We start from the raw sequence: 52,104 nt of genomic DNA on the forward strand, positions 1-52,104 counted from the left end.
CCGCCAAGCCCCAGCAGCAGCTTCTCCACCTCGTCTTCGGCGGCGAGCTCGACGACGTCGGCGCCGTCACCTTCAAGGACCTGGGCCAGCTCGACGTGGTGGGTTTCTATCCCAACTACGCCGAGGCCTACGAAGCCTGGCTTTCGAAGGCTCGCGAGACGCTGGACAACGCCCAGATGCGCTATTTCATCGTGCACCTGCACCGCCTGCTCGACCCGTCCACCCAGAAGGCGGACTGAAACCGGCGCGATTCCGCATCATGGCCATTCCATCGCACCTGCGCGCCATCCTCGCGATGGTCGTGGCCATGGGCGTCTTCGTCGGCACCGACAGCACGATGAAGATTGCCATGGCGGATGCGCCGCTCTTCCAGCTCATGATGATGCGGGGGCTTGCCGCCATGGCCGCCTGCCTCACCCTCATCCTGCTCATGGGCCAGGGCGCGGCACTCGCCCGCGTCTTCAACCCCTGGCTCATGTCGCGCGGGCTTCTCGAGGTCGTCGCCAATTTCAGCTTCACCTTCGCGCTCTTCCACGTCCCCATCGCCGACCTGACGGCGATCGCCCAGACCTGCCCCCTCTTCGTGCTGCTCGGCGCCTGGTTCTTCCGGGGAGAGCGCCTCGGCCCCATCCGCCTCGGCCTCATCCTCCTCGGCATCCTCGGCGCCCTGATGGTCGCCCAGCCCGGCCAGGGTGCGGCCTCGCCCTATGCGGTCCTCGCATTCCTCACGGCGAGTGCCGCCGCCGTGCGCGACCTCATCACCCCCAACGTGCCGCGCGGCATTCCCCCGCTCGTCGTCACCTTCACCGTGCTCCTGCTGCTCACCCTCGGCAGCGCCGGCGGCATGCTGGCGCTCGAGCAGCCGGTGATGCCGGAAGCCCGCCACGTGCTCCTCATGGCGCTGGGCGGCGTTCTCCTCGTGGGCGGGCACTTCTTCATCTACATCGCCTACCGCATCGGCCCCGCCCGCAGCGTGGCGCCCTTCATGTACACGCTGACGATCTGGGCGGTGCTCTCGGGCCTCGTGCTGTTCGCCGAGGTGCCCAATGCGCTGGCCGTCGCCGGCATGGCGCTGGTGGCGCTGGCGGGGCTCGCCATCATCTATGCCGAGGGGCGGGAACGGCGTGCCGGCCGGCCGGCGAGCGCCGCTAGATCATCCCCTCCGCCTGCAGGAGGCCCAGCGGGAAGCTCCTGACCGGATCCTCCGCCTTGACCGCGGCAAGCCGCGCCAGCGCCTCCTCGCAGTCCGCCTTCATCTGCTGGACGAGCTCGTCCACCGAGAAGAAGCGCCGGTCCGGACGGATGAGGTCGATGAACTCCACCATCAGCTCGCGCCCGTAGAGATCGCCCTCGAAGCCGATGAGGAACACTTCGAGGAATGTGCGCCCCGTGTCGAAGGTGGGGCGGTCGCCGAAATAGCCCGCCCCCGCCCAGGCGGGAGCGCCCTTCTTCGCCGCATCGCGCACCCTCACGGCATAGATGCCGCGGAACGGGTCCGCCCCCTTCTCGAGCACGATGTTGAGGGTGGGAAAGCCGATGCTGCGGCCGCGCTGGTCGCCCCGCACCACCTCGCCCAGCACCGTCCAGTGATAGCCGAGTTCGCGCGCCGCGGAGGGCACATGGCCGTGGCGCAGCGCCTGGCGGATCGAGCTCGAGGAGAAGGGCGAGTGCTGGTCGCCCTCGTCCGTCACCTGGTCCACGATGCTGACGCCGAAGCCGTGCCTTGCGCCGAGCTCCGCCATCGTGGCGGGGCTTCCCTTGCGCCCGCGTCCGAAGTGGAAGTCATAGCCCATTACCACGTGGCTGACGCCGAGCCGCTCGACGAGGTGCCGCATCACGAACGCCTCGGCATCGAGGTCGGCGAGCGCCCGGTCGAAGGGAAGAACCGCCATGAATGAGGCGCCCAGTGCCGCGACGAGCCGCGCCTTGAGCGCCTCGGGGGTGAGCCGGAACACCGGCTCCTCCGGCTTGAAGAAGCTCCGCGGATGGGGCTCGAAGCTGACGACCCCCCACGGCCGCCCCAGCCGCAGCGCCTCTTCCTCCGCACGGGCCAAGAGCGTCTGGTGGCCGCGGTGCACGCCGTCGAAATTGCCGATGGCGATGACCGCACCCTTCGCGGTTTCAGGAACGGGCGCGAGCCCGGAGATCAGGTCCATTCCAAGTCCTTCTCACGTCCATGAGAGATCATGGACGGTGGCCACGATGCGCGCGTGGGGCACGGCACGGAGCACGCCCGCCTCCACGGCGTGGAGCCCCTCCGCCGCATCCGTCACCCCTTCTGCAACAAGAAGCGCGTCAAGGCCATAGTCGGCGGCCCCCCTGATGTCCGTCTCCGGGCCGTCGCCGATCGCCAGAACCTCCGGCCGGTCCACCGGCCGGCCCCGGATCTGTGCGGCTTCCGCCATGGCGAGATCGTAGATGGGGCTGAAGGGCTTGCCCGCCATCAGCACCTCGCCGCCGCGCGCCGCATAGAGCTCGGCGAGCTTTCCCGCGCAATAGAGGATGCGCGCGCCCTTCTTCACGATCTTGTCCGGGTTGGCGCAGATCATGACGAGGCCGAGGCGCTTCATCTCGGAAAGCAGCGTGTCGTAATCCTCCAGCCGGTCGTTCAGGTCGTCGAAGAGGCCGGTGCACAGCACCGCCCTGGCGTCCTCCAGCGCCACCCGCTCGACCTCCGTTCCCTCATAGATCGACTGGTCGCGCGCGGGGCCGAGATGGAACACCCTGCCGCCTCCATGGAGGCGCATCAGCACCTGCGTGACATCCCCCGAGGTGACGATCCGGTCGTGGCTTCCGGGATCGACGCCGAGCTCCAGGAGCTGCCGCTCGACGCCGAGATGGCTCCTCGGCGAATTGGTGACGAGGATGACGCTGCCGCCTCCCGCGCGGTGCCGCCTGAGCGCCGCCACCGTGATCGGGAACGGCCTCACGCCGTCGTGCACCACGCCCCAGATGTCGCAGAACCAGACGGGGTAATTCGCGGAAAGTCGCTGCATGACCGGAAAGGATGCTCAGGCGACGCTGGCGCTGCGGCCGGAGGGCGCGGCAAGCCCCGCATCGGGCCGCACCTTGCGCGGCGGCGCGAAGAAGGGGCCATGGCCGAAGCGCGCATGCATGCTGGCGGCGGTGGCCTGCTGCGGCGTCTTGATGTCGGAAATGATGATCTGCACCTGCATGGTGCGCGCATATTGCACGAAATCGCGCCAGGCGGGAGTGGCGCCGGAGCCGGCGTCCACCGCATGGGGCGGGAAGCTCAGGAAGCGCACGCCGAGCTGGCGCAGCGCCGTGAGGTCGAGCCCGCCCAGGTAGACGTCGCGCAGCGCCAGCGTGGCGCCCAGCCTTCCGAGCCGTGCCAGGTTCTCGATGCCGCCCATGTCCAGGGCCCCGAGCTCCTCCTGGGCGAATTCGAAGACGAGGCCCCCCGTCACGTCGAGGTCGCGCTGCATGAGGCCGATGATGCTGTCGCCCTCCGCCCCCGCGCCGAGTGTCGCAAGGCCCACCGGCACGAAGATCCTCAGGCCCGGGTTCTTCTGGCGCAGGCGGCGCAGCACCGGCGCCGCCGTGCCGATCAGGTGGGCATCGAGTGCGGCCCGCATGCCGCCGAGCTCGGCCTTCTCGATGAGCTCGTCGTGCGCCACGGCATGGCCCTGCTCGTCGGTCAGCGCCAGCAGCGCCCGGTAGTGCAGCGTGTTGCCGCTCGCCAGCTCGATGACCGGTTCGAGCAGCAGTTCGAGCTGGTCGGACCCGCTGTCCTCCGGCGGGGCGGCAGGCCGTTCCGGTGCGGGCTCTTCTGCGGCAGCTCCGGGCCGGAACCCGGCGCGCGCGCCCGTCCTGATCTCGCCCAGCTCCCGGCGCAGCGCGGCGACATCGGCCGCGACCGCCCCGACCCCCTCCTGCGGCTGGCTCACATGCCATTCGACGGCCTCGAGCCGCGAGGCGATGTCGTCCGTGCGCTCGCCCAGCGTTCCCAGCGCCTCCTCGTGCGACAGCAGCCACTGTTCCTGGCGGGACGTCTTCACCATCACCAGCAGTGCTGTTGCGAGAATGCAGGCGGCGAGCACGAGGATCGCCGCCGCGACGGGCGTCATGCCGGGCCCTGCCGCAACGAAGAGATAGGCCGCGACCCCGATCGCAGCCAAAGGCAGCACGGTGAGCCCCAGCATCACCGCCATCATCTTGCGTGACATCGTCGCCCCAGCCCCTGTCGCCGTCACGAATCAGTTGTGTCGAGATTAACCGACTTCCGCAGAACTGGCACCAGCCTGGCAGCGATCAACCCCCGATAACGAAAGGGCCGGAGAGCGTTGCGCCCTCCGGCCCCTGCTTTTGCAATCGATACCTCGCCTCAGGCGACGGAGGCGAGGATCTTCGGCATCTTGTCGGAGAAGATCTCGTCGATCTGGTTCTCGGTGATCATCAGGGGCGGCGAAAGCGCGATGGTGTCGCCCGTGATGCGGATCATCATGCCCACGTCGTGGAAGCCGTTCTCCATCGCCTTGTAGGCGCGAAGCCCGGGCGAGCCCTCGACCGGCTTGATGTCGATCGCCGCCACGAGGCCCATGGTGCGGATGTCCTCGACGAGGGGATGGCCCTTCAGCGTGAAGGCGGCCTCCGCCCAGGCGTTCTCGAGCGTCTTGGCGTTCTCGAACAGCTTCTCGTCGCGGTAGACGTTCATGGTGGCCACACCCGCCGCCGCCGCCATCGGGTGGCCGGTGTAGGTGTAGCCGTGGAACAGCTCGATCACGTGGTCGGGCCCGTTCATGAACTTGTCGTAGATGCCCTGGCGCACCATGCAGCCGCCCATCGGCACCGTGCCGGAGGTGACGCCCTTGGCGAAGGTGAGGATGTCGGGGATGACGCCGAAGCGCTCCGCCGCGAAGGCGTGGCCGAGGCGCCCGAAGCCGGTGATGACCTCGTCGAAGATGAGGAGGATGCCGTGCCTGTCGCAGATCTCGCGCAGCCGCTTCAGGTAGCCCTTGGGCGGCGGCAGCACGCCCGTCGAGCCCGCCATCGGCTCGACGATCACCGCGGCGATGGTCGAGGCGTCATGCAGCGCCACGAGGCGCTCGAGATCGTCCGCGAGATGCGCGCCCCACTCCGGCTCGCCGCGGGTGAAGGCCTGCTCCTTCCTGTTATAGGTGTGCGGCAGGTGGTCGACGCCCGCCAGCATGGCGCCGAACCACTTGCGGTTGGCCACCATGCCGCCCACCGAGATGCCGCCGAAGTTGACACCGTGATAGCCGCGCTCGCGGCCGATGAGGCGGGTGCGGCTCGCCTGGCCGTTGGCGCGGTGATAGGCGAGCGCGATCTTCAAGGCCGTGTCGGCCGCTTCCGAGCCCGAGTTGCAGAAGAAGGCGTAGTTGAGGTCGCCCGGGGCCATGGTGGCGAGCCTGGAGGCGAGCTCGAACACCTTCGGGTGGCCGAACTGGAAGGTCGGCGCGAAGTCAAGCTCCGCCGCCGCCTTCTGGATGGCGCTGACGATGGGCTCGCGGCAGTGCCCGGCGTTGGAGCACCACAGACCCGCCGACCCGTCGAGGATCGGCCGGCCCGTCATGTCGTAATAGTGCATGTCCTTGGCGCGGGCGATCATGCGCGGCCGTTTCTTGAAGGCGCGGTTCGGCGTGAAGCCCATCCAGAAGGGCTCCAGATTGTTGGGCGAAGGTTCCCAGGCGGTGGCGCCTTCGAGATTCATCGGCTTGTTCATCGGTCAGTCTCCTAGAGAGCGATGGTCCTTGATAGCAGAAAGCCACCCTCGCGTGAAATGCACCAGCTTCAACCCTTGGCCGGGACCAGAGCGGGCCACAAAGGTCCGTGCCAGCCGCTCCCACCGGCACGTCATCCCGGCGAAAGCCGGAATCCCGCTTTCCTTCGATCAGCTCCGCACCAGAGCTGGGCCCCGCCCTGTGCCGGGGTAACGCCATCTCCTTCACGCGCCAGCCCCGCGGCCCGTGACGGAATCCCGCTTTCCCTGATTTGAACCCATTGCTGGAGAATGCCCCCTCCTACCCCGGCGAGCGCGCGCTGTCAAGGATTATATTCCGTATCTCGGAATTTAAGGCTTCAACCCTGCCAGCACCGCCTCGTGCTGGCGGCGCAGCAGGCTGCGGAGCTCGCCCAGCGCCATCTTCTCGGTCTTCACGAAGACGGTGAAGTTCATGTTGGTGTTGTTGAAGATCACCTCGCCGAGCCGCGCCGCATCGGCCTCGCGGCTCAGCAGCCCTTTCTGCTGCAGTGCAGCAAGAAGGGCGCAGGACTGGCGGGCCAGCGCCAGGTCCAGCGCGGCATAGGTTTCGCCGAACGGGCTGTCCGGCTGGCTGGTCGAGATCGCCATCGCCTGCCGCCACATCTCCTTCGAGAGATAGTGCAGCGAATGCGCGATGTAGCCGCCGATCAGCGCGTCGACCGCGTCTTCCGGGCTGTCGGGGGGTTCGGCGATCACCTGTTCGCCGGCCTTCAGCACCTCCTCCACCTCGAGCGAGACGATGGCGACGAGCAGGTCGCCCTTGTTGCGGTAGTAATTGTAGATGGTCCCGATCGAGACCTCGGCGGCGGCGGCGATGGCCTCCATCTTCACCGCGTCGTAGCCATGCTCGCGGAACAGCCCCGCCGCCGCCTCGAGGATGCGGAGGTGGCGGTCGGCCTTCTGCCTCTGCCGGAGCCCTGACATGCCGGCAGCCTGACACGGATTTGAAATTGACTCAATTTTGAAATTGGTTCAGTTTTTTGGAAATCCAGGGAGAAACGAGACCATGACATCACCGTCCATCACCCGGCGCCTGTTCGGCGCCTCGATCGCCGCCCTCGCCCTCATCGGCGGCTGGGCTTCCGCCGGCGCAGCCGAGGTCAATGCGCTGGTCTGGTGCGACCATTCGGACCCCAACCTCCTGAAGCCCTTCGAGGATGCGACCGGCATCAAGGTGAACGTCAAGGAGTTCGAGGGCACCGGCGCCGGCCTCGCCATCGTCGAGCAGTCACAGCCCGGCGACTGGGACGTGATGGTGATCGACACGGTCGACGTCCGGCGCGGCGTCGAGCGCGGCCTCTTCGAGCCGCTGCCCGAGGACAAGCTCCCCATCGCCGACATCTTCCCCGAGGTGCTGATGGACCAGCACTCGAAGGTCGAGGGCCAGCGCTACGGCATCACCGAGAAGTTCGGCTACAACACCATCGGCTTCAACAAGTCGAAGGTGGACGAGGCCGACATGCAGACCCTGGGCGTTCTCACCAACGAGACGTACAAGGGCCGCCTGGCGATCTACGACTATTACCTCCCGGTGATCGGCCTCGCCGCCATGTCGATCGGCAAGAAGACGGCGGAGCTCACCGAGGCGGACCTTCCCGCCATCAAGGAGGTGCTCCTCAAGATGAAGGCCAACGCCAAGGCGGTGACCGACGTGGTTGCGAGCCAGACCGTGCTCGCCACCGGCGAGGTCGATGTGCTGGTGGGCGGCGGCGAGTGGGTGACGGCGGGCATCGCGCGGGAGAACCCGGACCTCGACTTCTCGATCCCGAAGGAGGGTGCGGTGCTCTGGTCGCAGTCCCTCGCCATGTTCAAGGATTCGAAGAACAAGGACGCGGCACTCCAGTTCATCCAGTACATCCTGAGCCCGGAGGGCCAGGCCAGGCTCGCCACCTCGGCCTGCTACTGGGGCATGCCCGCCAACGCCAAGGCCAGCCTCGACGAGGGCCAGAAGAAGATCCTGCGCTTCGCCGAGCAGGCGGAGTTCCTGAAGCGCGCCCAGGGCTATCCCGCACCTTCCGAAGACCTCGACAAGAAGATGCAGGACCTCTGGACCGAGATGATCCAGGCGCAGTGAGCAGCGCTTCATCGCAGCGCATCGGCTGGGCCAGCGTCACACCGGCATTGCTCTGGACGCTGGTCTTCTTCGTCGTGCCCTTCATCGCCATGGGCGCGGCGAGCCTTTATCCCAAGGGCGCGGGGGGCCTCAGCCTCGAGAGCTACGCGCAGTTCTTCACGAATGACAGCTACTGGCGGGCGCTGACGAATTCGCTGGAGGTGACGCTCGTCGTCACCTTCTTCTCGGTGCTGCTCGCCTATCCCTTCGCCTGGATCCTCGCCTTCCTCGTGCCCGAGCGCTGGCAGCGCCTGGCCCTCATGCTCGCCGTGCTGCCCTTCTGGACCTCCTACGTCGTTCGCTCCTATTCCTGGCTGCTGGTGCTGGCGGAAAAGGGCGTCGTCAACTCCGCACTTCTCGGCAGCGGCCTCCTCGTCGAGCCGGTCCAGATCGCCAATACCCGTGCGGCCACCGTGATCGGCTTCGTCCACTTCTTCGTCATGCTCCTTACACTGACGATCTACGCCAACCTGAAGCAGCTCTCGCCCAATTACCGGAAGGCCGCGGCCGATCTCGGCGCCTCGCCGCTCCAGGCCTTCGTCCACGTGATCCTGCCGCTGACGCTGCCGGGCATCGTGGTCGGCGCCTTCCTCACCTTCGTGCTGGCGATCGGCGATTACATCACGCCCCAGATTCTGGGCGGCAACAACGAGCTGCTGATGCCGCAGCTCATCATGATGCAGATCGGCAGGCGCGGCGATTTCGCCTCCGCCTCCGCCCTCTCGCTCATCCTCATGGCGGTCGTCACCCTGGCCTATCTCGCCTGCGCCCGCTGGCTGAAGATCGAGAGGGCGTGAGATGAGGCCCCTTGCCATCCTCTATGCCGCCCTGCTCTACGGCTTCATCTTCCTTCCCGTCGCCGTGCTGGTGCTGTTCTCCTTCCAGGGCACGCTGTTTCCCATCCCGCCCTTCAACGGCCCCTCGCTCCGCTGGTACGAGGCCGTGCTCTCCGACCAGCGCCTCACCTCGGGCCTCCTCAACTCGGTTGCCGTGGCGGTTCTCACCTCCGCAGTGGCCACGCTGCTGGGTTTTCTCTCCGCCTGGGGCTTCGCCCGCTTCCACCTGCCGGCCTCGGCCCTGCTGCGCGGCCTCATCACCCTCCCGCTCACCGTCTCCTACCTCATCATCGGCATGGGGCTCCTGATCTTCTTCAACTGGCTGGGCCTGCCGAAATCTCTGGTCGCGGCGGGGATCGGCCACGTGGTGATCAACCTCCCCCTCTGCTTCGCCATCGTCTACAGCCAGATGGGCGAGCACCAGGCCAATATCGAGCGCGCCGCGCGCGACCTCGGCGCCGGCGAGGCGAAGGTTCTGCTTCTCGTCACCGCGCCCATGATGTGGCCCGCCCTCTTCGCCGCCTTCTTCCTCTCCATGACCTTCTCCTGGGATGAATTCGTGATCTCCTTCCTCCTCACCCGCTTCGAGACGACGCTTCCGGTCGAGATCTGGAACCTGCTGCGCGCCGGGCTGAACCCGAAGACGAATGCGGTTGGCTCGCTCGTTTTCGGCGTCTCGATCCTGTTCGCCATCCTCTTCGAGCTCTTCGCCTTCCGGAAGCGCCCGGCATGACGGCCCTTCTCTCGATCGAGAACGTCTCGCACAGCTTCGGTGCCGCGCGCGTGCTGAACGATGTCTCGCTTGCCATCGCGCCCGAGAGCTATACCGTGCTGCTCGGCCCCTCGGGCTCCGGCAAGACCACGCTGCTCTCGATCCTCGGCGGCTTCCTCTTCCCCGGCAGGGGCCGCGTGCTGATCCGCGGCGAGGATTGCACGGCTCTGGCGCCCGCGAAGCGCCCCACCGCCACCGTGTTCCAGGACTACGCGCTCTTTCCCCACATGAGCATCGGCGCCAACGTGGGCTTCGGGCTCCGCATGAAGGGCGTTCCGACGGCGGCGCGCGAGGAGAAGGCCCGCGCCATGCTGGAGGTGGTGGGCTTGGCCTCCGCCTTCCACAAGAAGCCGCACGAGCTCTCGGGCGGCCAGCGCCAGCGCGTGGCGCTTGCCCGCGCACTCGTCGTCGAGCCCGCCGTGCTGCTCCTCGACGAGCCGCTGGGCGCCCTCGATCTCAAGCTGCGCCGCCAGATGCAGGATGAGCTGAAATCCATCCAGAAGCGCGTCGGCACCGCCTTCGTCCACGTCACGCACGACCAGGAGGAGGCAATGGCCCTCGCCGACCTCGTGGTGGTGATGAACCACGGCCGCATCGAGGACAAAGGCCCGCCCGAGCGCGTCTATGGCCGGCCCGCAACCCGCTTCACCGCCACCTTCATGGGCGAGAGCACCATCCTCCCCGGAACGGTTTCGGACGGCATGATCCGGACGGCGCTCGGAAATTTCCCCGCTCCGCAAGGCGCCAGCGCCGTGGCGGTCCGGCCCGAGCACGTGAGGCTCGGCACGGAGATCCCGGCCCGGGTGACGGACGTCGTCTACCAGGGCAGCTTCAAGCGGGTCACCGCCAGGCCGGACCGCGCGCCGGACATTGCCCTCCTCGCCCGGCTTCCCGCCGAGACGGTGATCGCCGCGGGCGACCAGGTGACGCTGTCGCTCGATCCCGCCCATGTCGCCGTGCTGAAGGATTAGGTGATGGACCTCCGCATCGGGCCTGCCGAATGGTACGAGACGATCCGCTTCGCCGACGGCGTGACGCTGGTCCACGAGCCGTGGATCAAGCCCTTCTTCCGCTGCAACATCTGGCATGTGCGCGGCCGCGACGGCGACCTGCTGTTCGACTCCGGCCTCGGCCATTTCAGCCTCCGGGCGCATGTGCCGCTCGTGACCGAGCGCCCGCTCCTCTGCGTGGCGAGCCATACTCACTTCGATCATATCGGCTGCCACCATGAATTCGGCGCCTGCGCCGTCCACTCGGCCGAAGCCCGAATTCTGGCGGACCCCCGCAACGACTGGACCCTCGCCGACCGCTACGCGACCGACGAGATGTTCGACGCGCTCCCCGAAGGCTGGGAGGAGGCGCAATACCACGTGAAGCCCGCTGAGGTGGGCCGCCTTCTCGCAGAAGGCGACGTGATCGATCTCGGCGACCGCGCCTTCGAGGTCGTCCACACGCCTGGCCATTCGCCCGGCGGCATCGGGCTGTTCGAAAAGAAGACCGGCATCTTCCTCTCGGGCGACATCGTCTATGACGGGCCGTTGATCGACGACGCCTACCACTCGGACGTTCCGACCTACGTCGAAACGCTGGAGCGGCTGCGGCCGCTGCCCGTTTCCGTGGTCCATGGCGGGCATTTTCCCAGCTTCGGTCCCGCCCGTTTCCGCCAGCTGATCGACGAATACGTTTCCGGGCACCGCAAGCCCGGCTGCCATCTCGGCTGACGAGACGGAATCGGCCTCAGCCTGCCGCAAACGGCGCTCGCGAGACGTCCGCCGCGGTGCTATCGCTCCTCCATGTTGACCTGGATCGTCTTCGGCTTCCTCCTTGGCCTTCAGCATGCGCTGGAGGCCGACCACATTGCCGCGGTGGCCTCGATCGCCGCCGGCAAGAAGGGCTTCCGCCCGATCCTGCGCCACGGGACGCTGTGGGGGCTCGGCCATGCGGTGACGCTCGGCGCCTTCGGCGGCGCCGTCTATGCGCTGAAGCTCGAACTCGACGAAAGGCTGGCGGCCGGGCTCGAATTCGCCGTCGGCGTGATGCTGGTGCTGCTGGGCGCGCGCCTGCTCTACACGCTTCTCAAGGCCCGCATCCATTTCCACGTCCACCGCCACGGCACCGGCGAAGTCCATTTCCACGCCCACAGCCATGCCGGGGACGTCAGGAACCATGCCCTCAGCGCTCACGCCCACGCACACCCCGAAACAAGCTGGGGCCGGAGTCTCGCCGTCGGCATGATCCACGGGCTCGCCGGTTCGGCAGCGCTGGTGGCGCTCGCCGCCTCCTCAGCGCCCAGCCTGCCGCTCGGCCTCGCCTTCATGCTGCTCTTCGGCCTCGGCTCGATCGCCGGCATGGCGCTGTTCTCGGCGGTGATCGCCGTGCCGCTCTCCTTCACGGCGCGCGGTCTCACCTGGGCGAGCCGCGCTCTTCAGGCTCTCGCAGGGACGATCGCCGTCGGCATCGGCCTCCACCTGATGGTGGAGACCGGTGCAGTGCTGTTCTCCTGAGTCCGCGCGAAGAGCGGCCCTATTTCACCAACTGCTTCACCAGCGCGTCCACCATGCGCGGCAGGTCATAGGGGAAGCGGGCGGTGATGAGGTTTCCGTCCACCACGCAGGGCTCGTCCAGCACGGTGGCCCCGGCATTGGCGAGGTCCGGGTGGATGTTCCACACGGCGGTGGCCTTCTTGCCCTTGAGGATGCCGGCGCTCACCATTACCCACTGACCGTGGCAGATGGCGCAGGTCGGCTTGCCGGAGGCCAGCATGTCGCGCACGAAGGCCTGGGCATGGCTGTCGGCGCGCAGGAAATCCGGGTTCCAGCAGCCGCCGGGAAAGATGCAGGCGTCGTAGTCCGAGACCCGCGCCTCGTCCATGTAGCAGTCGATCTTGAGCCAGCCGGCATTCTCCATGAGCCGGATCGCCAGCACATGCGTCTTGGTGAGCGGCGGGAAGCGCAGGCCCAGCGTGGGATGGAACTCGCCGATGCGCGGCGCCACCACATGCACCGTGGCGCCGTGCTCGGTGAGCCATTTCATGGCGCCGGTGATCTCAACCTCCTCCACCCCGTTCGAGCAGCAAATGGCGACCTTCTTGCCCTTCAGCAGATCGGGATTGGAGGGCGGGTCGAACAGAAAGTGGTGAAGCTCGCGGTTGAGTTCGCCGTCGGCCGAGACGAGAAGCTCCGTCGAGATCGAGGGAACGGGCGAGGGCGTCATGAAGGCCTGTGCCCTCAGCAGGGCGGCATTGGTTGCGGACGAGGGATCGTGCGGACGGTTCATGGGACTTCCTCCAAATGCCAATGAAAGGCGTATATCAGGAATTGACAAGAGGCGCGAGACGGTTTGTGCTCCAAGCGTCTTTCCGGGAGGGCATTTCCGATGAAGCTGGGTTTCAATCTTCTGCTGTGGACGCCGCACGTCACGCTTGCACATGAGCCGATCCTGCGGGCTCTGAAGAAGACGGGCTATGACGGCGTCGAGATCCCCATGTTCGAGGGCGACCCCGACCACTATGCGCGGATCGGCGAGTTGCTGGACAGGATCGGGCTGGAGCGCACGGTGGTGAGCGTCATCGGACCATCGGGCAAGAACCCGCTCTCCGCCGAGAAGGCGCAGCAGAAGGCAGCGCTCGATTACGCGAGATGGACGATCGACTGCTGCGCCGCATTGGGCGCCCCCATCCTCGGCGGCCCGATGCATTCGGAGCTCGGCCTCTTCACCGGCAATCCCGCGACGGCCGCCGAGCGCAAGCGGGCGCTGGCCTTCCACAAGCGGGCGGGAGACTACGCGGCGAAGAAGGGCGTCACCTTCGCGCTCGAGGCCCTGAATCGCTTCGAATGCTATTTCCTGAATACGATGGAGCAGCTCGCCCGCTATGTCGAGGAGGTGGACCACCCGCACATCAAGGCGATGTACGACACCTTCCACTGCAACATCGAGGAGAAGGACCCCGTGGCCGCGATCCGGACGATCCGCCCGCACCTCGTGCATGTCCACATCTCGGAAAACGACCGCGGCACGCCGGGCAAGGGCCATGTGCCCTGGGCCGAAACCTACAAGGCGCTGAAGCGGGCGAAGTATGACGGCTTCCTCACCATCGAGGCCTTCGGCCGTGCGATGCCGGCCCTTGCCGCGGCGACCCGCGTCTGGCGCGATTTCGCGCCGAACCCGGAAGAGGTCTACAGGCTCGGCTTCCGCAACATGAAGCAGGGCTGGGCGAAGGCCTGAGATGAGGCCGGTCTACGTCATCGGCACGTGCGACACCAAGGAGGCGGAACTCCGCTATGCGGCGGAGCGCGTGCGCGCGGCGGGGGCCGAGGCCCTGCTCGTCGACATCTCGACGACGCCGAGCGCTGCCTCCGCCGATGTGACGCCCGAGACGGTGGCGCGGCACCACCCGCAGGGAGCCGATGCCGTGCTGGGCCACGCCGACCGCGGCCGCGCCGTTTCCGCCATGGCCGAAGCCCTGGCGCAATTCCTGCTCTCGCGGGAGGACATCGGCGCGGTGCTGGGGCTGGGCGGGGGCGGCAACACCTCGATGGTGACGCAGGCGATGCGCGCGCTTCCCGTCGGCGTGCCGAAGCTCATGGTGTCCACCATGGCGTCCGGCAATGTGGCACCCTATGTCGGGCCATCCGACATCATGATGATGCATGCGGTGGCGGATATCGCCGGGCTCAACGCCATCACCCGAACCGTCATCGGCAATGCTGCCCACGCGGCGGCCGGCATGGCGCTGAACGCGGTTCCCGAGGCCGCAGGTGGAAAGCGCGCCGTGGGCCTCACAATGTTCGGCGTCACCACCTCCGCCGTCACCCAGCTCCGCCATCTCCTCGAAGGCGATTGCGAGTGCTTCGTGTTCCACGCCACCGGCACGGGCGGACAGTGCATGGAGAAGCTCATCGACTCGGGGCTGATCACCGCCGCGCTCGACCTCACCACCACCGAGGTGGCCGACCATCTCGTGGGCGGCGTTCTCGCCTGCACGGAAGACCGCTTCGGCGCGGTGATCCGCCGCCGCATCCCCTGGGTTGGTTCCGTGGGCGCACTCGACATGGTGAACTTCGGCGCGCGCGATACGGTACCGCCGCAATTCGAGGGGCGGAAGCTCTACGTGCACAATCCGCAGGTGACGCTGATGCGGACCACGCCGGGGGAGAACGCTGCCTTCGCGCACTGGATCATCGAGCGGGTCAACCGAATGGAAGGGCCGGTCCGTTTCCTGCTGCCGCTCCGCGGTGTCTCCGCCATCGACCAGCCGGGCAAGCCCTTCCACGATCCCGAGGCGGACGAGGCATTGTTCGCCGCCATCCGCGCCGCGTGGGTTCCGGCACCCCATCGCAGGCTGATCGAGATCGACGCCCACATCAACGACCCGGCCTTCGCCGAGGCCGCCGTCCACGCCTTCCGCGACATCACCAGAGGAGCCTGACATGGCCCGCGCCTATGCCTCGATCATCCTGAAAGCCCCGGTCGAAACCGTGTGGAGCATCGTGCGGAACTTCAACGGCCTGCCGAACTGGGCCGCAGGCGTTGCGAGCTCGAAGATCGAGAACCGCCTGGACCCGGACGTGGTGGGCTGCGTGAGATCCTTCCACCTCGCCAATGGCGCCCACGTGCGCGAACGCCTGCTGATGCTCGACGATGCGCGCTACTGCTTCACCTATAACTTCGAGAAGCCGGCCTTCCCGGTGAGGAACTACCTCGCCACGCTGCGCCTCCTTCCCGTCACCCACACGGACGAAACCTTCGCCGAATGGGAAGCCACATTCGACGAGGCGCCCGAGGACGAGGGAAAATACGTGAAGATCGTTTCGGAAGACGTGTTCGCCGCGAACTTCAGGAGCCTCGCGGCGCTGCTGCGCAAGGCGAAGCCGGAGAAGCCCGCGGGTGCCATGCGCTGGAAGGGCAGCCAGCCCAACAAGGTGTGGACCTCGCGCGTCATCAAGGCGCCGGTGGACGAGGTGTGGAGGATCATGCGGGACTTCGCCGGCATGGGCGGATGGCACGAGGAGATCACGAAGATGCACATGCTGAAGCGGCAGCGCTCCGACAAGGTCTCCGGCATCCGCGACTTCTATTTCGGCGAGGGCCACATCAACGAAGAGCTGCTGCATCTCTGCGACCTGACGCGCAGCTTCTCCTATCGCATTACCAAGAGCGAGATTCCCTGGATGAACTACGTCTCGGGGCCGCGGCTCTGGCCGGTGACGGCGGACGGAACGACCTTCGGCGTATGGACCGGCGACTGGACGGCGAGCCCGCAGGACGACGTGGTCCTCATCCCGCGCACCGAGCAGAACGTCTATCAGCGCGCCTTCGCCACGCTGGAGCGGAATTACTTCGGGAAGAGGCGCCGTTGACTCCGTAGCGCCGCGCCATCACTCCGTGTGGAAGACATCCTCCATCTCCGCCCACCACTCCCCCGTCTTGCGCGTCTCGAAGGGGACCTGCATGGGGTCGGTGATGGTCCACCATTCCTTCATGCGGGGAGCATCCGCCATCTTCTTCATGTCGGCCTCGAAATCGTCCCCGTGATACTCCCAGTAGGCGAAGAGCAGGTTCTCCGGCTCCTTGAGGAAGATCGTGTAGTTCCGGATGTTGCTGTCGCGGATGGCCTTCAGCACCTCAGGCCAGACGGCGGCGTGAATGCGCTTGTATTCGGGTATGACCTCCGCCCTCAGCCTGATGACCCGCCCCATTCTCTGCATGCCGCGCCTCCCTCCCATGCCATTGACCGATTGAATCCTTGCGGCAAAGATCGCCAAAAACGGGAGAAGAGACAATGGCTGAATGGACGAAAAGATTCGAGCTTGCAGGCAGGCGCGCGCTGGTGACGGGGGCCACAAAGGGGATCGGCCTCGAGACCTGCAAGGTGCTGGCCGATGCAGGGGCGGACATCGCGGCGGTGGGCCGCGACAAGGCGGGGCTCGCGGAGGTGAAGGCCGCGGTCGAGTCGCTCGGCCGCCGCTGCGTGCCGATCTCGGCCGACATGGCGACGGTGGAAGGCCCGGTGAAGGCGGCGAGGGAAGGCCTGGCTGCCTTCGGCACCATCGACATTCTCGTCAACAATGCGGGAATCGCGCTGGTCGACATGCTGCTCGACACCAAGGTCGAGGACTGGGATGCCACCATGGCCGTGAACCTCCGCGCCCCCTTCCTCCTCGCCCGCGAGCTTGTGCCCGCGATGATCGCCCAGAAGGCGGGCAAGATCATCAATGTCTCCTCGCAGGCGGGCGTGATCGGCCTCGACGCCCATGGCGCCTACTGCGCGTCCAAGGGCGGTCTCAACATGCTGACCAAGGTGATGACGTCGGAATGGGCGAAACACAACATCCAGATCAACACCGTCTGCCCCACCGTGATCCTGACGCCGATGGGCGAGCAGGTGTGGGGCCAGCCGGAAAAGGGTGACCCGATGAAGGCCAAGATCCCGGGCGGCCGCTTCGGCAAGCCGATCGAGGTGGCGGACGCGATCCTGTTCCTTGCCTCGTCGGCCTCCGGCATGATCTGCGGCCACGACCTTCTGATCGACGGCGGCTATACCGCGCTCTAGAACGTTCAGGCGGGGCGCTTGCGCTCCGCCTTCTCGATCTCGTTCATGTCCTGGTTCTCGACGAGCTGGCGCTGGTCGTCGTCCCACACCTTGCCCCGGCCCTCGCCGCCGCTCTTCCGCGGCGTCTGCCCGGACTTCTTGGCGAGCGCGCGGTCGCCCTTGCGGCCCTGCTCGATCTCCTGCCGGACGAGGTCCGGGTTCACCTTGTTCGGGTCTGCTGCCATGACGGACTCCTGTTTGAAGCCCAATGCGAGGGAGCCCCCGGCAGTTCCCCTCAATAGGTGGCGCGCCCGCCCGACACGTCGAACACCGCACCCGTCGAGAACGAGCACTCCTCGCTGGCGAGCCAGCAGACGAGGCTTGCCACCTCCCCCACCTTGCCGAGCCGCCCCATGGGGATCTTCGAGAGCATGTAGTCGACATGGCTCTGCGGGATCTGATCGAAGATCGGCGTCTTCACCGCGGCGGGAGTGACGCTGTTCACCGTGATGCCCGTCTTCGCCAGTTCCTTGGCGAGCGACTTGGTGAAGCCGATCACCGCCGCCTTCGAGGCCGAGTAGGCCGAGGCGTTGGGGTTCCCCTCCTTGCCGGCAATCGAAGCGATGTTGACGATGCGGCCGTAGTTCTGGGCCACCATGTGCGGCACCACGGCGCGGTTGGTGAAGAAGGTGCCGTTGAGATTGATGGCGATGGTGCGGTGCCAATCCTCCATCTTCAGGTCAACCACGGTGGCGGTGGGACCCGCGATGCCGGCACTGTTCACCAGAATGTCGATGCCGCCCAGTTGCCGCACCGTCTCTTCCGCCGCGGCCTGGACCGACTCCCAGTTCGAGATGTCCGTCCTGATGCCGCCCTGCATGTCCCACACGGCGACCTTGCCGCCCTCGGCGGCGATGCGCCTGGCGACCGCCTCGCCTATTCCTGAGAGACCGCCCGTGACGACGGCACGCCTTCCCTGAAACCTCATGATCTGATCTTCCATTCCTTCATGGTTCTGAGCGTGTCCGCGAAGGACACGATGCCGGCATCCGAGCCGAGCCCCGTGGCGACGAGGCCGGCCGAGGCCTGGGCGAAACGCAGGCCCGTTTCCCGGTCCATGCCGTGATGAAGCGCCGCGATGAAGCCGGCGTCGAAGGCGTCGCCGCAGCCGGTCGTGTCCACCACCTGGATGTCGTAGGCCGGGGACTTGATCCGCGTCCCGTCCCGGTGGGCGTAGAATGCGCCATCGCCACCCAGCGTGAAGACGCAGCAGGCAGTGCCGCGGTCGAGATAGAAGCGTGCGCAGTCTTCCGGGGTCGACTGGCCGGACATGTCCTTCGCTTCCTCGATCGAGGGCATGAAATAGTCGATGTAGGGAAGGAGCGGCTCGACGATGCCGATGGTCTCGGCACTCGCGGCGATCAGGTCGAAGGTGACGGTGCGGCCCCTCGCCTTGGCTTCCTTCAGCAGCGTCACGGAGGCGGGCCCGTCGAGCGTCCTCAGGAGCCCGGTTCCGCCGAGATGGATGATCGGCGCATCGAAGACCTGCTCGTACATCGCCGGCGGCACGTCGAAGTGATCGGAGGCGCCGCGCACATGCAGCGCCGGCCTCTCGCCATTGGGACGGACGTTGAGGATGGTGGCCGAAGTGGGAATGCCCTTCAGCCGCTGCATGGCGGAGGTGTCGATGCCGTGCTTCTGCAGCGTCATCAGCACCCAATCGGCCTTTTCATCGTCTCCCACCGCGCCCACGGCCAGGCTCTTGAGCCCGAGCTTGGCGGTGTCGACGACCGTGCCGCCCGCCGTTCCCGCGACGGTGAGGCGGATCTCCTCGATGAAATCGACATTGCCGCGCTCCGGAATGCGGCTGACGGGGCGGCCGAGGACATCGAGAATGTAGAGCCCGATGACCGAAACGTCGTAGCGCATTCAGCCGCCCGCCTTCTTCATCGCGGCGATGGCGCCGGCGAGCGCCACCGCCACGGCGGCGATGCCCCAGACGAGCGGCTGCGCCCAGAAGGGCGGCGTCGCGAGCTGCACCTTGCCGGAGGTCGTGTTGGGGTCCGGCGGTTTCAGGAAGAAGACGCCGTAGAGATGGGCCGCCGCGATGGCGACGAGCAGCACGATGCAGAAGATCATCGCCACCACCATGGTGACGGTGACCACGCTCCTCACCTTGACGCCCGCCTGGGCCAGCGGAAGCAGGTTGTTGACGAGCCCCGCCAGCACGACGAGCACGCTTCCCACCGCATAGAGGGTGAGGTTGAAGGGCTGGAAGATGAGGAGGAGCGCGAAGATGCCGAGCCCGATGATGAAATATTCGAGCCGCAGCGCGCCTTCCCGCGTCATCCCCTGTTCGCCGGGCCTGCTCATGCGCGCACCGCCTTTCCGTCCTCGCCGAAGAAATGGGTCTGCCCGGGGTCGGGACGCAGATTGAGGGCTTCGCCGACCTTCACCCGCTTCTCGCGCGGCACGACCACCCGGATGTCGCCGCCGGCGGCGGTGCGGGCGTGGATCAGCGTCTCGGCGCCCATCGGCTCGATCAGTTCGGCCTGGGCGCCGATCGTGTCGCTTGCCTTCTCCTGCACGGCGGTGAAGGCGCGCGGCCTGATGCCGATCATGATCTTCGACGGCTTGAGGGTGGAAACGGCGGCATTCGCCCCGATCTCCACCTCCTGGCCGGCCAGCACGACGCGAGCCATGCCGTTGCCGAAGGACCTGAGATCGGCCTCGACGAGGTTCATCTGCGGCGTGCCGATGAAGCTCGCCACGAAGACGTTCGCCGGCTTGGCGAACACCTCATGCGGTGTTCCCACCTGCTCGATCAGTCCGTCCTTCATGATGGCGATGCGGTTCGCCATGGTGAGCGCCTCGAGCTGGTCATGGGTGACGATCACGGTGGCCTTGGAGAGGCCCTGCAGCACCTCCTTGATCTGTCCGCGCATGGAGTGGCGGAGTTCGACGTCGAGCCGCGAGAGCGGCTCGTCGAAGAGGAAGCAGTTTGGATCGCGCACGATGGCGCGCGCAACCGCGAGACGCTGCTTCTCGCCTTCGGAGATCTGGTTCGGCATCCGGTCGAGCACGGTGTCGAGATGCATGATCCTGGCCACCTTCATCACCCGCTGATCGGCCTCCGCCTTGGAGAGCCGCTCGGCGTGGAGAGGCATGGCGATGTTCTGCCCCACGGTGAGTGCCGGATAGAGCGCGTAGAACTGGAACACCATGGCGATGTTGCGCTTCTGCGGCGACAGCTCGTTCATGCGCTGGCCCGCGATGATGACGTCTCCGCTCGTGGCGCGCTCGAGGCCGGCGATCATGCGGAGCGTCGTGGTCTTGCCGCAGCCCGAGGGGCCGAGGAGGCAGACCACCTCGCCCGCGTCGACCTTGAGATCGGCGTCCTTGACGGCCGTGAAGCTGCCGAACTGCTTGGTGACTTTCCGGATTTCAATCGTCGACATGTCAGCGCTTCACGGTACCGAAGGTCACGCCGCGCAGAAGGTGGTTCTGCAGGAAGAACGTGACGAGGAAGACGGGGATGAGGAAGAGGGTTTCGATGGCCGCGAGCAGCGTCCAGTCCGTGCCGCGCCCGCCCGAGGAGACGGCCTGGTTCATGGCCACCGGCACGGTGCGCGTGTCGGGGCCCGACAGCAGCAGCGCGAAGAGGAACTCGTTCCAGGTGAGAATGAGGCCGAAGACGAAGGTGGCGGCGAGACCGGCGATCACCTGCGGCAGGCAGATCTTGAAGAACACCTTGACGTCGGAGGAGCCGTCGATCCGCGCCGCGTCCTCCACGTCGAGCGAGAGCTCGTCGAAGAAGCTCTTCATCATCCAGATCGTGAAGGCGAGGTTGAAGGCCGTGTAGAGCAGGATGATGCCGGTGTAGGAGCCCGAGAGGCCAACGGCGCGGAACATCAGGATCACCGGGATGATGACCACGATCGCGGGCAGCATGCGCGTCGTCAGGATGATGAAGAGATAGGTGTCGTTGCCCTTGAGCGGATAGCGCGAGAAGCCGAATGCGGCGAGCGTGCCGATCACCAGCGCCAGGAGAACCGAGACCGAGGCGATGACGATCGAATTGAAGAAGTAGCGGTCGAAGCCCGTGGGCTCGGGCGCGCCGCCCGTCGTCATCGAGCGCTGGAACACCGAGCCGAAATTCTCGAACGTCGGGGTGAAGACGTATTGATCCGGGAGGAGGCCGAAGAACGACGTCGGCGACAGTGTGGGCGGCACCGAAAGCGCCAGCGCCTGCGGCTTCAGCGCCGTGAAGATGATGAAGAGGACGGGCAGGAAGTAGATCAGCGACACGATGGCGACGACCAGCGTGCGGCCCCATCCCGCCTCGCCCACGCCGCTGGCCTTGCGGAAGCCGAGCGCCTCCCAGATCGAGTTGTGTTCGGCCATGGTTCAGGCTCCCTGGCTGCGCCGGTTGGCGAGATAGAGGTAGAGGTTGGTGAGCACGATCACCATGAACAGCATCAGATAGGAGATCGCCGCACCCTCGGACGTCTTGTTCTGCTCGTTCGCGACACGGATGAGGTGGTAGGAGATCGTCATCGTGTCGTTGCCGCCCTTGGTGAGCAGGATCACCAGGTCCGCCATCTTGAAGGCCTCGATGGTGCGGAAGAGGAGAGCCAGCATCAGGAGGCCGCGGATGTAGGGGAAGGTGATGGTCCAGAACTGGCGCCATTTCGAGACCCGGTCGATCGCCGCGGCCTCGTAGAGATACTTCGGAACCGAGACCAGCCCGGCCAGCACCAGCAGCATGACGAAGGGCGACCACATCCAGGCATCGGCGAAGACGATGCCGCCCATGGCGCCCACCTTGTTGTCCATCAGGATGAACTGCTCGCCGGTGAAGTTGCCGACGATGTAGCTCAGGAGGCCGAAGGTCGGGTCATAGTAATAGGTGAAGAACACGCCGGCGGCCACGACCGACAGCATCATCGGCGTCAGCACCAGGATCAGCAGGTACTTGCGCAGCGGGAACTGCTTGGCGAACAGCATCGCCAGGAGGAAGCCCACCACCATCTGCGCCGTCACCGTGAAGATCACGAACAGGGCGGTGTTGACGAGCGCGCTCCAGTTGGCGCCGGCCGCGATGTCGTTGGTCAGAACCTTGATGTAGTTGTTGAGCCCGACGAAGCGGATCGACTGCTGGTTCGACTGGTAGGCGAAGAAGGAGAGACCGAGCGACCACAGCAGCGGGAAGATGTTCATCACGAAGAGCACGGCGATGGCCGGCGCCACGAGGAGCCCGCCGTAATACCTGCGGCGGTAGGCGTTGACGACGAAAGCGGCCGCGACGAGGGCAGCCATCGCCCCCACGACCCAGAAGGACAGGGCAGCGGGCAGCGCCAGCGCCGCCAGGACGGAAACGGTGAGGCCGACGAGGATGGCCAGCTTCCAGTTGTCGGGCGTGACGCGCAGGAGGGCCGGCGGTGCGGCTGTCGCGGTGGTCGAGGTCATCGGCGGATCGTTCCGGAGAAAGGCTAAGCAAGGAAGACGCGGGGAGAGAGGTTTCTCCCCGCGTCCAGGTGGCTTCGATTACTGGATCAGGCCCGCTTCGGTGAGCAGGTTCTGCTGGAACTTGGCGATGTTGTCCAGCGTGGTCTTGGCGTCCTGCTTGCCGGTGATGGCGAGGTCGAACTGGTCCTGCTGCTGGGTGAGCAGCTCGAAGAACTGCGGCACGTGCCAGACGTCCTTCTGCCAGTCGAGCTGCGGCGCCCAGGCGCGGTTCCACGGACGATAGGTCACGTACTTGGGATCCTCGTACACCTCCTTGATCGCCGACTGGCCGCCGTTGGCCGCGAACTGGTGCTGGATCTCGGGGCTGAGCCACCACTTCACGAATTCCACGGCTTCCTTGATCTGGGCGTCGGTCGTCCAGGTGGTGAGCACGAAGGGCTGGCCGCCGATGTTGGACCAGCGCACCATCTGGCCGTCCGGCCCGAGCGTGCCGGGCATCTGGCCGAAGACGAGCTTGTCGGCGACCTTCGAGGTCTTGGGATCGAGCGCCGCTTCGCCGAGGCCGATCCAGTTGATGTTCATCGCCACCTTGCCTTCCTGGAAGAGCTCGGCGGTCTTGAAGATGTCCATGGTGCCGGTCTTGGCGAGCGGCGGCATGAACTGGATCATGTCGAGATACTTCTCGAGTGCCTTCACGGCCTCCGGAGAGTTCACCACACCTTCGGCCTGGCCGGTCGGAGCCTGGGTCTCGTCCCAGATGTTGCCGCCCATCTGCCAGATGAGGCCGTTGATCTGCATCGACGAGAAGTCATAGCCCTTGCCGGCCTGGTAGGCGATTCCGTAGAAATCGTCCTCGGCGGGCTGTCCGGCCAGCATGTCGCCCTTCTTGCGCATGAAGAATTCGCCGACGTTGCGGAAGTCGTCCCAGGTCATCGCGTCGAGCTCTTCGCCCGTGCAGGGGAGCTTCTTGCCGTACTTGGCCTGGAAGTTCTTCTGCTCCTCCTCGTGGCAGAGCACGTCGGAGCGCGCGAAGTTCACCAGCACGTCCGGGAACTGCGGGAATCCGTAGTAGTTCTCGGTCTTGTGCGGATAGGTGGCGTAGGCGTTGAGCGGGTTCGGATGGATCGACTTGAAGGTCTTCATGAACTCCGGATCGGCCTCGAGAAGATCGTTGATCTTCCGGAAATACCCACCCTCGACGAAGGCGCCGAGCCACTGCGAGTCCGAGACGATGAAGTTGTACTTCTGCTCGCCCGAGGTGAGGGACGCGTTGACGCGCGTGTAGAAGTCGGGCCAGGGGATGAAGTCCACCTCGAGCTTCACGGTGTTGCCGGACTTCGGCTTGTACTGCTCGTCGAAGAACTTCTTCATGATGCGGGTCGGCGGCCAGTCCGGCACCGCCATCGTCAGGACCACCTCCTCGGCGGAAGCGGTGCTCGCCCCGCCTGCGAGAAGGGTCGCGGCGAGGCTTGCGGCCGCTGCGAACCCTTTCATCTTCGTCATCACGGTCATGTCAGGTTTCCTCCCATGGTTAACCGTCTGGCTTCAGGCCGCGTCGTCAGGTCATTGCCTGTCCGCTCGCGGCGCGGAAGATGTGGATCTTTGCGAGGTCGATGGCGATCGGCACCTCGTCGCCGGGCCTCATGCCCGTGGCACTCTGCTCCGGCAGCACCATGCGGAGCGTCTCTCCCCCGGCCTCGACCGAGACGACGGTGACGTCGCCCAGAGGCTCGATCAGGTGCACGCGCGAGGCGATTGCCGCCTCGCCGGTTGCGGCGGGCCGGAGGTCGCTCGGGCGAATGCCGATGAACGCCGCCTCGCCGGCCGCTCCCGTCATCACCTTCCGCCCCGACACGATCCGGCCCAGCGGCGTGTCGAGGCTCGCGAGATCGGCCCCGAGTGTCGCCTTCACCATGTTCATGTGCGGCGAGCCGATCTTGCCGGCGACGTAGGTGTCGACCGGCGAATCGTAAAGCTCGTCCGGCGTTCCGCGCTGGACGATCGCGCCCTCGCGCATCACCGCGATCTCCTCGCCCATGGAGAGCGCCTCGAGCTCGTCCGGCGTCGCGTAGACGATGGTCATCCCGAACTGGCGGTGCAGCCGCTTCAGCTCGGCCCGCATGTCGTGGCGGAGCTTGGCGTCGAGATTGGTCAGCGGCTCGTCGAGCAGCAGGACCTTCGGCCGGCGGATGAGCGAGCGGCCGAGCGCCACGCGCTGCTGCTCGCCGCCCGAAAGCGTGTTGGGCTTGCGCTCCAGCCGGTGCGAGAGCTTCAGCATCGCCGCGGTTTCCTTGACGCGCCGGTCGATCTCCTCGCGCCCGACCTTCTCCTCGCGCAGCGGATAGGCGAAATTCTCGTAGACGGTGAGGTGCGGATAGAGCGCGAAGGACTGGAACACCATGGACACGCCGCGCCCGGCGATGGGCGCGGTGGTGACGTCCCGCCCCATGATCTCGAGGCGTCCCGCATCGGTGGCGACGAGGCCGGCGATGGTGCGGAGCGTCGTGGTCTTGCCGACCGAGCTCGGCCCGAACAGCACGAAGAAGCGGCCCTCGGCCACGTCGAAGGTCAGATTGTTCAGCGCACGGACATTGCCGTAGGACTTGGTGATCCCCGCAAGCCGGAGCGCGTGCTTTTCGCTTCGTCCCATTCCCGTTCCCTGTTCAAGCCTGGCCCTTCCCGGGCTTCTTGGAGAGAGCACACTAGACTGTCTCTCACGATTTGCAAGACGCCTCTCAACTGTTGCGCCGCCTGTGGCGCCGCAAGCCTGCTTGCTCAAAAACAGGGCAGAACTTATCAGCCCTTGGCGCTCTCCCACTGCCCGGTCCTGGCGGAACGCAGCACCGCGTCGGTGACGAGGTCGGTGGCCAGCGCATCGCGGAACGTGGGAGCGGCAGGCTTGCCGCTGGACAACCCCTCGATGAAATCCGCCGCCTGGTGGATGAAAGTGTGCTCATAGCCGATCTGCAGGCCCGGCACCCACCACTTGCTCATGTAGGGATGGTCCCCGTCGGTGATGTGCACGGAGCGCCAGCCGCGCGTGCGGCCTTCGTCGCGGTGGTCGAAATACTGCAGCCGATGCAGGTCGTGCAGGTCCCAGAAGATCGAGGCGTGCTCGCCGTTGATCTCGAAGGTGTAGAGCGCCTTGTGGCCGCGCGCATAGCGCGTCGCCTCGAAGCTCGCGAGCGAGCCGTTGTCGAAGCGGGCGAGGAAGAGGCTCGCGTCGTCGATGCCCACCTTCTCGGTCTTGCCGGTGATGTTGTGGTGCCGTTCCTTGATGAAGGTCTCCGTCATGCCCGAGACGGTCGATATGCCGCCGTTGAGCCACATGGCGGTGTCGATGCAATGAGCCAGGAGATCGCCCGTCACACCAGATCCCGCCACGCCGACGTCGAGTCGCCAGAGGCCCTGGCCTCCCTGCGGCAGGTCTTTCGAGATCGTCCAGTCCTGCAGGAACTTCGCCCGGTAGTGGAAAATCTTGCCGAGCCGGCCCTCGTCGATCAGTTGCTTGGCCAGCGTCACCGCCGGCACGCGGCGGTAGTTGTACCACACCATGTTGGGAACGCCGGCACGCTCCACCGCCTCCACCATCTTGCGCGATTCTTCCGCCGAGCGGCCGAGCGGCTTCTCGCACATCACCATCTTGCCGGCCTGTGCCGCGGCGACGGCAATCTCCATGTGCGTGTCGTTGGGGCTGGCGATGTCGATGAGGTCGATCGACGTGTCGTCGACAAGGCGCCGCCAGTCGGTGACGCTTTGCTCATAGCCCCACTGGCCGGCGAAGGCCCTGGCCTTCTCCTCGTTGCGCGCGCAGATGGTCCTGAGCACCGGCTTGTAGCCAAGCTCGAAGAAATGGGGCGCCTGCGCGAAGGCGTTGGAGTGGGTGCGGCCCATGAAGCCATAGCCCACCATGCCGATGTTGAGCGTCTTCTTCGCCATGTCAGGCCACCCATCCATGCGCATCGCGGACCTTGATCATCGCGGAGAGGATGTCGTTCCACGTCTGCTGCTTCATCATCACCTCGTTCGGGAACATGCAGCCGTCCCAGCAGATGTGCCGGAAGGCCTTGGTGAGCGTGCCGTCCTTGTTCCGGAGCCACAGCCCGGCATGCTTGATGATGTCGAGCCGGCCGTTGGGGTCCGTCACCATGCAGTGCCGGCCTGTCTTGTCATGGTAGCCCATGCCCTTCACCGTGCCGTCGTTCTGGGCCACGTGGAAGTCGATGGTCCATGGGCGGAGCATGTCCGTCATCTTGACGAGGGCGGAATCGAGGGCGGCCTGGTTCTTCCAGTCGAAATTCTCCGGCAGCAGTGCCGCCTCGGGCGCGTTGTAGCCCATGGTGTAGAGCAGCGTGTGCGCCATGTCGGCCTGGAAGCCGATGATGCCGGGGCGGTCCGTCTGCTCCAGCGTGTCCACCATGGCCTTCCAGCTGTGCATGCCGCCCCAGCAGATTTCGCCTTCCGCCGCGAGCCGCTCGCCATAGTCCTTCGCCACGTCGCAGGCCTCGCGCCAGGTCTGGGCGATGAGCTTCGTGTTGCCCGCGGGGTCCTTGGCCCAGTCGGCCGGGCTTGCCGCCGAATCGATGCGGATCACGCCATATTGGCGGACACCGACGTCGCGCAGGCGCTTTCCGAGCTCGCAGGACTTCCTAACGTTGGCGACGAATTTCTTGCGGTCTTCCGGCGAACCCATCGCCGAGCCGCCGCCGACCGGCGGCCAGACCGGCGCCACGATCGAGCCGATGGCGAGGCCGCGGCTTGCCGCCTTCTCAGCCAGCGCCTTCGCTTCATCCTCGGTGAAGTCGATGTTGGTATGGGGGGCGGCGTGGAAAATGTCGATGCCGTCGAACTTCACGCCATCGACCTCCGCCCCGGCCGTGAGCGCGATCATCGTGTCGAGATCGATGGGGGGCTCCGAATCCGGCCCCTTGCCCACGAGCCCCGGCCACATCGCATTGTGAAGCTTGGGGAAATTGTTCCCGACCGCCATGTTTCCTCCCGTGCCGCTGGTCATTTTTCAGCGATGTTAAACGGGTTTCGGGCTTGCTGTCCAGAACTGTTATATTAGTATCACAGCATGGTCCTCGATCTCTCCTCCCAGCGCCTCGACCGCTCCCGTCCGCTTCGCGAGCAGATCTACCCGATGGTGCGCAGCCTCATTCTGACCGGCGCAATCAAGCCCGGCGAGGTGATCGACGAGAAGGCCATCGCCGCCCAGCTGCACGTTTCGCGCACGCCGGTGCGCGAGGCGGTGAAGCGGCTCTCGGACGAGCATCTGGTGGAGGTCGTGGCGCAATCCGCCACGCGCGCTGCGAAGATGGACCGCAGCGCCATCGAGGAAGCCTTCCTGATCCGCCGGGCGCTGGAAATGGAGAGCGCCGCCCAGGCCGCGGGCCACATGAGCCAGGAACATGCAGATCACCTGCACGATATCCTGGCGCGGCACGAGCGCGCCGTGGAGCGGCGGCAATTCGTCGAGGCGATTGCCCAGGACGACGCCTTCCACCGCGCCATCGCCGACATGAGCGGCCTGCCGCGCCTGTGGAGCATGATCGAGATCTCGAAGGCGCAGCTGGACAGATGCCGCCACCTGATGCTGCCGAGAGCAGGCCAGGCCGAGGCGACGCTCGAGCAGCACCGCGAGATCATCCGTGGGCTGAACAGCCGCGATCCCGCCAAGGCGGCCGCCGCCATGAAGGCCCATCTCGACGCCGCCTGGAAGAGCACGGCCGCCGTGCTCGACGGGCCCGGCCTCGGGTGAACCTGCGCTAGACCGCCGCGCTCTTCGTCCGCCCGTCCAGGGTCATGAGCGCGCCGTAGAGTTCCGGGCGGCGGTCGCGGAACACGCCCCAGGAGCGGCGGAGCTCGCGGATCATGCCGAGGTCGAAGCTCGCCAGGCGCAGCCCCTCCTCAGTGCGGTTCATCTCCGCGACCTTCTCGCCCTGGTGATCGGCGATGAAGGAGCGGCCATAGAAGATGTCGGACCGGCCGTCGGGTGCCGTCTCCTTGCCCACGCGGTTCGAGGCGAGCAGCGGCATGATGTTGGCCGCCGCATGTCCGCGCATGGTGTTCTGCCAGTGCGTGGACGAGTCGTAGTCCGGATTCGGCGGTTCGGAGCCGATGGCGGTGGGATAGAGCAGGATTTCCGCACCCATCAGCGCCATGGCGCGCGCCGCTTCGGGAAACCACTGGTCCCAGCAGATGCCGAGCCCGATGCGGCCCACGCCCGTGTCCCACACCTTGAAGCCCGTGTCGCCCGGCGAGAAATAGAACTTCTCCTGGTAGCCGCGCCCGTCCGGGATATGACTCTTCCGGTAGATGCCGAGCTGGTGTCCATCGGCATCGACGATCACCGTGGTGTTGTAGTGCGCATTGCCGGCGCGCTCGAAGACGCTCACGGGCAGCACGACGCCGAGCTCCTTGGCCAGCGCGGCGAAGCGCTTCACCGTGGGGTGGCGGTCGATCTCCTCGGCGCGTTTCAGGAACTCGGCATGCTGCTCGATGCAGAAATAGTCGCCGTCGAAGAGTTCCTGGAGCAGCACCAGTTTCGCGCCCTGAGAGGCGGCCTCGCGCACCAGCCTTTCCGCCTTGTCGCAGTTCTTCGCCCAGTCGTTTTCGGAGGCCATCTGCGTGATGGCGACGTTCAGCATTGCCATGATGTTCAGTCCTTGATCCGCGCCACCTCGCGCCGGAAGGGTAGTTGGTCGCCGAGCGGCTCGGCGTCAAGCTCTTCCGCATAGCGCTGGCCGGCATAGGTCGCCCAGGCGATGGCGGCGGGCGCATTGGCATCGCCGATCACCTTCACGCCCGCGATGCCATGGTCCGCCCATTCCGCCTCGCGCGACCTGAGCGCGAGATAGAGCGCATCCTCCGGCAGCCGCGCGGTCACCATCACCACCGCGTCGCATGCAATGTTTTCTATACGTCCGGTATAGGTGCAGGCCGCGCTGACGCCCGCCTGCTCCACCGCGGCGAGGCCGCGCGTGACGCGAACGTCGATGCCCGCCTCGAGAAGCCGGGCCTGGATCGTGCCCTGCTCCAGCGTGTTGAAGCTCCATTCGGCCACGCGCGGCGAGGGCGTGAGGAAGCTGACCGTGCAGCCCTTCTCGACCAGCAGCTCCGCCAGAACGCTTCCCATGTAATAGTGGTCGTCGTCGTAGAGGACGACATGGCCGGAGGGAATCGATCCGCCCATGATGTCGTCCGGCGTAAAGACCGGCATGGCGGGATCGATGGCGATCGGCAGCAGATTGTAGCGGGCGATGCCGTCGCGCCGCCACGTGGCCCCGGTGGCGATCGCCACATGCTCGAAACCGAAGCCCAGAATGTCATCGGCCGTGAGGAAAGAGCCGCGATAGACGTTCACGTTCGCCATCTTCGCGATCTGGCCCTGGCGGTAGTCGCGCACCCGGGCCCAGGCGGAAAGCCCCGGAAGCCTGCTCTCGCGGCTGACGCGGCCCCCGAGATCGGAGGAGGCCTCCGCCAGCGCGACGTCGTAGCCGCGAAGCCCCGCCTTGTGGGCGGCGGAAAGCCCGGCGGGACCAGCGCCCACGACCAGCACTTTCGTTTCCGACTGGCGCGGCCTGATGCGCTCCGGGTGCCAGCCCTTGCGCCATTCCTCCATGAAGGCGGAATTCTGCGTGCAGCGCGAGAGCGACATGGTCATGTCTCCCGTGACGCAGATGTTGCAGCCGATGCATTCCCGGATGTCCTCGATGCGGCCTTCGTCGATCTTCCTTGGAAGGAAGGGATCGGCGATCGAGGGCCGCGCCGCGCCGATGAAATCCATCAGCCCCTGCTTCACCTGCCGCACCATCATGTCTGGCGAAGTGAAGCGGCCGACGCCGACCACGGGCCTCGGCGTCAGCTGCTTGAGGCCGCGGATCAGGTCTTCCTGAGCGCCTTCCGGCTTGAAGCGCGAGGTGCCGGAGCACGCCTCCCACGTGCCGTGCGCGAAGTCCCAGAGATCGGGAAGCTCCGCATGCATGGCCACCATGTCGCGCAACTGCGAATTCGAGAAACCGGCCTCGCCCGCCAGCTCGTCGAGCGACAGCCGCACCGCGATGGCGCAGCTGTCGCCCACCTCCTCGCGTGCATCCGAGATCAGTTCCTTGAGCAGCCGCGAGCGGTTCTCGAGCGATCCGCCATATTCATCCGTCCGCTGGTTGGTGCGCGGAGAGAGGAAATGCTGGATCACGCCGAAGCCGTGCGCCCCATAGAGGCAGAGAATGTCGAATCCGGCGCGCTTCGCCCGGCGATAGGCCAGCCTGTGCCAGTGCCGCAGGTTGCGGATGTCTTGCCTGTCCATGGCGCGCGCCTGGACGGGATCGCTGGTGAAGGTGAGGATCGGCGTGTGCGAGGGTGCCAACGGCACCTCGCGCGTGTAGAGATTGGGCCCGTTCGCACCGCTGTAGGCGAGTTCGATCCCGGCCAGCGCGCCATGCGAATGAATGGCGTCCGCCATCTTGGCGAGAGCGGGAAGGTCGTCCTCGTCCCAGATGCGGAGCTCGATGAAGGGCGTGATCTCGGAGGAGTGGTGGATCTCCACCTGCTCGGTGAAGATGACGCCCCAGCCCCCTTCGGATTTGACGCGCCGCATCTCGGCCGCCGCCGACGGGTCGCGGTAGCCGCCGCCATTGCAGTGCGGCACCTGGTAGAAGCGGTTCCTGGCGGTGACCGGCCCGATCCTCACCGGCTCGAACAGGATGTCATAGCGCGGGTCGCGCAGGCGCGGCGCGCTCCCGAGGCCGGAGCCGGTATCCATGGTCGTCATCTTCCCCAATCAGTGCCGAAGGTGCGGGACAATGCCAGCAGAGGCTCGATCGAAGAAATAGATTATCCCATTCCCGCGGATAGGAAACGCCAATGCAGAGGATGCCCCCCGGGGGGACTTACTCCGCCGCGGCGGTCTTCGTCAGGGGAACGATCTTGACCTGCGCCACGCCCATGGCCGTAAGCCCCACCACCTTTGCCGCGCCGAGGCTGAGGTCGATCACGCGGCCGCGGATATGGGGGCCGCGGTCATTGATGCGGACGATCACCGACTTGCCGTTCTTCAGGTTGGTGACGAGGACGCGCGTGCCGAATGGCAGCGTGCGGTGGGCCGCCGTCAGTCCGTGGGGGTCGAAGCGTTCGCCATTGGCGGTGCGCTTGCCGTGCTTGTAGTAGGAGGCCTTGCCGGTCTGAGCGGCAGTGGCCGCATCCGGAACCATGATCGCCATGCACGCACCGGCAACCGCAAACGCGGACAAACGCAACATTCTCATTATGCAACAAACCCCTGCAGACTTCGTTGGATCCCGGATTGGGGGCGAAGTGGGGCAGGAATGTGACGCCGGCTTACGCTGGGGCAGTCATGCCGTCCAGCGGAATGGCGGGGCGCTTTCCGGCGATGAGGTCTGCGGTGATGCGCGCGGCGCCATGACTCATCGTCCAGCCCATGTGTCCCTGCCCCGTATTGAACCACAGGTTCTTCATGCGCGACGCTCCGAGGATGGGCGTTCCTTCCGGCGTCATCGGCCGCAGGCCCGCCCAGAAGCTCGCACTGCCCCAATCGGCCCCATCGGGAAACAGCGCCTTCATGGTGGAGAGCATGGTTTCGAAATCCCGGGGGCGGTGCTCTCGTCCGTAGCCGGAGAATTCCGCCGTCGCCGTGACGCGTATGCGGTCGGAATAGGGCGCGTAGGCGACGAGCGTCTCCTCGTCGACGCCGCCGATCGTGGGCGGGTTGTTGCGGCCCGCCATCGGCGCCGTGATGGCATAACCCTTCACCGGGTAGATCGGCAGGTCATGGCCGAGCTTTCTTGCAAGATGCGGGGAATAGACGCCGAGGCACAGCACGATCACGTCCGCCGCCTCGCGGCCCTTGTCGGTCAGGACCGCGCTGATCCTGTCGCCAGCCGTCTCGAAGCCGGTGACGGTGGTGCCGTAGCTGAAGGCGACGCCCCGCTCAGCGAGCCAGCCTCCCATGTTGCGGGCGAACATGCGGCAATCGCCGCTCTCGTCGTCGGGCGCGTAGAGCGCGCCGGCGAATGTCTCCCTCACGGGGGCGAGGGCGGGGTCCTTCGCGGCGACGCCGTCGCGGTCCAGCGTCTCGATGCGGCAGCCATTGTCCGAGAGGATGCGCGACTTGGCGGCGGCCGCCCGTAGTGCTGCTTCCGAGCGGTAGAGATAGATCAGCCCGCCGGTGCGCCCGTCATAGGCGACGCCCGTGCGCCTGATAGTCTCGTGGAAGACCTCCAGGGAATAGTTGCAGAGCTTCACCTTGCGCGTTGTGTTGAGTGCCGCCCGCTCCGCCGTGCATTCCCCCCAGAAGCGCCGCATCCACTTCCAGAAGCGGGGGTCGGCGGAAAACTTGAAGCGCAGCGCCTGGTCGCCCCGCCACAGCGAGCGCAGCAGGATCTTGGGTGCCGCGGGCGAGGACCAGGCATAGGCGTGGCCCGGCGCGAACAGCCCGGCGTTGGAGAAGCTGGTGAAGGCGGCGGGCTCCGCCTCGCGCTCGATCACCGTCACCTCGTGGCCGTCCCGGTTCAGCTCATAGGCCGTGGTGATGCCGACGATGCCCGCCCCCAGCACAAGCGCCTTCATGGTTCGCAACCCTTTTGATCTTGCGGTTCTACGATGCTAGCAAGAGCACATCATGCCTTCCACCACCCATCCGCATGCCTTCCATTTCGATCGCGCAGTTGACAGCTACTGGGAAGCCTCGGCGGACCCCCTCGGCATCGAAACCCCCTCTCTGAGCGGCGAGGCGTCTTGCGAGGTGGCGGTGATCGGTGCAGGCTTCACCGGCCTTTCGGCAGCCCTCGAATTGGCGGAGAGCGGCGTCGACGTGCGGGTACTGGAAGCCGGCGCGGTCGGCTGGGGGGCCTCGGGGCGCAATGGCGGCTTCGCTTGCGTGGGCTCGCACAAGCTCTCCTACGGCCGTATGATCCGCAGCTACGGCCTCGACGCCACGAAGGCCTACTACGAGGCGATGCGGCAGTCCGTGGCGCTGGTCCGGGACACCCTCTCGCGCCACGGCATCGATGCCTGGGCCTCGGGCGAGGGCGAGGTGACGCTCGCCCATCTGCCGGGCCGCGCCGCGGAACTCAGGGAAGAGCAGGAGTTCCTTGCCCGGACGTTCGGGGAGGAGACGGAGTTCCTGCCGAAGGAGGAGCTCAGGGCGCGCGGCCTCGACGGGCCGGGCTTTCATGCGGGGCTAAGGGGGGCCGTGGGCTTCGGCATCCACCCGCTGAACTATGTCCGCGGGCTGGCGCGCGCCGCGGCGAAGGCGGGCGCTGCGATCCACGGGCGGTCGCGCCTGCTTCGCTGGGAGGAAGGCCCGGACGGCCACCGCCTCTACACGGCACAGGGCATGCTGAAGGCGCGCCACGTCATCGTCGCCACCAATGGCTATACACCGGAGGACGTGTCGACGCACCATCGCGGCCGGCTGATGCCCGCCCTCTCCAGCATCATCGTGACGCGGCCGCTCTCGGAAGAGGAGAAGCGCGCGCAGGGCTGGACGTCGGACCTCATGGCCTTCGATTCCCGCAAGCTCCTGCATTACTTCCGCTTGCTGCCCGACGGGCGCTTCCTGTTCGGCGGGCGGGGCGGCACGGATGCATCCGACCGCGGTAGCGCCGCATACCGTCCCGTTCTCACCGCCGCCTTCAACGAGCTGTTCCCGGCCTGGCGCGATGTGGAGATCACCCATTACTGGCGCGGCTTCGTCTGCCTCGCCTACGATCTCGTGCCCTATGTCGGAGCGCTCGACGAGAAGCAGACGGTGTGGACGGCGATCGCCTATCACGGCAACGGCGTCGCCATGGGCTCCTGGAGCGGGCGGGCCGTCGCAAGGCTGCTCATGAAGAAGACGGCGCGCGAGGAGCTTCCGCCCGTGCTCACGCGCCGCCTGGCTCGCTTTCCCCTGCCCGCCTTCCGGCCCCTTTACCTGAAAGGCGCCTACCTCTGGTACGGCTGGCAGGATTCGCGCTGACTCAGTCGAGCGCGGCCTCGACCATGATCTCGACGTCGATGCCGGGGGCGGCGAGCTTCGCCTCCACCGTGGCGCGGGCCGGCGTCTGCCCGGGAACGACCCAGGAATCCCACACGGCGTTCATCTCGCCGAAGGTCTTGATGTCGGTGAGCCAGATGTTGGCCTTGATGATCTTCGTCTTGTCGGTGCCCGCTTCCTTCAGCGTCTCGTCGATCTGCGTCAGCACGTCCCGCGTCTGCTCCGTGACGGACTTGCCGAGAGCGGCCTCCGGCGTGAAGCCCGCGAGATAGACCTTGTTTCCGTGGATCACGGCGGCGCTCATGCGGTTGCCGGGTTCGATGCGCTTCAGTGCCATTCTGTTTTCTCCAATGAAAGACGGGTGGTTCTTAGCGGCGTTTCATCACCGCATCAATGACGCCGAGCAGCGCGCTGGGGAGCGTGTCGAATGCATAGGGCGCATGGAGCCTCTCGAGCCAGTGATGGTAATCCCGGCCCCAGGGCCCGATGTTGATGCAGGGATAGCCGGCGGGCGCGGGCATGGTGAAGCTTGTGCCCCAGCCCGGCGTGTTGGCCTCGGCCGCCGACAGATCGCCCGACGCCTCGCCGAGAAAGCTCATGTCGGAGATGCCGGGGAAATAGCGCAGGCTGGAAAGCCCGTGCCCGGCCGCGGCCGTGACGATGACGTCCTCGAGGCCGGCGTCGGCGAGCGACACGGCGGGATAGGGAATGGAGCCGAATCCCAGCACCACCGCAGGGCCGGAAAGGCCGGAGGCCGCCCAGATCTCGGCGGTCATCAGCTTCGCCCGCTCCGGCAGGTCGAGGCTCCGCAGCTGGGCGATCCGCGCGGCAATCTCCGCCACCGCCGCGTGCGGAAGCCGCGCCGCCACTTCGGCAAGGCTCATCACCGGAACATCGCGGTCGAGCTTGCGGCCGGCGCGCGCCATGGCACGGCGGGCCAGCATGAGGGAGATGTCCATCACCTCCGCGGCGGACCGACGGTGCTGCAGCGTGTTCCAGTAGAGCCAGGCCTGGGCCGGTGTCGTGACGTTGTAGCCGCTCTTCAGGTCCTTGGCGTGGAGTGCGGTGGGCGGGGCGGCGATCTCGGCTCCGCTGGTTTCGGCAAGCTCGGGGGCGAGCTCGAATTGCGTGAGGAGCTCGGCGGCGAGATAGGCGGCGTTGGCGCCGTCCTGCGGGTAGCAGGCATGCGCCTCCTTGCCCACGACGAAACCCGTCACGAGCTGCTTGCCGATCGAGCCCAGCGCCACCACGCGGCCTGCAGCGCCATCGCCCTGGTCGGAGATCGCATCGAGATTGATGACGAGCTCGATCTCGAGGCCGTGCTCGGCGGCGATCGCCGGAAGCAAAGGCGCGGCGGCACGCGCCCCGGCCGAGCGCTCCTCTTCGTCGGCCACCGCCATGAAGAGGAGATTGGCCTCGCCGCCATAGGCCTCCATCGCCGCGATTCCGGCGGCAAGTCCAGCCTTCATGTCGAGAAGGCCACGGCCGGGCAGGAACGCGCCGCTCTCGAGATCGGCGAGCGCCAGCGGGTTCTCGCCCGTTCGGCGGAGCCTCGCGACGATTTCGGGGAGCAGCCGTTCCGGTGAAAAGGCCAGAGGCGCGAGCGCTCCGTAGTCAGCGGCCGGTACAACGTCGAAATGGCCCGTCAGAACGATGGTGCGGCGGCCCCTCCCCCGCTTCAGCGCGAAGACATTGCTGCGCGGATCGCCCGCGATGGGCGCGACCCACACGGCGTCGAAACGGGAGAGATGGCGCCCGAGACGGGGCGCGAAGGAGGCCTCGTCGGCCGAGCCGGTGACCGAGGGCCAGGAGGTGAGCTCGAGCGCGATCTCGCGCGCCCGTGCCGGGATATCATTCCTCACGCCAGCGTCCGGTCATAGGCGAGCACGGCGTTGAGCAGCACCTGGCTGCCGGCGCCGCATTCCTCCAGCGTCGTCGATTCCGCCTCGTTGTGCGAGATGCCGCCGAGGCAGGGTACGAAGATCATGGTGGTGGGAGCGACGCGCGCGATGTAGGCCGCGTCATGGCCCGCACCCGATGCCATCTCGCGGGTGGAATGGCCGGCCTGCTTCGCGCCCTCGCGCACGCAGTCGATGAGGTTGGGCGCGAACTTCACCGCAGGCGAGATCCAGATCCGCTTTTCCTCGAGCTCGAGGCCGAGCTCCGCGGCGATCCTGGGCAGCGCCGCCTTGTACTCCGCCTCCATCCTGTCGAGGATCTTCTCGTCCGGATGGCGGAGGTCCACGGTGAAGAAGACTTCCCCCGGCACCACGTTGCGGCTGTTCGGGCGGTTCTCGATGAGGCCGACGGACGCGACACCCGGCAGGTTCGCCATGCCCACCTGGTGGATCGCCTCGATCATGCGGGCGGCACCGAGCAGCGCGTTCTTGCGGAGGCCCATCGGCGTGGCGCCGGTGTGGGATTCCTGGCCTCTCACCGTCACCTCGTACCAGCGCATGCCCTGGACGCCGGTGACGACGCCGATCATCTTGCTCTCGGCCTCGAGGATGGGGCCCTGCTCGATGTGAAGCTCGAACATCGCCTGGAACTTCACGTCGCCCGCCTTGGCCTTGCCCTTGTAGCCGATGCGCTCCAGCTCGTCGCCGAACCTGATCCCCTGCCGGTCTTCGCGCGAATAGGCGTAGTCGGTGGTGAAGACGCCGGCATAGACGCCCGAGCACAGCATGGCGGGGGCGAAGCGCGAGCCTTCCTCGTTCGTCCAGTTGACGATCATGACGGGCGCGGTGGTCTCGTAGCCCATGTCGACCAGCGTGCGCATCGCCTCGAGCGCTCCCAAGACGCCGAGCACGCCGTCGAACTTGCCGCCGGTGGGCTGCGTGTCGAGATGCGAGCCCATGGCGATGGGGAGGAGGTCGTTCCTCCTGCCGGGCCGGGTGGCGAACATGTTGCCGACCTCGTCCACCTCCACGGTGCAGCCGAGCTTCTCGCATTCGGCCTTGAACCAGTCGCGGACCTGTCTGTCCTCATCCGAGACGGTGAGGCGCCTGATGCCGCCCTTGGGCGTTGCGCCGAATGTCGCGGTCTCCATCAGGCTATCCCACAGCCGCTGCGGATTGATGGTCAGGTTCGTCCGTGTGGTCATGAAGAATCCTCCTTGGAGATCACATGCGAGGCTTGCGCGTCGCAAGGTAGGGCGCATGCAGAGCGAGGTCCGCCGGCCCGAGCCGGTTGCCGGCCGTGCTCATCTGGTGCCAGTAGGGATAGATCAGGGGCAGCTGGCTGACCTCGTCGAGAAGCCTGCGCTCCTCCGCGCTGAGGCTGAGGGACGCCGCGGCGAGATTGTCCCTGAGCTGCGCCTCGTTCCGGGCCCCGACGATGATGTTCGCCACACCCGGCCGCGCCGCGAGCCAGGCGAGGGCGACCTGGGCTGCCGATACGCCGCGGGCATCGGCGACCGTCACCAGCGCATCGATGATCCGGTAGAGACGCTCTTCGTCCCGGATCGGCGGCTCGCCCCAGCCCGCCGTGTGGCGCGAAATCTCGGGCGGCGGTGAACTGCGCCGGAACTTGCCGGAAAGCAGGCCGCCCGCGATGGGACTCCACACCTGCACGGCGACGCCCTGGTCGAGCGCGATGGGGACGAGCTCGTATTCCGCCTCGCGCGCCTCGATCGTGTAGTGGATCTGCTGGCACACGAAACGCTGCAGGTTGTGGCGCTCCGCCGCCATCAGGCACTTCATGATGTGCCAGCCGGAGAAATTGGAGCATGCGATGTAGCGAACCTTGCCATGCTTCACCAGCGTGTCGAGCGCCTCCATCGTCTCCTCGACGGGCGTGATCCCGTCCCACTCATGCAGGAAATAGATGTCGATGCGGTCGCGCTTCAGCCGCCTGAGGCTCGCCTCGCACTCGTGAATGATGTGGAAGCGCGAAAGTCCCTGCTCGTTCGCCCCCTTTCCCATGGAGAAGCGCACCTTGCTGCCGACCAGGACCTGGTCCGGGCGTCCCTTCAGGATTTCGCCCACCGCCTCTTCCGATCTGCCGGTGCTGTAGGCGTTCGACGTGTCGAGAAGGTTGACGCCGTGATCGAGTGCGATGTCGACGAGGCGCGCGGCCTCCTTCAGCGCCACGCTTCCGGCCATCTCGAACATGCCGGTGCCGGCGAAATTCATCGTGCCGAGCGCGTGAAGCGAAACCTTCAGGCCCGAGCGGCCCAGCTGGCGGTATTCCATGTCTTCCGTCCCTTCTCCTGCGGGCCCGAAACTATCAGGCCTCCGGCCCAGCGTCACCCTCGGGTGCGTCTTTCGGCCATGCGATGAAGAAGGTGTAGACCGCATAAGCGAGCATGCCCGCCGCGATCATGATCCACAGGCTCTCGCTTCCGCGGTAGATCTCGAGGGCCAGCCATGCCGCCACCACCGCGACGATGGCGATACGCCGCCACAATGGCTTGTAGAATGGATGTTTCTGCTCGCTGCCCGCCACGCCCTTTTCACTCCTCGTCGATCTCGCGGCCCATGATGGCGAGGGCCTGCTGGTAGACGCTGGCGGCGTTCCAGCCCTGGAGCGCCGCGAAGTTCGGTTCGCCCGGCTGGTAGCCGGCGCCACGCTGCCAGCCGTGGCCGCGCAGGAAATTGGCGGTGGAGGCCAGCGCATCGGCCTTCTTGTTGAGATTGATGCCGCCGCCGTCTCCGTCGACGCCATAGAGCAGCACGTTCTTCGGCAGGAACTGCGTCTGGCCCACCTCGCCGTGCATGGCGCCGACCGAGGAGGATGAGAGCACGCCCTCATCGACCAGCTGCAAGGCCGCGATCAGCTGCTCGCGGAAATATTCCGGACGGCGGCAGTCATAGGCGAGTGTCGCCACGGCGGAGAGGGTGTTCTGCTTTCCCATATAGGCGCCGAAGGCCGTCTCCATGCCCCAGATGGCGATGAGCGGGCCCGCCGGCACGCCGTAGCGCTTCTCGATCTGGGCGAAGAGCTTGGCGTTCTGCGCCTTGAGCTTCCTGCCGCGCGCCACGATGGTGACGGCACCGCGTTTCTCCATGAAGGCGCCGAGACCGAGCTTGAAGGAATGCTGCGCCCTGTCGGCCCTGATGGTGGGCCGCGAATAGCTGGTTCTCTCCAGCGCGGCGAGGCCCTTGCGGCCGACACCCTGTGCCTTCGCCTCGGCCGCATAGGCCGCCTTCCATTTTTCGAAGCCGCTGCCCGTATCGCCGCAGGAGGCCGCCGCCGCGGAACCCGCCATGGCCAGCATGAAGGTGAGGCAAAGCAAGGATCTCCGCATGTTCTGCTCCACTCCTGTCGGCGCCGCCGCGGGCTAGGGCACGATGTCCGGCCGGGCCACCGGCTTCGGCTGGGTGATGCCCTTCCAGATGGCGTTGGCCACGTGGACGGGCGCATTGGGCTCGCGCGCCACGAAATCGCCGTCGCCGGGCTTCGCGCGGATGTCGCCCTGGTCCCAGGCAATGCGCCCGCGCGAGAACACGGTCCTCGGCACGCCGGTGCAGGTGTACCCCTCGAACACGTTGTATTCGATGCGCGAGACCTGCTTCTTCGCCGTGATGGTCTTCGTGCCCTTCGGGTCCCAGATGACGAGATCGGCATCCGAGCCCGCCATGACGGCACCCTTGCGCGGATACATGTTGAGGATTCGCGCGATGTTGGTGGAGGTCGCCGCCACGAACTCCTCCTTGGTGAGGCGGCCGGTGTTGACGCCGGCATTCCACAGCACCGGCATGCGGTCCTCGAGCCCGCCCGTGCCGTTCGGGATCCTGGTGAAGTCCTTCAGCCCGAAGCGCTTCTGCTCGCGCGTGAAGGAACAGTGGTCGGTGGCGACCACCGAGAGCGTGCCGGACTGCAGCCCCGCCCACAGCGAATCCTGGTGCTTCCTGTTGCGGAAGGGCGGCGACATCACCCGGCCCGCCGCATAGTCCCAGTCCTTGTTCTGGTATTCGGAATCGTCGAGCACGAGATACTGCACCAGCGGCTCGCCATAGACGCGCTGGCCCGCCTGCTTGGCGCGGCGGATCGCCTCGTGCGTCTGCTCGCAGGAGACATGCACGATGTAGAGCGGGCAGCCCGCCATGTCGGCGATCATGATGGCGCGGTTCGCCGCCTCGCCCTCGACTTCCGGGGGCCGCGAATAGCTGTGGCCCTCGGGGCCCGTCACGCCGCGCGCCAGCAGGTCCTGCTGCATGCGCGCCACCACGTCGCCGTTCTCGGCGTGCACCAGCGGCAGGGCGCCCAGCTGGGCGCAGCGGCGGAAGGAATTGTAGAGCTCGTCGTCATTCACCATCAGCGCGCCCTTGTAGGCCATGAAGTGCTTGAAGGTGTTGATGCCGTAGGTCTTGACGACGGTTTCCATCTCGTCGTGGATCTGCGGCGACCACTGCGTCACCGCCATGTGGAAGGAATAGTCCGAGCACGCCTTCTCGGCCTTGTGCCGCCAGGCCTGGTAGGCGGCGAGCATCGATTCGCCGGGAGCCGGGATGCAGAAGTCCACGATCATCGTGGTGCCGCCGGAGAGTGCCGCCTTGGTGCCCCACTCGAAGTCGTCCGCCGACACGGTGCCCATGAACATGAGCTCCATGTGGGTGTGCGGGTCGATGCCGCCCGGCATCACGTAGCAGCCGCCCGCATCGACGGTCTCGGCCCCCGCCGGCGCCTCGAGCTTCGCCCCGACGGCGGCGATCCGGCCGCCCTCGATGAGAACGTCGGCGCGCTGCGAGTGGTCATGGTTCACGACGGTGCCGCCGCGGATCAAGGTGGTCATGGCTGCTACTGCTCCCGCGATTGAAGAAGGACGGGCCCCTGCCGCGGTGGGCGGCAGGAGGCCCCGCTCGCTTACATGCTCTTGGCCTTGTCGGTGACGACGCTCGACCAGGCGCCCTCCGGCTTCTTGGTGATCACCGGGTCCGAGCCGCCCTTCATCAGCGTCTCGACCGTGCGCTCGGCGGCGGCGACGTCGAGCGTGCCGTCGGAGCCTTCGGTGAGCTTGTTGATCTCGCCCATCAAGCGCTTCTGGTGCTCGATCGTCTGGGCGCCCGAGGCATCGTTGTCGATGACGATCTGTGCCGCCTCGTCGCCATTGGCGCGGGCATACTCCCAGCCCTGCATGGACGCCTTCACGAACTTCGCCATGGTCTCGACGAAGGCCGGATCCTTGAGCTTGTCCTCAAGCACGTAGAGGCCGTCCTCCAGCGTGGCCACACCCATGTCCTCGTACTTGAAGGTGACGAGCTGGTCGGCCGGGATGCCGGCGTCGATCACCTGCCAGTACTCGTTGTAGGTCATGGTCGAGATGCAGTCGGCCTGCTTCTGGATCAGCGGGTCGACGTTGAAGCCCTGCTTGATGACGGTGACGCCGTCCGGCCCGCCGGTGGTCGGGATGCCGAGCTGGCTCATCCAGGAGAGGAAGGGATACTCGTTGCCGAAGAACCACACGCCCAGCGTCTTGCCCTTGAAGTCCTGAGGGCTCGTGATGCCGGTCTCCTTCCGGCAGGTGAGCATCATGCCGGACGTCTTGAACGGCTGCGCGATGTTGACGACGGGCGAGCCCTTCTCGCGGGTGGCCAGTGCCGATGGCATCCAGTCCACCACCACGTCGGCTCCGCCGCCCGCCAGCACCTGCTGCGGGTTGATGTCCGGGCCGCCGGGGAGGATCGTCACCTCGAGGCCCGCATCCTTGTAGAAGCCCTTGGCCTGGGCCACGTAGTAGCCGGCGAACTGCGCCTGCGTCACCCATTTGAGCTGCAGCTTGACGGCCTCCGCCATGGCCGCCGAACCGCTCATCAGCAGCGCCGCAGAGGCTGCCGCCGCCATCAGAAATCTCTTCATCTTCCCTGTCTCCTCTCTCCTGTTTGCCGTTCTTGCCCGGCCTATTTGCGGTAGGACGGATGCCAGAAGGTCACCTGGCGTTCGAGGAACACCAGGAGACCGTAGAAAGCCGAACCCGTGATGGCAGCCACCGCGATCTCGGCCCAGACCATGTCCAGCCCCAGTCTGCCAACTTCCGTGGAAATGCGAAAGCCCATGCCGACGATCGGCGTGCCGAAGAATTCGGCAACGATGGCGCCGATCATGGCAAGGGTGGAGTTGATCTTCAGCGCGTTGAAGACGAAGGGCATGGCGGCGGGGAGCCGGAGCTTCAGGAGCGTCTGCCACCAGCTCGCCCCATAGCTCCGCATCAGGTCGCGCTCGAGGTGGCCGGACGCCTGAAGCCCCGCCACTGCGTTCACCAGCATGGGAAAGAACGTCATCACCACGACCATCGCCGCCTTGGACGGCCAGTCGAAGCCGAACCACATGACCAGGATGGGGGCCACGCCGACGATGGGCAATGCCGCCACCAGGTTGCCGAGCGGCAGCAGGCCGCGCTGCAGGAAGGGGATGCGGTCGCAGACGAGCGCCACCAGGAACCCCGCCAGCGAGCCGATGATCCAGCCGGGGATCACCGCGCGGATCACCGTCTGCACGAAATCGGCCCACAGGATGGGGAGCGACGAGACGAGCTTCGCCCAGATCGCCGAAGGCGCGGGCAGCAGCACGGCGGGCACGTTGAAGCCCCGCACCACCGCCTCCCAAAACACCAGCAGGCCGATGCCGAAGAGCGCCGGGTAGAGGATGTCGGTGGCCTGGCTGATCCGCCTCGCGCTCACGGCCTCGCCCCCATGCGCCGCAGCGTGATGCGCTCGGCCGCACCCACCAGCCACACGAGGCCCGCCGCGATGAAGGAGCCCATGAACAGCGCGGCCCAGATCTGCACCGTCTGGCCGTAATAGGAGCCCTGAAGAAGCCGCGCGCCGATGCCGGCGATGGCCCCGGTCGGCAATTCGCCCACGATGGCGCCGGTGAGCGCGATCGCCACCGCCACCTTGAGAGACGTGAAGAGGAAGGGCACCGAGGCGGGAAACCTGAGCTTCCACAAGACCTGCGACAGGCTGGCATTGTAGGTGCGCATCAGGTCGAGCTGCATGGGCTCGGGCGAGGTCAGCCCCTTCACCATGCCGATCGTCACCGGGAAGAAGCAGAGATACATGGAGATCAGCGATTTCGGCACGAGCCCGGTGAAGCCGAGCGAGCCGAGCACCACGATCACCATCGGCGCGATGGCGAGGATGGGGATCGTCTGCGAGGCGATGATCCACGGCATCAGGCTCTTCGACAGGAACCGCACATGCACGATGGCGATGGCGAGCACGATCCCCAGCAGCGCGCCCAGCGCGAAGCCGAGCAGCGTCGAGGACAGTGTCACCCAGCCGTGATAGACGAGCGACTTCGGCAGCCACGGCTTCACCGTGAAGATGCTCTTCCAGAGCTCCGCCGCGATCTGGTGCGGCGCTGGGATGACGGGCCGCGCCTCGTTCCAGGAGAAATGCAGCGTGTTGCCGAGGCCGCCGCCCGCGGCTTCGATCTTTGCCGCCGTCACCACCGAGTTCATGGGAATGGCGGCGAGGTACCACACGATCAGGATGGCGAGGCAGATCACCGTGACCGGAAGGGCCTGGCCTTCCGCCCGGGTCCGGGCCTTCGCTGGAATGGCAGCCGTGGCGCCCATCTCAATCCTCGTAGGAATGCCCGGCCTTGAGGCCCTCGCGCACCCGGTGCGCAATGCTCAGGAATTCCGGGGTTTCGCGGATGTCGAGCGAGCGCTCGCGCGGGAAGTCGGTCTTGATCACGTCGATGATGCGCCCCGGCCTCGGGCTCATCACCACGATCCGGGTGGAGAGGAACACCGCCTCCGGAATCGAGTGGGTCACGAACACCACCGTCTTCTTCGTGCGGTTCCAGAGTTCGAGGAGCTGCTGGTTCAGCTTGTCGCGCACGATCTCGTCGAGGGCGCCGAAGGGCTCGTCCATCAGCAGGAGCTTCGGGTCGAAGGCGAGCGCGCGCGCGATCGACACGCGCTGCTGCATGCCGCCCGAGAGCTGCCAGGGGAATTTCTTCTCGAAGCCATTGAGGTTCACGAGCTCGAGATTGCGGGCGATGCGCTCCTTTGCATCCTCGAGCCCCATGATCTCGAGCGGCAGCCCGACGTTGCGTTCGACCGTCCGCCACGGGTAGAGGGCCGGCGCCTGGAAGACATAGCCATAGGCCCGCTTCAGCCGCGCCTCTCTCGGGCTCATGCCGTTGACGCTGATCGTGCCGGAGCTTGCCTGTTCGAGATCGGCGATGACGCGGAGCAGCGTGGTCTTGCCGCAGCCGGAGGGGCCGATGAAGGACACGAAGTCGCCGTCCTCGACCTCGAGACTGACCTTCGAGAGGGCATAGACGGGTGCGTCCGCGGTCTGGAAAACGAGGCTCAGCTCGCGCGCCGAAATGACTGGCCCCGCCAAGTGAATTCCTCCCCCTTTTGATCTTCTTGCTTGCCGGAACGCTAACCGCTCTTGACCATTCGATCAAGAATTAAGACAGTGCAGCCATGGCACAGGCTGGCCCCGTCCCCCGCAAGACCCGCATCCAGGCGCAGAACGAGGAGCTGATCCTCAAGGCCGCACTCGAGGTGTTCTCGGCCTACGGCTTCCGCGGCTCGACCGTGGACCAGATCGCCGCCGGCTGCGGCCTCTCCAAGCCCAACCTGCTCTATTATTTCCGCCGCAAGGAAGACATCTACGTCGCGGTTCTGGAGCATACGCTCCATGACTGGCTCGAACCCCTCCGCCGGCTGGATGCCACTGGCGATCCCATCGAGGAGATCAGCCGCTACATCCGCGCCAAGGTCCGCATGTCGCGCGACAACCCGAAGGCCTCGCGGCTCTTCGCCAACGAGATCCTTCATGGTGCGGGCGCCATCGGCGGATACCTGAAGGGTCCGCTCAAGGCGCTGGTGGACGAGAAGGCCGCGATCATACAGCACTGGATCGGCGAAGGACGGCTTAACCCCGTCGACCCCCGCCACCTGATCTTCGCCATCTGGGCCACCACCCAGCATTACGCCGACTTCGATGCGCAGGTGCACGCCGTCATCGGCAACCCGCCGGGCCTCATGGGGAAGGCCGAAGAGACCCTGATCTCCCTCTTCGTCGACGGCTTGCGGCCGCGCTGAGAAAGGCTCAGGCGCTGGCCTGCAGTTCCTTCAGGATCGCAGCGCCCATCTGGCTCGTCGAGGCGTTGGCGGGCTGTCCGCCGGCGATGTCCCTGGTGCGGATGCCCTTGGCCAGAACGGCCGAGATCGCCTGGTCCAGCCTGTCCGCCCATTCGCCCAGCCCCAGCGAATAGCGCAGCGCCATGCCGAAGGAGGCGATCATGGCGATCGGGTTCGCGGCACCGGTTCCGGCGATGTCCGGGGCGGAGCCATGGACCGGCTCGTAGAGCGACTTGCGCCGCCCGGTCTTCCCGTCGGGAGCGCCGAGGGAAGCGGAGGGCAGCATGCCGAGCGAGCCCGTGAGCATGGCGGCCACGTCCGAGAGCACGTCGCCGAACAGATTGTCGGTCACGATCACGTCATACTGCTTCGGCCAGCGCACCAGCTGCATGGCGCAATTGTCGGCGAGCACGTGCTCGAGCTGCACGTCCGGATATTCCTGGGCGTGAACGCGCGTCACCACCTCGTTCCACAGGACGCCCGTCTTCATCACGTTGCGCTTCTCGGCCGAGGAAACCTTCTTGCGCCGCGTGCGGGCGAGCTCGAAGGCGACACGGCTGATGCGCTCGATCTCGTAGGTCTCGTAGACCTGCGTGTCGATGCCGCGCTTCTGGCCGTTGCCGAGGTCGGTGATGGTCTTTGGCTCGCCGAAATAGACCCCGCCCGTCAGCTCGCGCACGATCAGGATGTCGAGGCCTTCCACCACCTCGCGCTTCAGCGATGAGGCATCCGCGAGCGCGGGATAGCAGATGGCGGGCCTCAGATTGGCGAAGAGCCCGAGATCCTTCCTGAGCCGCAGCAGGCCTGCCTCGGGTCGCACGTCGTAGGGCACCTTGTCCCACTTGGGGCCGCCCACCGCGCCGAACAGCACGGCATCCGAAGCCATGGCCTTGGCCATGTCTTCTTCCGAGATCGCCTTGCCATGCGCGTCGTAGGCCGAGCCGCCGACGAGGCCGCGGTCGGTCTCGAAGCGGGCGATGCCCTGCCCGTCGAACCACGCGATGATGGCCTCGACTTCCTTCATCACCTCCGGGCCGATGCCGTCGCCCGGAAGCAGGAACAGATTGTAGCTCGCCATGATGTCACGCCCAGAAAATTGCAATCCGGGCGCGATGGGTAGCGGCTCGGGGCGGCAGTGGCAAGTGCCAACTAGACCGGCTGCACGCGCACCACGCGGAAGGTCCTGAGGCCCTCGTCCTCGCGGATCGAGACATATTCCCCGACCTTGAAGGCATGGTCGCCGAAACGGTAGCCCGCCTCGTCGTCCTCCTCGTCCGATTCGATGTCGTAGTGAAAGGCCCAGGTTCCGCCCGGCTTGCGGATCAGGTGACCGATGTCGTCGGCCTCGCCAGGCCGGAAGCGGCGCACCCGGCAGTTTTCGCGCCGCTTGCGCCACTCCTCGGCGTTGATCTTGCCGCTCTCGTCGAGCGGTGCGGCAAATTCATAGCCGATGGCGTGGGAGCCTTCGGGATGGTCGTGGTCGCGCGCCAGTTCGAGGCGGATCTTCGTCAGCATTCTCTGCTCCTCAATGCGACATCAGCACGGGGCGCGCCATGCGGGTGAGCACGAAGCGCGTGGCGCCGCCGAAGATGAACTCCGCCAGACGGCTGTGCCCGTAGGCGCCCATCACGATGAGCCCCGCGCCGCTGTCTTCCGCGCAGCGCATGAGGGCCTGGCCCTCGTCGAGGCCGTCCGTCGGGTAGCCTTGTGCTTCCGCCTTCACGCCATGGCGCGACAACGTCTCCGCCAGGTCGGCACCCGCCACGCTGCCGCGCAGCGAAGGGTCCTTCTGCGGATCGATCCGCACGATCCTGACCTTGGACGCCTTCTTGAGGAGCGGCAGGGCATCGAAGGCGGCGCGCGCGGCCTCGCGCCCGCCGTCCCATCCCACCACGATCTCGCCGAGCGAAAGCGCGGCATCGCCCTGGTACGGCAGCACGATCACCGGGCGGCCCAGCGCCATCACCACCTGTTCAACGAAATCGCGTTCGACCCCGGTGATCTCGTCGGGGTTCGTGGCGGAGACGACGACGAGGTCGGCGCTGCGGCCCGCCGCCACCACCTCGTCGGCGATGACGGGTGTGCGCGCATCGATCTGGTGGAAGTCATGGGGCAGGCTCTCGCGGCGCATCGCCTCCTCGAAGGCCTGCTTCACGCGCTCGGCATTGTCCTTGAAGAAGGTGCGGTTGCCTTCGAACACCTGCGGTGCGGCCTCGAACCCTACGGAGGGATAGACCTGCACCGCGGGAATGACATAGAGGCCGGAAACATGGGCGCCCGTCTCGCGTGCCAGGGTGACGGCGGCTGCCACGGATTCGGCAATCCGGCCGACCTCGTTCAGGGATACCAGGATCGTCTTGTAACTCATCGCTTCATCCTCTCGTTTCGAATTGACTTATGGAGAATGCGCGGTGGTGGGTCCTTGACCCGGATCAATGCCGGCCGTTGTCCTGGCCGGCAGCATGAGCCAGCCGGTCGAGGTCCGGCACCATGATGAGACGGTTGGTGCTCAGCCGGATGACGTTGCTGGTCTTGAGGCGGGTGAGCTGCCGGCTGACGGTTTCGATGGTGAGGCCGAGATAGTCCGCCATGTCGGCGCGGGTCAGCGGCAGTTCGAAGGCGGCGGCGCCGGGGGCATTCTTGTGCACGCAGCCGGTGAGCAGGCTGCGGCGCGCCAGCATGAAGAGGAAGCTCGCCACCTTTTCTTCCGCCGTCTTGCGGCCAAGCAGCAGCATCCAGTCGCGCGCCGCGTCGAGTTCGTCCAGCGTGTGCTGGAACAGGCGCTGCTGAAGCCCCGGATATTCCGACACCAGACGCTCGAAGGCGGCATTGGGAAAGGTGCAGATCTCGACGTCGGTCGCCGCTTCCGCCGTGTAGGGGTTGTTCTTGGAATAGGCTCTCCCCAGGAAGTCCGGCGCGAAGAGAAGGCCGACGATCTGCTGGCGCCCGTCGGGCAGCGTCTTGGTGAGCTTGATCGCGCCGGAAATCACGTTGGCGAAGAAGTCGACCGGCTCCTCGTCGGAGATGATGGTCTGCCCCGCGGGCACCTTCTTGCGGTGGGCGATCTGCGCCAGCTTGCGCACCTGCACATCGTCCATCGCCCCGCAGACGGCTTGATGCCGCACCGAGCAGTGGTCGCAACGCTGCAGCACGTCCGGGAGTGCGCCGGGGAGGGAACCATGCATGCTTCTAAATCTACCCCCACATTCGCCGAACGGCAAGGGATACCACTCCGCCGATGGGTCGGGTGGCAACCCGCCGCGCGGTGGCTAGGGGAAGACCCTGGCTACTCTGCGGCCTTGAGCGCCATCGGGTTGTTGGGGTGGGTCGTCCAGTTGGCGTAGGCGGGGTCGATCTTGCGCCCGGTGCGCGGGTCCACGCCTTCGGTCTGGCGCACCATGCTGATGCAGTTCTCGACCGGGCAGACTTCCACGCAGAGATTGCAGGCCACGCATTCGGCATCGATCACCTCGAAGTGGCGCTTGCCGTCCTTCTCCTTCATGATCGCCTGGTGCGAGGTGTCCTCGCAGGCCGCGTAGCAGCGCCCGCACTTGATGCAGAGGTCCTGGTCGATCCGCGCCTTGGTCACGTAGTTGAGGTTGAGATACTGCCAGTCCGTGACGTTCGGCACGGCCCGGCCGCGGAAGTCCTCGATCGACCCGTAGCCCTTCTCGTCCATCCAGCGCGCCAGCCCCGTCTTCATTTCCTCGACGATGCGGAAGCCGTAGGTCATGGCCGCCGTGCAGACCTGGACGGTTCCGGCCGACATGGCGATGAATTCCGCCGCATCCCGCCACGTGGTGACCCCGCCGATCGCCGAGATCGGCAGGCCGCGGGTTTCCGGGTCGCGGGCGATTTCCGCCACCATGTTGAGGGCGATGGGCTTCACCGCGGGCCCGCAGTAGCCGCCATGGCTGCCCTTGCCGTCGATCGTCGGCTCGGGCGCGAAATTGTCGAGGTCGACGGACACGATCGAGGAGATGGTGTTGATGAGGGAGACGGCATCGGCCCCTCCTCTCTTCGCTGCGCGCGCCGGGTAGCGGATGTCGGTGATGTTGGGCGTGAGCTTCACGATCACCGGCATCCGGGAATACTGCTTGCACCAGCGGGTGACCATCTCGATGTATTCCGGCACCTGGCCCACGGCGGAACCCATCCCGCGCTCGCTCATGCCGTGCGGGCAGCCGAAATTGAGCTCGATGCCGTCGGCGCCGGTCTCCTCGACCCGCGGGAGGATGGCCTTCCAGGAATCCTCCGTGCACGGCACCATGATGGAGACGATCATGGCGCGGTCCGGCCATTCCCGCTTCACCTTCTTGATCTCCTGCAGGTTCACCTCGAGCGGCCGGTCGGTGATGAGCTCGATGTTGTTGAGCCCGAGGAGCCGCCTGTCGGCGCCGTGGATCGCGCCGTAGCGCGGCCCGTTGACGTTGACGATGGGCGGGCCCTCCTCGCCGAGCGTCTTCCAGACCACGCCGCCCCAGCCCGCCTTGAAGGCGCGGACCACGTTGTATTCCTTGTCGGTGGGCGGCGCCGAGGCGAGCCAGAACGGGTTGGGAGACCGGATGCCGATGAAGTTCGAGCGAAGGTCGGCCATGGCGTGTCTCCTCTAGGCCCTGAGATACTGGTTGATCGATTCGGCCGCGCGGCGGCCGTCGTCGACGGAGGCGACGGTGAGGTCCTGGCCTCCCGCCACGCAGTCGCCGCCGGCCCAGATCCCCGCGACGCTGGTGCGCTTCAGGCTGTCCACCCTGATGCGGCCGGCCTCGAGTTCGAGCCTGCCGCCCGTCACGTCCACATAGCTCTGTCCGATGGCCTTGAAGATCATGTCGGCGGGAATGTCGAAGCTCTCCCCCGTGCCGGAGAGCGTGCCCGCGGCCTCCCGCGTGTATTCGCAAGTGAGCCCCACGGCCTTGCCGTCCTCCACGATCACCCGCTTCGGCATCACCCAGTGCTTGATCTTGACGCCCCTGGTCTGCGCCAGGTGCTGTTCATAGGCGCTGGCCTTCATCTGGCCGGGGCCGCGGCGGTAGAGGATAGTCACGTCCTCCGCACCGAGCAGCTTCGACTGCACCGCGGCGTCGATCGCCGTCATGCCGCCGCCGATCACCACCACGCGCCGGCCCACGGGGAGCCCGGCGAGATCGCTGGCCTGGCGGAGCTCGGCGATATAGTGAACCGCGTCTTCGACGCCCGCGGCGTCCTCGTCCTTGGCGCCCAGCGCGTTGACGCCCTGGAGGCCGATGCCCAGGAACACGGCGTCATGGTCCTTCTGCAGGTCGGAGAGCTCGAGCCCCGCTCCGAGCGCCTTGCCGTGCAGCACCTTGATGCCGCCGATGCCGAGGATGAAGTCCACCTCCTTCTGCGCGAAGTCGTTGGTGCTCTTGTAGGCGGCGATCCCGTACTCGTTGAGGCCGCCCGACTTCGGGCGCGCCTCGAACACCGTCACCTCGTGGCCATACATCGCCAGGCGGTGCGCGCAGGAGAGCCCGGCCGGGCCTCCGCCCACCACGGCCACCCTCTTTCCCGTGGGTGCCGCCCGTTCATAGGGATGCACCCCGTCGCCCATCAGCGCATCCGTCGCGTAGCGCTGCAGCAAGCCGATCTTGACGGGCTTTCCCTCCGCCTCCTGGCGCACGCAGGCTTCCTCGCACAGCGTTTCCGTCGGGCAGACGCGCGCGCACATGCCCCCGAAGATGTTCTGGTCGAAGATGGTCTTGGCCGCGCTGCGGGCATGGCCCGTCTGGATCTGGCGGATGAACAGCGGAATGTCGATCGATGTCGGGCAGGCCTGCATGCAGGGCGCGTCATGGCAGAAATAGCAGCGGTCGGATTCGACCAGCGCCTCGTGCGCGTCGAGCGGCGGGTGAATGTCGCCGAAATTGACGGCGTAATCCGAACTGGACAGCCGGCGTCCCGAAATGTCCGGCCTCTTCTCCGCCATGGTCGCTCCCTCCGAAGCTATGTCGTTGTGTTTTGAAGGAAGGATGCCCGAATTTGTTCAAACGGTCAAATTTTTCGTCTCTTGCAGGGTTACCATCTTTACGCTACGTCATACCCGGTGAGCATGTGGTGGGGTTGACCATGGAAGAGCGCAGGCAGGAGGGGAGCAACCCCACCTTTCATCGCCCTTGGGGCAGCTTCTCGGAGCTCGCAAGGGGCCCCGGCTTTCTCGTCAAGGAGCTCTGCGTCCGGCCGGGGGCGAGGCTGTCGCTGCAGCGGCATCGGTTCAGGGCGGAGCATTGGGTCTGCGTTGCGGGGCAAGGCGTGGCGCTCTGCGGCGGCGAAGAGATCCTCCTGGTGCTGGGCGGGAGCCTCACCGTTCCCGCCGGAGCGGTGCACCGGTTGACGAATTCCGGTTCCCAGGCGTTGCGGATCATCGAGACCCAGACAGGGGAACGCCTCTCCGAGGACGACATCGACCGCCTGGCGGACGACTGGGGGCGGGTCTGAACCCCACGAAAACACAAAACCCGCCCGCGGCACTTCTGCCGGGGCGGGTTCTGCGGATGGGTCATCGTGGAATGGAGGGATATTTCTCTGTCCTTTGCAGGCCTGGCAGCGACCTACTCTTCCGCGTCTTGAGACGAAGTAC

The 52,104-nt window shown here is 66.4% G+C and carries 55 protein-coding genes (1 of these 55 cut by a window edge); 16 read left to right on the forward strand and 39 right to left on the reverse strand.

The window, feature by feature from the left end; translation table 11 throughout:
- Positions 1-239, forward strand: the 3' portion of a protein-coding gene (locus ACK4HL_RS10295; protein WP_409759664.1) for a DUF4170 domain-containing protein. 13 nt of this gene lie to the left of the window's left edge; 239 of the gene's 252 nt are visible here — the last part of the coding sequence; the start codon falls outside the window, past its left edge; its stop codon occupies positions 237-239.
- Positions 240-259: 20 nt separating this feature from the next.
- The gene (locus ACK4HL_RS10300) at positions 260-1,195 is read left to right on the forward strand and encodes a DMT family transporter (RefSeq protein WP_409759667.1); all 936 of its coding nucleotides are present in this window, start codon (positions 260-262) and stop codon (positions 1,193-1,195) included.
- Here ACK4HL_RS10300 and ACK4HL_RS10305 read toward each other — a convergent pair.
- The 5 genes from ACK4HL_RS10305 to ACK4HL_RS10325 form a co-directional block, all read right to left on the reverse strand.
- A complete protein-coding gene (locus ACK4HL_RS10305) occupies positions 1,149-2,156 on the reverse strand; it encodes a bifunctional riboflavin kinase/FAD synthetase (protein ID WP_409759670.1) in 1,008 nt (335 codons plus the stop codon). The genes ACK4HL_RS10300 and ACK4HL_RS10305 overlap by 47 nt on opposite strands.
- 12 nt (positions 2,157-2,168) lie before the next feature.
- The gene (locus ACK4HL_RS10310; protein WP_409759673.1) at positions 2,169-2,996 is read right to left on the reverse strand and encodes a TIGR01459 family HAD-type hydrolase; all 828 of its coding nucleotides are present in this window, start codon (positions 2,994-2,996) and stop codon (positions 2,169-2,171) included.
- A 15-nt stretch (positions 2,997-3,011) separates the two neighbouring features.
- Positions 3,012-4,187 (reverse strand): EAL domain-containing protein, encoded by a 1,176-nt coding sequence (locus ACK4HL_RS10315; protein ID WP_409759676.1) that lies wholly within the window; start codon positions 4,185-4,187, stop codon positions 3,012-3,014.
- A 158-nt stretch (positions 4,188-4,345) separates the two neighbouring features.
- On the reverse strand, positions 4,346-5,692 hold the full coding sequence (locus ACK4HL_RS10320; protein WP_409759834.1) for an aspartate aminotransferase family protein: 1,347 nt from the start codon (positions 5,690-5,692) through the stop codon (positions 4,346-4,348).
- 360 nt (positions 5,693-6,052) lie between these two features.
- The gene (locus ACK4HL_RS10325) at positions 6,053-6,667 is read right to left on the reverse strand and encodes a TetR/AcrR family transcriptional regulator (RefSeq protein ID WP_409759679.1); all 615 of its coding nucleotides are present in this window, start codon (positions 6,665-6,667) and stop codon (positions 6,053-6,055) included.
- Positions 6,668-6,749: 82 nt separating this feature from the next.
- Here ACK4HL_RS10325 and ACK4HL_RS10330 point away from each other — a divergent pair, with 82 nt between their 5' ends.
- The 6 genes from ACK4HL_RS10330 to ACK4HL_RS10355 all read left to right on the forward strand — a co-directional run bounded on the left by ACK4HL_RS10330 (position 6,750) and on the right by ACK4HL_RS10355 (position 11,968).
- Positions 6,750-7,817 (forward strand): PotD/PotF family extracellular solute-binding protein, encoded by a 1,068-nt coding sequence (locus ACK4HL_RS10330; protein WP_409759682.1) that lies wholly within the window; start codon positions 6,750-6,752, stop codon positions 7,815-7,817.
- Positions 7,814-8,653 (forward strand): ABC transporter permease, encoded by an 840-nt coding sequence (locus ACK4HL_RS10335; protein WP_409759685.1) that lies wholly within the window; start codon positions 7,814-7,816, stop codon positions 8,651-8,653. Before ACK4HL_RS10330 ends, ACK4HL_RS10335 begins: the two co-directional genes overlap by 4 nt.
- A gap of 1 nt (position 8,654) precedes the next feature.
- A complete protein-coding gene (locus tag ACK4HL_RS10340) occupies positions 8,655-9,425 on the forward strand; it encodes an ABC transporter permease (RefSeq protein WP_409759688.1) in 771 nt (256 codons plus the stop codon).
- The gene (locus ACK4HL_RS10345; protein ID WP_409759691.1) at positions 9,422-10,435 is read left to right on the forward strand and encodes an ABC transporter ATP-binding protein; all 1,014 of its coding nucleotides are present in this window, start codon (positions 9,422-9,424) and stop codon (positions 10,433-10,435) included. Before ACK4HL_RS10340 ends, ACK4HL_RS10345 begins: the two co-directional genes overlap by 4 nt.
- A gap of 3 nt (positions 10,436-10,438) precedes the next feature.
- Complete coding sequence (locus ACK4HL_RS10350) at positions 10,439-11,185, forward strand: MBL fold metallo-hydrolase (protein ID WP_409759694.1); 747 nt, start codon at positions 10,439-10,441, stop codon at positions 11,183-11,185.
- 72 nt (positions 11,186-11,257) lie between these two features.
- Positions 11,258-11,968 carry an urease accessory protein gene (locus ACK4HL_RS10355; protein ID WP_409759697.1) on the forward strand — a complete coding sequence of 237 codons (711 nt, stop codon included), beginning with the start codon at positions 11,258-11,260 and terminating at the stop codon, positions 11,966-11,968.
- A gap of 19 nt (positions 11,969-11,987) precedes the next feature.
- Here the strand turns inward: ACK4HL_RS10355 and ACK4HL_RS10360 are convergent, their stop codons facing one another.
- Positions 11,988-12,740, reverse strand: coding sequence for a DJ-1/PfpI family protein (locus ACK4HL_RS10360; protein WP_409759700.1), 753 nt, complete (start codon positions 12,738-12,740; stop codon positions 11,988-11,990).
- A 99-nt stretch (positions 12,741-12,839) separates the two neighbouring features.
- Between ACK4HL_RS10360 and ACK4HL_RS10365 the strand changes: the two genes are divergently transcribed.
- The 3 genes from ACK4HL_RS10365 to ACK4HL_RS10375 are packed head-to-tail and all read left to right on the forward strand — an operon-like array spanning position 12,840 to position 15,823.
- Complete coding sequence (locus ACK4HL_RS10365) at positions 12,840-13,688, forward strand: sugar phosphate isomerase/epimerase family protein (RefSeq protein ID WP_409759702.1); 849 nt, start codon at positions 12,840-12,842, stop codon at positions 13,686-13,688.
- 1 nt (position 13,689) lies between these two features.
- Positions 13,690-14,892, forward strand: a complete 1,203-nt coding sequence (locus ACK4HL_RS10370; protein WP_409759705.1) for a Tm-1-like ATP-binding domain-containing protein — start codon at positions 13,690-13,692, stop codon at positions 14,890-14,892.
- Between the two features lies 1 nt (position 14,893).
- Positions 14,894-15,823, forward strand: a complete 930-nt coding sequence (locus ACK4HL_RS10375; RefSeq protein WP_409759708.1) for an SRPBCC family protein — start codon at positions 14,894-14,896, stop codon at positions 15,821-15,823.
- An 18-nt stretch (positions 15,824-15,841) separates the two neighbouring features.
- Here ACK4HL_RS10375 and ACK4HL_RS10380 read toward each other — a convergent pair whose 3' ends face one another.
- Positions 15,842-16,171, reverse strand: coding sequence for an L-rhamnose mutarotase (locus tag ACK4HL_RS10380; protein WP_409759711.1), 330 nt, complete (start codon positions 16,169-16,171; stop codon positions 15,842-15,844).
- Between the two features lie 74 nt (positions 16,172-16,245).
- Between ACK4HL_RS10380 and ACK4HL_RS10385 the strand changes: the two genes are divergently transcribed.
- Positions 16,246-17,016 (forward strand): SDR family NAD(P)-dependent oxidoreductase, encoded by a 771-nt coding sequence (locus ACK4HL_RS10385; protein WP_409759714.1) that lies wholly within the window; start codon positions 16,246-16,248, stop codon positions 17,014-17,016.
- 5 nt (positions 17,017-17,021) lie between these two features.
- Here ACK4HL_RS10385 and ACK4HL_RS10390 read toward each other — a convergent pair whose 3' ends face one another.
- The 11 genes from ACK4HL_RS10390 to ACK4HL_RS10440 form a co-directional block, all read right to left on the reverse strand.
- On the reverse strand, positions 17,022-17,240 hold the full coding sequence (locus tag ACK4HL_RS10390) for a hypothetical protein (RefSeq protein ID WP_409759717.1): 219 nt from the start codon (positions 17,238-17,240) through the stop codon (positions 17,022-17,024).
- A gap of 50 nt (positions 17,241-17,290) precedes the next feature.
- Positions 17,291-17,983, reverse strand: coding sequence for an SDR family NAD(P)-dependent oxidoreductase (locus ACK4HL_RS10395; protein ID WP_409759720.1), 693 nt, complete (start codon positions 17,981-17,983; stop codon positions 17,291-17,293).
- Positions 17,980-18,924 carry a carbohydrate kinase family protein gene (locus ACK4HL_RS10400; protein ID WP_409759723.1) on the reverse strand — a complete coding sequence of 315 codons (945 nt, stop codon included), beginning with the start codon at positions 18,922-18,924 and terminating at the stop codon, positions 17,980-17,982. The genes ACK4HL_RS10395 and ACK4HL_RS10400 overlap by 4 nt, the downstream gene beginning before the upstream one ends.
- Positions 18,925-19,368: a hypothetical protein gene (locus ACK4HL_RS10405; RefSeq protein WP_409759726.1), complete on the reverse strand. Its 444-nt coding sequence runs from the start codon at positions 19,366-19,368 to the stop codon at positions 18,925-18,927.
- Positions 19,365-20,453, reverse strand: a complete 1,089-nt coding sequence (locus ACK4HL_RS10410; protein WP_409759729.1) for an ABC transporter ATP-binding protein — start codon at positions 20,451-20,453, stop codon at positions 19,365-19,367. Before ACK4HL_RS10410 ends, ACK4HL_RS10405 begins: the two co-directional genes overlap by 4 nt.
- 1 nt (position 20,454) lies before the next feature.
- A complete protein-coding gene (locus ACK4HL_RS10415; RefSeq protein WP_409759732.1) occupies positions 20,455-21,399 on the reverse strand; it encodes a carbohydrate ABC transporter permease in 945 nt (314 codons plus the stop codon).
- Positions 21,400-21,402: 3 nt separating this feature from the next.
- A complete protein-coding gene (locus ACK4HL_RS10420; protein ID WP_409759735.1) occupies positions 21,403-22,464 on the reverse strand; it encodes a carbohydrate ABC transporter permease in 1,062 nt (353 codons plus the stop codon).
- Positions 22,465-22,542: 78 nt separating this feature from the next.
- Complete coding sequence (locus tag ACK4HL_RS10425) at positions 22,543-23,976, reverse strand: extracellular solute-binding protein (protein WP_409759738.1); 1,434 nt, start codon at positions 23,974-23,976, stop codon at positions 22,543-22,545.
- A gap of 46 nt (positions 23,977-24,022) precedes the next feature.
- The gene (locus ACK4HL_RS10430) at positions 24,023-25,114 is read right to left on the reverse strand and encodes an ABC transporter ATP-binding protein (protein WP_409759741.1); all 1,092 of its coding nucleotides are present in this window, start codon (positions 25,112-25,114) and stop codon (positions 24,023-24,025) included.
- A gap of 146 nt (positions 25,115-25,260) precedes the next feature.
- A complete protein-coding gene (locus tag ACK4HL_RS10435) occupies positions 25,261-26,403 on the reverse strand; it encodes a Gfo/Idh/MocA family protein (RefSeq protein WP_409759744.1) in 1,143 nt (380 codons plus the stop codon).
- 1 nt (position 26,404) lies between these two features.
- Positions 26,405-27,454: a sugar phosphate isomerase/epimerase family protein gene (locus ACK4HL_RS10440; protein ID WP_409759747.1), complete on the reverse strand. Its 1,050-nt coding sequence runs from the start codon at positions 27,452-27,454 to the stop codon at positions 26,405-26,407.
- A gap of 87 nt (positions 27,455-27,541) precedes the next feature.
- On the opposite strand from ACK4HL_RS10440, the gene ACK4HL_RS10445 reads away from it, so the two are divergent.
- On the forward strand, positions 27,542-28,225 hold the full coding sequence (locus tag ACK4HL_RS10445; protein WP_409759750.1) for a GntR family transcriptional regulator: 684 nt from the start codon (positions 27,542-27,544) through the stop codon (positions 28,223-28,225).
- A 7-nt stretch (positions 28,226-28,232) separates the two neighbouring features.
- On the opposite strand, the gene aguB is transcribed toward ACK4HL_RS10445, so the two are convergent.
- The 4 genes from aguB to ACK4HL_RS10465 all read right to left on the reverse strand — a co-directional run bounded on the left by aguB (position 28,233) and on the right by ACK4HL_RS10465 (position 33,051).
- The gene (aguB, locus tag ACK4HL_RS10450) at positions 28,233-29,123 is read right to left on the reverse strand and encodes an N-carbamoylputrescine amidase (protein ID WP_409759837.1); all 891 of its coding nucleotides are present in this window, start codon (positions 29,121-29,123) and stop codon (positions 28,233-28,235) included.
- Positions 29,124-29,125: 2 nt separating this feature from the next.
- Entirely contained in the window at positions 29,126-31,237 is a 2,112-nt protein-coding gene (locus ACK4HL_RS10455; RefSeq protein WP_409759753.1) for an NAD(P)-binding protein, read from the reverse strand.
- Positions 31,238-31,355: 118 nt separating this feature from the next.
- On the reverse strand, positions 31,356-31,685 hold the full coding sequence (locus ACK4HL_RS10460) for a septal ring lytic transglycosylase RlpA family protein (protein WP_409759756.1): 330 nt from the start codon (positions 31,683-31,685) through the stop codon (positions 31,356-31,358).
- A gap of 118 nt (positions 31,686-31,803) precedes the next feature.
- Positions 31,804-33,051 carry a D-amino acid dehydrogenase gene (locus ACK4HL_RS10465; protein WP_409759759.1) on the reverse strand — a complete coding sequence of 416 codons (1,248 nt, stop codon included), beginning with the start codon at positions 33,049-33,051 and terminating at the stop codon, positions 31,804-31,806.
- Positions 33,052-33,103: 52 nt separating this feature from the next.
- Between ACK4HL_RS10465 and ACK4HL_RS10470 the strand changes: the two genes are divergently transcribed.
- Positions 33,104-34,444, forward strand: a complete 1,341-nt coding sequence (locus ACK4HL_RS10470; protein WP_409759762.1) for an NAD(P)/FAD-dependent oxidoreductase — start codon at positions 33,104-33,106, stop codon at positions 34,442-34,444.
- Between the two features lies 1 nt (position 34,445).
- Here the strand turns inward: ACK4HL_RS10470 and ACK4HL_RS10475 are convergent, their stop codons facing one another.
- From ACK4HL_RS10475 to ACK4HL_RS10525, 11 genes are all read right to left on the reverse strand, one after another.
- A complete protein-coding gene (locus ACK4HL_RS10475; protein WP_409759765.1) occupies positions 34,446-34,799 on the reverse strand; it encodes a RidA family protein in 354 nt (117 codons plus the stop codon).
- A gap of 31 nt (positions 34,800-34,830) precedes the next feature.
- Positions 34,831-36,324 (reverse strand): M20/M25/M40 family metallo-hydrolase, encoded by a 1,494-nt coding sequence (locus ACK4HL_RS10480; RefSeq protein WP_409759768.1) that lies wholly within the window; start codon positions 36,322-36,324, stop codon positions 34,831-34,833.
- Positions 36,321-37,565 carry a M20 family metallo-hydrolase gene (locus tag ACK4HL_RS10485; protein ID WP_409759771.1) on the reverse strand — a complete coding sequence of 415 codons (1,245 nt, stop codon included), beginning with the start codon at positions 37,563-37,565 and terminating at the stop codon, positions 36,321-36,323. Before ACK4HL_RS10485 ends, ACK4HL_RS10480 begins: the two co-directional genes overlap by 4 nt.
- A 19-nt stretch (positions 37,566-37,584) precedes the next feature.
- A complete protein-coding gene (locus ACK4HL_RS10490; protein ID WP_409759774.1) occupies positions 37,585-38,655 on the reverse strand; it encodes an aldo/keto reductase in 1,071 nt (356 codons plus the stop codon).
- Positions 38,656-38,689: 34 nt separating this feature from the next.
- Positions 38,690-38,908 (reverse strand): DUF3329 domain-containing protein, encoded by a 219-nt coding sequence (locus ACK4HL_RS10495; protein WP_409759777.1) that lies wholly within the window; start codon positions 38,906-38,908, stop codon positions 38,690-38,692.
- A gap of 7 nt (positions 38,909-38,915) precedes the next feature.
- Positions 38,916-39,710: a lytic transglycosylase domain-containing protein gene (locus tag ACK4HL_RS10500; RefSeq protein ID WP_409759780.1), complete on the reverse strand. Its 795-nt coding sequence runs from the start codon at positions 39,708-39,710 to the stop codon at positions 38,916-38,918.
- Between the two features lie 33 nt (positions 39,711-39,743).
- Complete coding sequence (hydA, locus tag ACK4HL_RS10505) at positions 39,744-41,198, reverse strand: dihydropyrimidinase (protein ID WP_409759783.1); 1,455 nt, start codon at positions 41,196-41,198, stop codon at positions 39,744-39,746.
- 71 nt (positions 41,199-41,269) lie between these two features.
- On the reverse strand, positions 41,270-42,262 hold the full coding sequence (locus ACK4HL_RS10510; protein WP_409759786.1) for an ABC transporter substrate-binding protein: 993 nt from the start codon (positions 42,260-42,262) through the stop codon (positions 41,270-41,272).
- A gap of 41 nt (positions 42,263-42,303) precedes the next feature.
- On the reverse strand, positions 42,304-43,083 hold the full coding sequence (locus ACK4HL_RS10515; RefSeq protein ID WP_409759789.1) for an ABC transporter permease: 780 nt from the start codon (positions 43,081-43,083) through the stop codon (positions 42,304-42,306).
- Positions 43,080-43,982, reverse strand: coding sequence for an ABC transporter permease (locus tag ACK4HL_RS10520; RefSeq protein ID WP_409759792.1), 903 nt, complete (start codon positions 43,980-43,982; stop codon positions 43,080-43,082). The genes ACK4HL_RS10515 and ACK4HL_RS10520 overlap by 4 nt, the downstream gene beginning before the upstream one ends.
- A gap of 1 nt (position 43,983) precedes the next feature.
- The gene (locus ACK4HL_RS10525) at positions 43,984-44,760 is read right to left on the reverse strand and encodes an ABC transporter ATP-binding protein (protein WP_409759795.1); all 777 of its coding nucleotides are present in this window, start codon (positions 44,758-44,760) and stop codon (positions 43,984-43,986) included.
- An 86-nt stretch (positions 44,761-44,846) separates the two neighbouring features.
- Between ACK4HL_RS10525 and ACK4HL_RS10530 the strand changes: the two genes are divergently transcribed.
- On the forward strand, positions 44,847-45,470 hold the full coding sequence (locus ACK4HL_RS10530) for a TetR family transcriptional regulator C-terminal domain-containing protein (RefSeq protein ID WP_409759798.1): 624 nt from the start codon (positions 44,847-44,849) through the stop codon (positions 45,468-45,470).
- Between the two features lie 7 nt (positions 45,471-45,477).
- Here the strand turns inward: ACK4HL_RS10530 and leuB are convergent, their stop codons facing one another.
- From leuB to ACK4HL_RS10560, 6 genes are all read right to left on the reverse strand, one after another.
- Positions 45,478-46,587: a 3-isopropylmalate dehydrogenase gene (gene leuB / locus ACK4HL_RS10535; RefSeq protein WP_409759801.1), complete on the reverse strand. Its 1,110-nt coding sequence runs from the start codon at positions 46,585-46,587 to the stop codon at positions 45,478-45,480.
- A 71-nt stretch (positions 46,588-46,658) separates the two neighbouring features.
- Positions 46,659-47,024: a hypothetical protein gene (locus tag ACK4HL_RS10540; RefSeq protein ID WP_409759804.1), complete on the reverse strand. Its 366-nt coding sequence runs from the start codon at positions 47,022-47,024 to the stop codon at positions 46,659-46,661.
- Between the two features lie 10 nt (positions 47,025-47,034).
- Positions 47,035-47,877, reverse strand: coding sequence for a universal stress protein (locus ACK4HL_RS10545; protein WP_409759807.1), 843 nt, complete (start codon positions 47,875-47,877; stop codon positions 47,035-47,037).
- 64 nt (positions 47,878-47,941) lie between these two features.
- Entirely contained in the window at positions 47,942-48,694 is a 753-nt protein-coding gene (locus ACK4HL_RS10550) for a Crp/Fnr family transcriptional regulator (protein ID WP_409759810.1), read from the reverse strand.
- A gap of 101 nt (positions 48,695-48,795) precedes the next feature.
- Positions 48,796-50,106, reverse strand: coding sequence for an NAD-dependent dihydropyrimidine dehydrogenase subunit PreA (preA, locus tag ACK4HL_RS10555; RefSeq protein ID WP_409759813.1), 1,311 nt, complete (start codon positions 50,104-50,106; stop codon positions 48,796-48,798).
- 12 nt (positions 50,107-50,118) lie between these two features.
- Complete coding sequence (locus ACK4HL_RS10560) at positions 50,119-51,453, reverse strand: NAD(P)-dependent oxidoreductase (RefSeq protein ID WP_409759816.1); 1,335 nt, start codon at positions 51,451-51,453, stop codon at positions 50,119-50,121.
- 140 nt (positions 51,454-51,593) lie between these two features.
- On the opposite strand from ACK4HL_RS10560, the gene ACK4HL_RS10565 reads away from it, so the two are divergent.
- Entirely contained in the window at positions 51,594-51,962 is a 369-nt protein-coding gene (locus ACK4HL_RS10565) for a phosphomannose isomerase type II C-terminal cupin domain (protein WP_409759819.1), read from the forward strand.
- Positions 51,963-52,104 lie beyond the last annotated feature (142 nt).

The sequence above is a fragment of the Aestuariivirga sp. genome (assembly GCF_046294715.1).
Taxonomy (GTDB): Bacteria; Pseudomonadota; Alphaproteobacteria; order Rhizobiales; family Aestuariivirgaceae; genus Aestuariivirga.

Excerpts from the sequence above, each read along its gene's own strand:
- ACK4HL_RS10300 (WP_409759667.1), top strand. The coding sequence starts at position 260 with ATGGCCATTCCATCGCACCTGCGCGCCATCCTCGCGATGGTCGTGGCC.
- ACK4HL_RS10305 (WP_409759670.1), bottom strand. The coding sequence starts at position 2,156 with ATGGACCTGATCTCCGGGCTCGCGCCCGTTCCTGAAACCGCGAAGGGT.
- ACK4HL_RS10310 (WP_409759673.1), bottom strand. The coding sequence starts at position 2,996 with ATGCAGCGACTTTCCGCGAATTACCCCGTCTGGTTCTGCGACATCTGG.
- ACK4HL_RS10315 (WP_409759676.1), bottom strand. The coding sequence starts at position 4,187 with ATGTCACGCAAGATGATGGCGGTGATGCTGGGGCTCACCGTGCTGCCT.
- ACK4HL_RS10320 (WP_409759834.1), bottom strand. The coding sequence starts at position 5,692 with ATGAATCTCGAAGGCGCCACCGCCTGGGAACCTTCGCCCAACAATCTG.
- ACK4HL_RS10325 (WP_409759679.1), bottom strand. The coding sequence starts at position 6,667 with ATGTCAGGGCTCCGGCAGAGGCAGAAGGCCGACCGCCACCTCCGCATC.
- ACK4HL_RS10330 (WP_409759682.1), top strand. The coding sequence starts at position 6,750 with ATGACATCACCGTCCATCACCCGGCGCCTGTTCGGCGCCTCGATCGCC.
- ACK4HL_RS10340 (WP_409759688.1), top strand. The coding sequence starts at position 8,655 with ATGAGGCCCCTTGCCATCCTCTATGCCGCCCTGCTCTACGGCTTCATC.
- ACK4HL_RS10345 (WP_409759691.1), top strand. The coding sequence starts at position 9,422 with ATGACGGCCCTTCTCTCGATCGAGAACGTCTCGCACAGCTTCGGTGCC.
- ACK4HL_RS10350 (WP_409759694.1), top strand. The coding sequence starts at position 10,439 with ATGGACCTCCGCATCGGGCCTGCCGAATGGTACGAGACGATCCGCTTC.
- ACK4HL_RS10355 (WP_409759697.1), top strand. The coding sequence starts at position 11,258 with ATGTTGACCTGGATCGTCTTCGGCTTCCTCCTTGGCCTTCAGCATGCG.
- ACK4HL_RS10360 (WP_409759700.1), bottom strand. The coding sequence starts at position 12,740 with ATGAACCGTCCGCACGATCCCTCGTCCGCAACCAATGCCGCCCTGCTG.
- ACK4HL_RS10365 (WP_409759702.1), top strand. The coding sequence starts at position 12,840 with ATGAAGCTGGGTTTCAATCTTCTGCTGTGGACGCCGCACGTCACGCTT.
- ACK4HL_RS10370 (WP_409759705.1), top strand. The coding sequence starts at position 13,690 with ATGAGGCCGGTCTACGTCATCGGCACGTGCGACACCAAGGAGGCGGAA.
- ACK4HL_RS10375 (WP_409759708.1), top strand. The coding sequence starts at position 14,894 with ATGGCCCGCGCCTATGCCTCGATCATCCTGAAAGCCCCGGTCGAAACC.
- ACK4HL_RS10380 (WP_409759711.1), bottom strand. The coding sequence starts at position 16,171 with ATGCAGAGAATGGGGCGGGTCATCAGGCTGAGGGCGGAGGTCATACCC.
- ACK4HL_RS10385 (WP_409759714.1), top strand. The coding sequence starts at position 16,246 with ATGGCTGAATGGACGAAAAGATTCGAGCTTGCAGGCAGGCGCGCGCTG.
- ACK4HL_RS10390 (WP_409759717.1), bottom strand. The coding sequence starts at position 17,240 with ATGGCAGCAGACCCGAACAAGGTGAACCCGGACCTCGTCCGGCAGGAG.
- ACK4HL_RS10395 (WP_409759720.1), bottom strand. The coding sequence starts at position 17,983 with ATGAGGTTTCAGGGAAGGCGTGCCGTCGTCACGGGCGGTCTCTCAGGA.
- ACK4HL_RS10400 (WP_409759723.1), bottom strand. The coding sequence starts at position 18,924 with ATGCGCTACGACGTTTCGGTCATCGGGCTCTACATTCTCGATGTCCTC.
- ACK4HL_RS10405 (WP_409759726.1), bottom strand. The coding sequence starts at position 19,368 with ATGAGCAGGCCCGGCGAACAGGGGATGACGCGGGAAGGCGCGCTGCGG.
- ACK4HL_RS10410 (WP_409759729.1), bottom strand. The coding sequence starts at position 20,453 with ATGTCGACGATTGAAATCCGGAAAGTCACCAAGCAGTTCGGCAGCTTC.
- ACK4HL_RS10415 (WP_409759732.1), bottom strand. The coding sequence starts at position 21,399 with ATGGCCGAACACAACTCGATCTGGGAGGCGCTCGGCTTCCGCAAGGCC.
- ACK4HL_RS10420 (WP_409759735.1), bottom strand. The coding sequence starts at position 22,464 with ATGACCTCGACCACCGCGACAGCCGCACCGCCGGCCCTCCTGCGCGTC.
- ACK4HL_RS10425 (WP_409759738.1), bottom strand. The coding sequence starts at position 23,976 with ATGACCGTGATGACGAAGATGAAAGGGTTCGCAGCGGCCGCAAGCCTC.
- ACK4HL_RS10430 (WP_409759741.1), bottom strand. The coding sequence starts at position 25,114 with ATGGGACGAAGCGAAAAGCACGCGCTCCGGCTTGCGGGGATCACCAAG.
- ACK4HL_RS10435 (WP_409759744.1), bottom strand. The coding sequence starts at position 26,403 with ATGGCGAAGAAGACGCTCAACATCGGCATGGTGGGCTATGGCTTCATG.
- ACK4HL_RS10440 (WP_409759747.1), bottom strand. The coding sequence starts at position 27,454 with ATGGCGGTCGGGAACAATTTCCCCAAGCTTCACAATGCGATGTGGCCG.
- ACK4HL_RS10445 (WP_409759750.1), top strand. The coding sequence starts at position 27,542 with ATGGTCCTCGATCTCTCCTCCCAGCGCCTCGACCGCTCCCGTCCGCTT.
- ACK4HL_RS10455 (WP_409759753.1), bottom strand. The coding sequence starts at position 31,237 with ATGACGACCATGGATACCGGCTCCGGCCTCGGGAGCGCGCCGCGCCTG.
- ACK4HL_RS10460 (WP_409759756.1), bottom strand. The coding sequence starts at position 31,685 with ATGGCGATCATGGTTCCGGATGCGGCCACTGCCGCTCAGACCGGCAAG.
- ACK4HL_RS10465 (WP_409759759.1), bottom strand. The coding sequence starts at position 33,051 with ATGAAGGCGCTTGTGCTGGGGGCGGGCATCGTCGGCATCACCACGGCC.
- ACK4HL_RS10470 (WP_409759762.1), top strand. The coding sequence starts at position 33,104 with ATGCCTTCCACCACCCATCCGCATGCCTTCCATTTCGATCGCGCAGTT.
- ACK4HL_RS10475 (WP_409759765.1), bottom strand. The coding sequence starts at position 34,799 with ATGGCACTGAAGCGCATCGAACCCGGCAACCGCATGAGCGCCGCCGTG.
- ACK4HL_RS10485 (WP_409759771.1), bottom strand. The coding sequence starts at position 37,565 with ATGACCACACGGACGAACCTGACCATCAATCCGCAGCGGCTGTGGGAT.
- ACK4HL_RS10490 (WP_409759774.1), bottom strand. The coding sequence starts at position 38,655 with ATGGAATACCGCCAGCTGGGCCGCTCGGGCCTGAAGGTTTCGCTTCAC.
- ACK4HL_RS10500 (WP_409759780.1), bottom strand. The coding sequence starts at position 39,710 with ATGCGGAGATCCTTGCTTTGCCTCACCTTCATGCTGGCCATGGCGGGT.
- hydA (WP_409759783.1), bottom strand. The coding sequence starts at position 41,198 with ATGACCACCTTGATCCGCGGCGGCACCGTCGTGAACCATGACCACTCG.
- ACK4HL_RS10510 (WP_409759786.1), bottom strand. The coding sequence starts at position 42,262 with ATGAAGAGATTTCTGATGGCGGCGGCAGCCTCTGCGGCGCTGCTGATG.
- ACK4HL_RS10520 (WP_409759792.1), bottom strand. The coding sequence starts at position 43,982 with ATGGGCGCCACGGCTGCCATTCCAGCGAAGGCCCGGACCCGGGCGGAA.
- ACK4HL_RS10530 (WP_409759798.1), top strand. The coding sequence starts at position 44,847 with ATGGCACAGGCTGGCCCCGTCCCCCGCAAGACCCGCATCCAGGCGCAG.
- leuB (WP_409759801.1), bottom strand. The coding sequence starts at position 46,587 with ATGGCGAGCTACAATCTGTTCCTGCTTCCGGGCGACGGCATCGGCCCG.
- ACK4HL_RS10540 (WP_409759804.1), bottom strand. The coding sequence starts at position 47,024 with ATGCTGACGAAGATCCGCCTCGAACTGGCGCGCGACCACGACCATCCC.
- ACK4HL_RS10545 (WP_409759807.1), bottom strand. The coding sequence starts at position 47,877 with ATGAGTTACAAGACGATCCTGGTATCCCTGAACGAGGTCGGCCGGATT.
- ACK4HL_RS10550 (WP_409759810.1), bottom strand. The coding sequence starts at position 48,694 with ATGCATGGTTCCCTCCCCGGCGCACTCCCGGACGTGCTGCAGCGTTGC.
- preA (WP_409759813.1), bottom strand. The coding sequence starts at position 50,106 with ATGGCCGACCTTCGCTCGAACTTCATCGGCATCCGGTCTCCCAACCCG.
- ACK4HL_RS10560 (WP_409759816.1), bottom strand. The coding sequence starts at position 51,453 with ATGGCGGAGAAGAGGCCGGACATTTCGGGACGCCGGCTGTCCAGTTCG.
- ACK4HL_RS10565 (WP_409759819.1), top strand. The coding sequence starts at position 51,594 with ATGGAAGAGCGCAGGCAGGAGGGGAGCAACCCCACCTTTCATCGCCCT.